Below are 52,714 nucleotides of genomic sequence, written 5' to 3' on the forward strand. Positions count from 1 at the left end.
CAAGTGATCCTCAGGTGGGATACAGCTTATCCTCATGCGGGGCACAAGTGATCCTCAGGTGGGATACAGCTTATCCTCATGCGGGGCACAAGTGATCCTCAGGTGGGATACAGCTTATCCTCATGCGTGGCACAAGTGATCCTCAGGTGGGATACAGCTTATCCTCATGCGGGGCACAAGTGATCCTCAGGTGGGGTACAGCTTATCCTCATGCGGGGCACAACTGCGTCAGGGGTAAATCACTATCTTAGGATAAGGGCGGTCCAAAATACAGCCTGGGGGAAAAAAATCAGCATTTTGATATTCAGTATCTGTATCAATAGTGTAAAATTGCCCGCATAATTCAGTGACTTACAGCTGAATGCTGGTACAGGCTGCCTCGTGCAGCATCTTGGGTGGCAGACAAGAGTACTGGCCTCAGCCCCGGACTTTATCCCCCGACGCCTGCGGGCAGGGAGAAGGAGTGTTACGTCCCTCAGTCTGTCAAAAGACTGCAGGATACCCGGAGCAGGAGGCAGGCTTTCAATACAGTCATGAGGTTTTACAGGTCCGTCCTGCAAAGGTAGCGGTTGCTGTCCCCACAGGGTGACAGAACCAGTACTGTGCAGAGCTCTTACCCTGTCTCAAAAGTGGACAGATCGCATCCTGAAGCGAAGGGGTGTGATGGTAAAACCCTGTGATCTGAAAGCAGGTGCTTTGGTTTACGCCCTTAAGACCTCACACACGTCTTGATATGGCCTGAAGTGGTTGCATGGCAGCAATGCCCGGGCGCAGCCTCTGATGACATCACCTTATCCTGTCCTTACTGCACAGCATCATCACTTCATGATGACTTCCTTCCCGGGATTTATCCCTGTTTCTTTCTGATTTCCTGGACTGCTCTGACCGGCAGGTACTGCCATCTGTCAGAGAGTATGTAATGTCAGTGTCTATGCAGCCGACTGCGGCCTTTGCCGCAACACAGCGGCCGGTTTTCTCAAATCATTGTGACGAGCTTAGCCATGCAGCATAACTTTCCTTTACGCCCTCTTTTCTTTCTTCACATTTTTATTATCGTGCTCAGTAACTACGCTGTGCAGATACCAATTACCGTACTGGGTATTGAGACTACAGTAGGTACTTTCACCTTTCCTTTTGTTTTCGTTACCACTGATCTGACCGTACGTCTGTACGGTGCACAAAAGGCCCGTCAGGTAATTTTCTATGCAATGATTCCGGCTCTGATTGCCTCCTACATCGTAGGAACCATCTTTGCCCATGGTGATTACCAGGGTTTTGGTGCCCTTACCACATTCTCTATCTTTGTTTTCCGTATCGCAGCTGCATCCTTTGGTGCCTACCTGTTAGGTCAGCTCATGGACATCCTGGTCTTCCAGCGCCTGCGTGCCATGAAAGCCTGGTGGCCAGCTCCTGCAGCCTCATCTTTCTTTGGCAATCTGCTCGACACCTTTGCCTTCTTCTCCATCGCTTTCTACCAGTGTGTGGACCCTTACATGGCAGAGAACTGGGTAAGCCTTGCCTGGGTAGACTATGCTGTTAAGCTGCTGGTATGCCTGGCTATCTTCGTCCCAATTTACGGCATGTTCCTGGCATTCCTGTCCAAGTATGTTTTCCGCCGTCCACTCAACGAAACCGGCATCCTCAACTGATAACACCGGCCTGAATGCCTGGCATTCCGTCAGGTCATTAATGGCCTGATGCCAGCAAAAAAAAATCCCCGCAGGATCTCAGTCTTGCGGGGATTTTTTGTTTCTGACGCATGCCCGCAGCAGGACGGCGAGGGCGCAGCTGTCCAGGCTGAAGCGCGTTCGCGGCTGGCCCGGTGCAGTCGAGGGATAAGCTGTCCGGGTGGAGGGGCGTTCGCGGCTGGCCTGGGGCAGTCGAGGGAGCCGCTGTCCAGGTGGAGGAGCGGGGGCTGCTGTCCGGGTGCAGGCTGGCTGTCAGTTAAGACCAAATTCGTCCTGAGCCATGCGCTTAATGCGGCGGAACATGGTGCGGAACATCAGAGGTACGCTGTCAGCGCCACGCTGCTGCATTGCCTCACCTGCCAGAATAGCAAGTCCCGGCTTGCCTGTCTTGTGAATTGCCTGAGAAATAACCTTGTCAGAGTTCATGTTGAGGCGGGACAGTTCCTGGTCATCAAGGGCGCCGTACATGGCATTGGCTGCACGGCCGCATTCTCTTTCAAAGGTGTGCTCGCGGTCTTTGTCACCAAGGTGCATCAGAGACTTCTCTGCAAGAGCCTTGATATTTCTCAGAGCCTGAAGCTGCTCTTCAAGAGTAAGGCTGCGGGTTACAGTACGGCCCCTCCTGCTGTGCTTTAACTCAGGAATTTCAGTTGCCGGCAGATGGCTCTGAGCCCTGGCTGCGGCTGAAGCTGTATGCATCTTCTCAGGGCTGCGACGGTTATGAACAGCCATGTTGTTACTGCGCTGCTTTTTGCTTTTTTTCTGGGCCTTTTTGCAGTCTGCATACCATTTTTGCTGGATCATGTTCTCGTTCTTGCGTGCCTGCTTCATAAGACGGGCACACAGGTTAAGGGAGCGGTTGAGCATGCGGGTCTGACGGGCAGTCATGCGATCGCCGTTATGAGGCATCTTGTTGATCTGGCGGGTCAGATAGTTTTCCAGATTAGATACGTCCATGACACTGATTTCAGTGATATCAATAACCTCAGTACCTGAGCTGCGGCCTCTGTGCTTGCCTTTTTTGACAATGGTCCTGAGTATTTCAGAGGTATCGTTGATGTTCAGGTCAATCAGGGTCTTGATAATGGTGTTAAGTGAGTGATGCTTGAGCGTGTAGTCACTGCGTTTGAGCTCAGGCTGCTCCATACCATTCTGAGCCTCAGTGCTTTCCCTGGCAGCAGCACTGTCATGCTCCACCTCATGCTCCTGGCCCTCAGGGGCAGGTGCGTCAGCACCTGCTTTGGCGCTGGCGCCTGAGCTGGCGCCAGCGTCTGTCTCAGCTGAGGCAGGTGCAGCTGCAGCAGCATCCAGCGCTGGTTCTGCTTTGGCTTCGGCAGCTGATGTCCGGGCCTGAGCCTGGAGTGAGGCAGAAGCCGGGGGTATGTCTGAGTCTGATGGCGATGACAGGTCTGGGGCTGAGTCCTGGCTGTCGCTTTCATTTTTGGTTATGGAAAGCGTCCTGTGCAGGTTGTCAGGGCTCAGGTCTTCCTTGAGACTCTGCGGGTCAATCAGGTCTGAAACATTGATGTCCGAGATAAAGTCCGGGGCTCTGGTGTTTAATATCTGTCGCAGGGTAACACCGGCAGCCTTCTGGTAAACATCAGCAAAGCCTGAGGTGTACATATAGTGCTCAATATCCACATGAGGCATGACACTGAGGCGATCAGACAAGTTGCGCGAGCCTACAAATTTTCTGACCTTGGCTGCGTAGTTCTTGCCGGCATCGTCACCATCAGTCAGTACGTGGAAGCTGATGCCCAGCTGTCGAGCCAGAAGCATCAGAGGATCCAGGCCACACTGGGCAAACTCGATAAGTCTGATACCATTACATGCCAGGTTGATGCCCAGCACTGAGGCCATTTCATTGAGCAGCCATATCTCGGTCTCACCCTCTACCAGAATCCAGCAGCGGGCAAACAAGGCGTCCGGACGGCTCATGCGAATGTGAAAAGCAATCTTGCGCTCATCATCATCAACGCTGAAGGCTTTTTCATGAATACGGTAGCAGCGTACGTCATAGAACTGCTTGCACAGGCGGCGCAGGCTGTTGAGTGAAATGGCTGACAGAAGCTGGGATGAGTTGGTGGTAACCACTTTCTGTACTGGCAGTAACTGAAGAATGGACCACAGGTTAAGCAGCAGGGTTGGGTGGAAACGGCTCTCGATATCCTCAAGAATCAGTATCGGGCGGGAGTACTCGTCAATTTCGCGCTGTCCCTTGGACATGAGCAGAGCTCCAGCCAGCAGCGACAGCAACAGCTTGGGGCGTGATGGCTTTTCATCAGCAACAGCTGCCTTAAGGGCACTCAGTGAGGCTATGGAAACGGGGCTGCTGATAATTTCGCGGGCAGTACGTGGGCGGGCGCTGACAGGGTTAAGTTCCTGATTGCCAAGGCTGGTCTGGTAGCTGGTCAGGTACTTGGAGGCAATGGTGTTGAGTACCTCAACAGCATCGTTCATTCGGGCCGAGTTGAGGTCTTCATCTGTGGCGATGCTGGCAAAGAAGTGGGATATGGCCTGACAGGTCTCATTGTCAAAGTCCTGATTGATAATTGAGGTGCCTGAGGCCATGCTGAAGCTGTCGTCCTGGTCCTGAGCGTGCTTGCTCGAAGACTCAAGAGGCTTATACATACGACGGTCACGCAGACGCAGCAGAGGGTTGAGTAAAATCAGTTGTCTTACCTGCTCCTGGCAGTCAGGGTAGGGACGGCCGTTTTCATTGAGCAGCTCATGAACGGTTACAAACTCAGGCTGCTCAGCGCTTTCGTCAGTCTGTGCGTCGGTGACAAACGAGGCAGAGACTCTGTAGTGAATGCGCCAGCGGCCATCCTCGCCTGGCCAGCTGACATTTTTAAGACACTCAAAGCGCTCAATAGAGTTGAGCTGACCGTATTTGCTTTCGCAGAAAAACAGGTCAATGACAATGCTATCGGCTTTGTCCTTGTAGACATCGCTGCTGAAAAAGTTCAGGTCTTCCTGCACACACTGCAGTCCCTCACGATTGAGTTCACTGCATTGAGCAAGGGTGCTCTGGGCTCTGGCAATACGTTCGCGGCTTGAGCTTCTTGAAGGGGCTTCATCATTGCAGGGGCCATGATCAGCATGACCGTGATGACGGGACCTGCTTTCATGGGCATGTTTTTTACGCTTGCTGTTATCCCTCTTCATCTTTTTGCAGCGGGCCGTCCAGGTTTGCGGTTCCTCACATGGGAAGTCCACAATATGCAGTATGCGGCCGTGACCTGACGGGGCCGGAACACTGTAGTAGCGGCGCTGATATTCAGGGGTGTTGATCACCTTGATCGGTGTTACGCCCTCAAGCCCAAGCTCGGCAAGCTTGTCAGCTCCATGTACATTGTGCCGTGACTCAGGCGCTTCAGGAGGCAGCCTGTCACGCCCGTGCTGAGCATGGCTGTGAGCATGGGCATGGGCAGTGTCCTGGCCATCGTCATGGCAACTGCCATCGTTCTGGCCGCCGCCATCGCTGCTGCCATGGGCAGCGTTGCTGCTCTGGTCGATTCTGTTTTCAGGGGAGTATGGCTGGTCGGCAGCTCCGGCTGAGCCTGATGCTGTCGGATCAGGCAGGGTATCGGAGTCCTCGTAATCTGAACTCAGTCTGATTGGGATGTACAGGTCATCCGGACTGAAGCGGCACAGCTTTGTATGACCCTTACCCAGGACCATATAAAGCGCGCTTAACAGTGAAGATTTACCCCATGCGTTTTCACCAATCAGTACAGTGGTGTCCTTTTCAAGGTCCACTGTCAGATGTCTGATACCGTGGAAGTTCTGAACTTCAGCTCGCTGCAGATACATAATCCACCCCCTAAATATTCATCAATGACTTTACAGTATCACGAATAAAGACGGGGCGCCGGGCTTATTGTCCATAAGCATGATGATGATCAAAGACTGAATTGTCCAAACATGCATGACATCTTTTGATGCAAGTTTGCAGGCTGCCCGCAGACCAGTTGTAACCTGATTGTAACGGACTGTCAAAGGCCGGAAAACACATAGCCCGGCATAGTGCCGGGCTATGGTCTGCAAGGTCCTGCCTGCAAGCCGTGAAGGCAAGGAGGCAGTGCAGCATTGATTATGCTGACCTGCCAGCCGGGGCGGCAGGCATGCACTGAGGCACAAGCCTATTTTTGCTGTGCCTTTTTCATGTTATCGATTGCCTGCTGGCAGTGGTCCTGAAATTTCTTCAGCCATCCGGCCTCATCATCTTTCCAGCCCTCAGGCAGCTCAAGGTGAGTGTAAGCAGATGGCTTAAGTGATGGCTTTGCCTGTTTCATGCTCAGCTGGTGCAGGCCGTTGGCGCGCCAGCGTAAGGAGTCAAAGTAAGGGCAGAGGCCGCAGACATCACGGCACATGTTTTCAGCCATGTGGGCAGATCCGGTCAGAGAGGATATGACCAGATTGCTCAGAGAGATGAGGGCAATCAGCCCTTTGATATCACCCTGGCTGGCAAGGTTAATGATATTGCTTTGAGTCAGCAGGGAGCTGTCTATTTCGTTTTCAAAAGCGCTGCTGGCAACGAAGAAAACATCAGGGTTACGGGCAGCAAGCTCATTGCTCATGCTCAGCCACTGCTCAGGGGTAAAGTTAAAGCCCAGCTTGGTAATGGTGACTGCAAGAGGGTTAATCATGACCAGGTGCGGCTGCTTTTGCTCATCCCAGCCACGGCTCTTAAGCTCAGATACAATTTTCTCCCTGACAGCTTCATCAGCTTTCAGGCAGATGTCATTGAAGTCAGCCTTTTCAAAGGCCTCATCATAAAGGGGCGGATTGAGCTGACGGATCAGCTTCTGGTAGCAGAAGATTTCCTGCTGCTTCTTGCGGCTGAAATGAGGAGTGAAATGCAGGCGTGGGGTATAAAGAGCCGGCAGATAGCTGAAAGTCAGCACCATAGGGCTTTTTGACTTGAGGGCGGCTTTAATAACACTCTTCTGGCGGTGGGTAAGCACAATGACATCAGCAACAGGATGCACGCCATGCTCATCTTCATAGCCATTGGCTTCCTTAATCAGAAGCTCCTCGACCTCATGTTCAGGACGGTCAAATACGTGTACTGTTTTGTCAATGAAATCAATGCATTCAAACAGGTCACGGGCAATACCATTGACCAGGCAGACCAGCTCGGCATCAGGATACATTTGCCTGATGATTTTCAGAGCTGGAATATAGAGCAGGGTGTCTCCAAGGCCAGAGTGGGCGGTGAAGAGAATTCTTTTAGCTTTGATTTTCATCTTAAAACCTGCACCTGACCTGCCGCCTCATAGTATGAAACGCAAGCCGGGGCGTCCTGAAAAAAGTTAATGAATGCCTTGAATCTGCCACATGACATTAAGCGACAGGTACTGCAGCGTTCTGCTGATATGCTTTATAAAGCAAACAGTGACGTGTTTTATGGGGTGCCAGGCAGTGGCCGACTATGAGCGGCGCTGCGTGTCATGGCTCAGCCAGCGCAGCTCGGCCTGAGCAGCATGATCAAGAATGGCCCTGTGGTCATGGCGCTGGCCGGGCGTACTGCTGCGCTGTCAGCACCGGGAACCATGTAAGTATATAACAGCTGGTAATCATGCTGGCTGATGCTGCAGCTGCAGCTGCGGCTGCGTCTGCCTTGCCTTTGCCGGGCAGAGCGTGCCTGTACATCTGACAGACAGGCAGCACAGCATGTATGACAAATGCCTTGTGTGTGCCGGAGATTGCGACCTCAGGTTACTTACTCGATGTTCTGGACCTGCTCGCGCATCTGGTCGACCAGAACCTTGAGCTCAACGGCTATATTAACCAGATTTACTGTTGCGGCCTTGGAGCCCAGAGTATTGGACTCTCTAATCAGCTCCTGCATAAGAAAATCGAGCTTCTTACCGGCCGGGGCATAACTGCCAGCTGAGGTATTGAGAATGTCGGTTACAGTCTTGAGGTGACAGTTGAGGCGGTCATACTCCTCGGCAATGTCATACTTCTGGGCCAGCATGGCAATTTCCGAGTGGATACGCTCAGCCGGGATGTCTATTTTCATGGCCTCAATCTTTTCGAGCATGCGGCAGCGCTCGCGATCAACAAGCTCATGGCGCTGACTGTCGACCATGTGCAGCAGTTCGTGAATGGCGTTTATCTTCTCAGTCATAACCTCTCTGAGTACCTGACCTTCACGAATACGCTGCTCATCGAACTTTGCTATGGCCTCATCCATGGTTTCCATGAAAAGAGCCTGCAGCTGCTCATCAAGTACTACTGCCTCACAGTCAGAGCTGCCCTCATCACTCTTTATGAGACCCTGAATCATGCCTGGCATGCTGAGCAGTGCAACAGGATCGATGCTGTAAAGACCGCTTTTTACCATGGCACTTGAGCTCATCGCTTCATGCACCTCGTCAAGACGGGAGATCATTGACTTGAGCATCTGTCTGTTGAGGGTAAGCTCTGATGCACCGGCAGGAGTCCAGTTCACTGAGATATTGAGCTTGCCTCTTTTGATGTTTGAAGAGAGGCGACGTCCCATTTCAAGCTCCAGTGCTCCCAGATCGCAGTTGCTTGAGAATACAGTTTCCAGATAGCGGCTGTTTACAGCTTTGATGCTGATGATAAGTGAGCCCCTGGCATCAGCTCTGTGGACAGAGGAAAAGCCGGTCATGCTTTTCACTATGCCGCACTCATCAGAGCAGCTGTTAACTGCAGAATTAAGATCATTGGAAGACACGGACAGGGTACTCCTAACATTTAGAGACGACAGGCTTATGCGCGGGCTCTTTCCGGCCGGGCAGCACTGTGAATATGCAGCCTGGCAACGGCAGAAAACAGGCTACATGATAATTCCACTGGACCAAATCTAACAAGTATCGACTGGCTGTTTGATCCCGTCAGCAAGCCGGATTTACGCCGCTGTCACGGATGCTGGAAATATCGTGCCCCAATGGGACATACACAGTCTGCATGGCAGGGCCAGTTTTTATGACAAAAATGCGATTTTAGCTTTAAATGCGGGGCCAAGATCGTTAAGATCCTGTTTGTAATTTTGATGCATGTCATTACCGCACTCTCTGCATCCTGATCAGGCCGGCGAGCCTTGCCTGCAGAGCGTCGTATTCATGTTGTTTTGATGACGTTGGTAGACCATGGCTAAGAATATTCTGTTAATTTCAGGCGGCGACAGCTCTGAACACGATATCTCCATTATTTCCTCAAAGTATGTTGAAGAGCAGCTGAGCAAGAACAGTGAGTTCAAGGTTATCAGCTGTGTGCTGCATAATCATCAGTTTAATCTTGCTGATGGCGCCGTGGGCTACTTTACGACAGGTAACAGCTTTGTCATCACTGCAGCTGATGGCAGTACCTCTACTGTAAGTATCGACTGTGCCGTTCCATGCCTGCACGGCTTCCCAGGAGAGACCGGTGACATTCAGTCCCTGCTTGAGCTGCACTGCGTTCCATACATCGGATGCCGTGGTGAGGCCAGCATCAACTGTTTTAATAAGGTAACCACCAAGTTTTACCTTGATGCTCTTAAGATCGATAACACTCCTTCCATGTTTATTGGCGATCTCAGCGAGAGCAGCCTGCGCAAAGCCCATGAGGCTTTCAAGGACTTTGGCGGCGATATTTATGTCAAGGCAGCAAACCAGGGGTCCTCAATTGGCTGCTACCACGTAACCAGTGAGGACGATCTCGACAGAGCTCTCAAGGATGCCATTGCCCTGAGTGAACTGGTGCTGATTGAAAAGACTGTGGAGCACCGTGAGCTCGAGGTTGCAGCCTTTGAGTATCAGGGCAGGCTGCATCTGACCAGCCCAGGTGAAATCTTCATTCCAGAAGACCGCTTCTATACTTTCGATGAAAAGTACAGCTCAACCAGCAGCTCCACTACTACAGTAGTGGCTGAAGGTCTCAACGAGCTGCAGCTGAGCATTATCCACAGCATGGCTGAGCGCGCCTTCCGTGGTCTGCACCTGCGTCACCTTTCCCGCATTGATTTCTTCCTGGCAAAGGACGGCCAGATTTACATTAATGAAATCAACACCTTCCCGGGCATGACACCAATCTCCATGTTCCCTAAGCTGGTTGAGCACAGCGGCATTAAGATGTCTGATTTCCTGACCGACTGCGTCAACGAGGCTATCAAAGAGGGCGTATAAACGTCCCCTGATGCAGGGCCAGGACATCCTGGTGCTGCTCCGGCACATGGCGCTGCTCCGGCATCTGGTACCTGCATATCCACCTGCAACATCAGCCACAAAGGGCTCTGCAGGCAGGACAAATTTTCAGTCACTGTATCCTGACATCAGCGATAACGGCCCTCCGGCTGTCAGATGGTCAGGACAGTGATTTTATTTTTCCCGGAGCAGCGCAGCTGCACAGTCTGACATTTCATTTTTAGACAGGGGTTCCTTGCTGCATGACCGATCATGAGAAGCACAATTCTGATAATGCCAAAACCATGGACAAACCATCTGCACTTTCAGGCAATGCCTTGAACGCTCAGGACAGCACCTGCCCTGAAAAGCCGCTGAATACAGCAAAGGAGCACACTGCAAAGGACCAGGAGGGGGCACAGCCAGCCCAGCCCGACGCTGCAGCGCCAGATGCCGCACAGGCAGCATCTGTCGCTGAGTCCGCCACGGCTGATGCCGCTGCATCAGCAGCTGGTTCTGCCACTGGATCCGCAGCTGGCTCTGCAGCTGAAAGTGCTGAGGATCTGGAGCATGAAAGAAAGCTTGCTCAGGAGGCCATGAAAAGTCAGTATCACCCAATAGTGCTCAGTGACCTGTCGACTCAGGAATCGACCTCATTTATCCGTGGTTACAAGCTGTTCTGGCCGTTTTTAAAGCCATATATCTGGATGGCTGTGCTGGGCATTGCTCTGACCATTCCTGTAGGCGCACTCGATGCTGTTATTGCGCTTTTCCTCAAGCCTTTTACCGACAATGTCATGGTCGCTCAGAATGTTGAGGCTGCCTACTATGTACCCCTGGTAATCATCGGCTTTACCCTGATACAGGGCCTGTTCATATACCTGTCGTCCATTGTGAACAGCTACGTGGGCGGTGCCATCAATCTGCTCATCAGATCAAAACTCTACAGCAAGCTTCTGTCCTTTGATACGCGCTTTTATGATGCCAACAACTCTGGCTCAGTAATCATGCGCTTCTTTAACGATGCCGAAACCGCATCATCAGGCCTGATTTCCAACTTCAAACTCTTCCTGACCAAGCTCTTTTCTTCGCTCTCGCTCATTGGCGTGCTGCTGTATAACTCCTGGGAGCTGACCATTATTGCCATAGGCGTGGTGCTCTTCCTCATCCTGCCTATGCGTATCGTGCGCCGCAAGATCAAGAAAATCGTTAACAAGTCAGTATCAGCATCTACAGGCCTTATCACTTTCTATAACGAGACCACCTCAGGCTCACGTGTTATCAAATGCTTCAATCTCAAAGACTATATGTATGAGACCTTCAGGGGGCAGGCTGTCTTTCTGTTCAAGATGAGCATGAAGATGGTGCGTGACACCAACTGGCTCTCACCTGTAATGCACCTTGTCAGCTCACTTGGTGTAGGTGCCGTGCTGTACTTTGGCGTGGACATGATTATCAGAGGCGAGATTACCTCAGGTGAGTTCGTCTCCTTCCTTGCAGCGCTCATTATGCTCTACACCCCTTTAAAGAGCATTGGCAACAACTACATCCAGGTGCAGACCGCCCTGCTGGCTCTTGACCGTATCAATCAGCTGCTTGAGTATGAGTCCTTTGAAAGCGGCAAGAACGAGGGCAATATCCGTCTTGAGGGTATCAGAGACAGCATTGAGTACTCCCATGTCGCATTCTCCTATACAGGAGAGACCGATGTGCTCAAGGACATCAGCTTCAAGGTAAGAAAGGGCCAGAAAGTGGCCCTGGTGGGCAACTCAGGTGGCGGCAAGAGTACCGTATGCTCCCTGATTACCCGTCTTTATGAAGTGCGCTCAGGTACCATCAAAATCGATGGTATCGATATTCGTGAGTACACTCTGGAGTCTCTGCGCAGCCAGGTCTCCTACGTGTTCCAGGATAACTTCCTTTTTGCTGGAACCATCAGACAGAACATTATGTTCGGCAAGCCTGATGCTACCGAAGAGGAGCTGGAAAATGCCGTCAGAAGTGCTTTTCTCGATGAGTTTATCAGCACACTGCCAGACGGCCTTGACACCACTATAGGTGAGCGCGGCGTAAGTCTGTCCGGCGGCCAGAAGCAGCGTGTAGCTATTGCCCGAGCCATTATCAGAAATGCTCCTCTGGTAATTCTGGATGAGGCTACCTCAGCTCTTGATAACCGCTCGGAAAAGGTAGTGCAAAAAGCTCTGGACAGCCTGATGAAGGGCCGTACCACTCTGGTTATTGCCCACCGTCTCTCTACCGTACGTGATGCTGACATCATTATGGTGGTCAACGACGGCTACATAGTTGAGCAGGGCAACCACGAGCAGCTGCTTGCTGCCAACGGAGCATATGCAAATCTGTATAACTCCCAGTTCAAGACAGCCGCTGTAGCCGCAACCAGCGCCAGCGACAATGGTGCAGCCAGCGCCGAAGCTGACGGCGCAGCAGCCGAGGCTGCTGCCGGAGCAGCCGCGACTGCGGCAGCAGAGCCGGCCATGGCAGGCACAGGGTCTGTAAGGTAGCCGGAGGCTGGCTCCGGCTGACCGGCCGGGGCTTTGCAGCCAGCCAGACAGCAATGACATTCCCATAGACCTGTTCAGGGCGTGGAAATGGCGATAAAAAAGGTCAGGATGAAGTCCTGACCTTGTTTTTTGGTGTCTATCTGATAGGGTGTAACATTCGACAATAACATGTGGATTCTGGACATATGCCTTTAACCCTGCCTGATGATTTTGGTAATACCCCTAAGCGTGAGCTCAAGATTCCTGAGGGTATGAACAGTCTGCTTATGCAGGTCTGCTGTGCCCCTTGCTGCGGTGCAGTTCTTGAGTGCTTCAAGCATCACAACATCAGTCCTACTCTGTTTTTCTACAATCCTAATATTCACCCACGTGCCGAATACGAAAAGCGCCGCGATGAGCTCATTGAGCTGGCAAAGCTGCTTGAGTTTGACTACATCATCCCTGAGTATGATCCCAAGCCATGGTTTGCCAAGGTTAAAGGCCTGGAGCATGAGCCGGAGCGTGGTGCCCGCTGCTCTGTATGTTTTGGCGACCGTCTGCTGGCAACTGCCATGTATGCCAAAGAGCACGGCTTTTCCCATTTCACCACTACCCTTGCAACCTCACGCTGGAAGAACAAGAAGCAGGTAGATACTGCCGGTTTTGCAGCTCAGGAGGCCAGCGGCGTTCCTTACTGGAGCGAGGACTGGCGCAAGGAAGGTCTGGTAACCCGCCGTTATCAGCTGGTAAAGGAGTTCAACTTCTACAATCAGCTGTACTGCGGCTGCATCTACTCAAGGGATAACGACGCCTGGCAGAAGGACGCTCCTGAGACCATCAGAGGCATTAATGCCCCTGTAGGTGCTGACAGCGACGCCGTAGCCGGCTCTGGTGCCGTTGCCGGTGTATCATGCTCCACAGCAGCAGGCCGCGAGGCTCAGGCTGCCGCCATGGTCAGTGCAGCAGCTGCAGTTGATGCTGCAACTGGCATGATTGACGAAGCTGCCAAAGACCTGCCATTTGATCTTAAGCAGGACATGAACTGCATGTGCTAATCAGCAGTAAGCTCAATTCTGGTTACAAAAAGGGACAGCCCCTATTCAGGGGCTGTCCCTTTTTTACAGCCTCAGGCCAGATCAGGCCTGGACGGATCCGGTCGGGGCAGGCCATTGCAGTACGGCAACGGTCTGGCCATGTCCTGTCCAGCCAGGCCTGACCATGCCCTGTCCAGCCAGGCCTTATTATGCCAGGGGATGTCAGGCATGCAGGCAATGGCCTTGCAGGCAAGCGGGGCGGGCTTATCAGGCTCCGTACTGCTCTCTGTAGGCAATCATGTCATCAAGGTGGGCGCTCAGCTGGGCATCGTCCTTGATGTAGGTAACCAGATCATCAAAGGATACGATGGAGACAATTTCTATGCCCAGAGTACGGCGGGCCTCATCGATGGCGCTCTCGTCGGTCTGGCCTTTTTCCTTGCGGTTAAGGGCGATCAGGGCAGCCTTGAAGTGGGCTCCATTGGCCTTGATGATGGCGTCGGACTCACGAATGGCAGTGCCGGCGGTGATAACGTCATCAATAAGCATGATGTCGCCCTTGAGAGGAGCACCTACCAGGTTGCCGCCCTCACCATGGTCCTTGGCTTCCTTACGGTTAAAGCACCATGGCACATTTACCTTGTGCTCGGAGCTCAGAGCCATGGCTGTGGCGCAGGCAAGAGGGATACCCTTGTAGGCAGGTCCAAAAAGCACATCAAATGAGATTTTGCTGTCCACCAGGGCATGGGCGTAACAGGAGCCCAGGGTGTAAAGATCCTCACCTGTGCAGAAGCCTCCGGCATTGAAGAAGTATGGGCTCTGTCGGCCTGACTTGAGGGTAAAGCTGCCAAACTTTAAAACACCACGCTTCAGAGCAAGTTCAATAAATCTGCGCTGGTAATCCTGCATTGCTGCTCTCCATAAAAATACAGCCCGGATATCCAGGCTGTTTGATTGAAAAAATTCTGCTGGTCTTGTCACTCAGCAAGCCGGGCAGTCCGCCAGGCTTCGCCAGCCGCCATGCTGCCAGCCGCCATGCTGCCTGCCGGCCACCTGGGTGGTAGCTGAATGACGGACGGACGGGCAAATGGCGCGGTGCCTGCACTGAGGCAGGCTTTGCGCCTGCTGTGGCCGACTGTGGTTATCAGGCGCGGCGCCAGGTGGTTCCTGAAGGGCCGTCTTCAAGCACAATGCCCATCTCGGTCAGCTTGTTGCGGGCCTCGTCAGCTGCAGCAAAGTCCTTGCGGGCGCGGGCCTCACGGCGCTGCTCAATCAGCGACTCAATCAGAGCTGTCTCATCATCACTGGCACCATCTGACTGACCCTGGAGGTATTTGACCGGATCCTGATACAGAAGTCCGAGGATGCCGCCCAGCTCGACTAGTCGGCCAGCAAGGCCCTCAGCCTCGGCGCCTGAGGAAGTGTTTACAGCTTTGGCCAGCTCGAACAGCACAGAAATGGCTCCAGGAGTGTTGAAGTCATCGTCCATGAAGGTGTTGAAGCGCTCAACGAACTCCTCACCACCGGCAGCAGGGCCGACCTTGACGTCGCGCAGTGCTGTATACAGACGGGACAGAGAAGCGCGGGCGTTATTGAGGTTATCCTGAGAGTAGTTCAGGGCGCTGCGGTACTGGGCAGAAAGCAGGAAGTATCTGACTGTTTCGGCATCATACTGCTCAAGGACATCACGGATGGTGAAGAAGTTGCCCAGGGACTTGGACATCTTTTCATCATCAATCATCACCATGCCGGAGTGCATCCAGTAGTTGACGTAGCTGGTATCGTGAGCACAGCAGCTCTGGGCAATTTCGTTTTCGTGGTGCGGGAAGATAAGGTCTGAGCCGCCGCCATGAATATCAAATTTGTTACCCAGCAGTCTGGAGTTCATGGCAGAGCACTCAATGTGCCAGCCTGGACGGCCCTTGCCCCATGGGGAGTCCCACTCAGGCTCACCTGGCTTGGCCATCTTCCAGAGCACAAAGTCAAAAGGATTGCGCTTGGACTTCTGTACTTCAACACGGGCACCGGCCTCAAGCTCTTCGAGCTTCTGACCTGACAGTCGGCCGTAGTTCTTAAACCTGTCGATGGCGAACATGACGTCGCCATTGTCAGCAACATAGGCAAAGCCCTTGCTGATGAGCTTTTCTACCAGGGAAATGATCTCAGGGATGTTTTCCGTTGCTCGTGGCTCAAAGTCTGGACGGGCGATATTGAGGCGGTCAAAATCGCTGTACATCTCTTTGATAAAGTTCTCAGACAGCTCACGTGGGTCGATACCTTTCTCATTGGCGCGGCGGATGATTTTGTCATCGATGTCGGTGATGTTACGGACATACTTGACCTTGTAACCGCGATGGCGCAGGTAGCGGACAATCATGTCAAAACATACGAAGGTACGGGCATGACCAATGTGGCACAGGTCGTATACGGTTACGCCGCATACATACATGCCTATCTCACCTGGGACAAGAGGGACGAAGTCCTCTTTCTGTCGGGTGAGGGTATTGTGAATCTGTAGCATATTAATCTCACACAAACTGGCTGTCTGATGTGCTAAAGTTAGGTATTAGTAATTTGAGCACTAATTTTATCAAGCAAGGGTTAGAAATGGTAATCATTAAGACAAATCTTGGTGATATTGTTATCGAGTTAAACACCGAGAAGGCACCTGTTACCTGTGAGAACTTCTTAAACTATGTAAAGAAGGGCTTCTACAACGACACTATCTTCCATCGCGTCATTCCTGGCTTCATGATTCAGGGTGGCGGCATGACTGCTGATATGGAGCAGAAGGATACCGATGCCCCTATCAAGAACGAGGCTGACAATGGCCTTGCCAATGACAAGTTCACCATTGCCATGGCACGTACCAACGATCCTCACTCTGCAACCAGCCAGTTCTTCATCAACACCGTTGATAACGACTTCCTCAACTACAACATGAAGGAGCAGAACTGGGGCTATTGCGTATTTGGCAAGGTCGTAAAGGGCGAAGACGTTGTATTAAAGATCCAGTCTGTTAAGACTGACAACAACAAGTGGTTCCCACACCGCGATGTTCCAGTTGAGACAGTTATCATTCAGTCCGCTGAAGAAATCGACTCCATTCCTGAGTAACAGCTCACTTTGAGCAGTCATTGCCGCTCCGGCGCCCATGGCTGCCCGCAGCCAGGCTGGCCATGCACGGCAGCCATACCGGCCACACCCGGCAGCCATACCGGCTGTCCCAGGCCGCTGCCATGTCAGTGCCTGGCTGCCACCATGGCTGCACCGGCACACAAGAGGCATGTGCGGCACTGCAGGTCATGTCATCAGATATGACAGCTGTGCCAGACAGTCCTGAATCTGTCGATATGGCTAAGCCGGATACTGTATCATTTAGAATAAGAGGGTCTGAGGTCTGTATCTTATACGGGCATCAGGCCTTTTTTCATATGGACATAACAGTGTCCGAATGAGATGTCTGTATTTCCGGTTTACGAGGAAGGATGGATGGCCATATATATAACAGCTGACCTTCACCTTGCGGCGTCTAACAGCACACTGCTTGATGCATTTGAAACTTTCGTCGCAGCGCTCAATGTCGGCGATGAACTGTACATTCTTGGTGATCTGTTCAACTTCTTTGTAGGACTGGACAGTCATAATGAGGCACAGAACAGGGTTTCAAAAGTTCTCCATCAGGCAAAGGAGCGCTGCATTGCCTCATATTTTGTCAGGGGTAACAGAGACTTTCTCATGACCGGGCAGGAGGCTGATATCCTGGGCATGAGACTGCTTGATGAGCATACTGTTATCAGGCGTTTTGGACATGTGATGCTGCTTACCCATGGTGATCTGCTCTGTACCAATGACCGCTCCTATCTGCGCTATCACCGAACTGTAAACCAGCCATGGCTGCAGCTGCTCTTCCGCTCACTGCCTCTTTCGCTAAGGCGCGCCATTGCCTCCAGAATAAGGGAGCAAAGCCAGGAGGCCTACAGCTCAAGGCGTGACCCTGATATATATGGAGTGGTACCGGAGTCGGTATCGCAGATGTGCCGCGATCAGAGCAAGGACTACGTACCGGAAAGCCCTGGTGAGGAAAGCCTGCGCATTACAGACGTAGTTCACGGACACATTCATGAGTTCAGCAGCTTTGCCGGCGAGCATGAGGATTATGACCATCGATACGTTATGGGCTCATGGGGCCAGAACTACAGCTGCCTGTGCGTTGATGAACACGGCAACTGCGAGATGATTGAAAGACCGGTTCAGGAGCTCCTTGAGACCGGCAGGATTCACCACAGCCTCACGACCGCCCCGGCCGCCCAGACCGCTCCTGCCTTCCAGACCGCCCCGGCCAGCCAGATCAGTCCGGGCGCCCAGACCGCCCCTGCCGCCCCATTAGCCGCTGCGGCAGCGCAGCCTTCAGATTCTTCTGCAGAGGCAGAGACCTCAGGCACAACTTTATAGGGCCGGAGACAGTGGATGCAGGCCAGGTGTGCTGCGCACCATTGCCCAGTCTCAGTGCTCAGTCAGGCTGAGGCCGGTTGAGCTTGTAAGAGCAGGGGCAGAGGGTTGCGAGTGTATGTTAAAGGGGCTTTCCAGACAGCAGGCTGAAGAGGAAGTGCATGTGGCTGTGCACCGGGCTTTGTTCATGACCCTGTACCTGACTCTGCCCCGGGCTTTGTTCATGACCTTGTATCTGACTTTGCACAGGGCTTTATTTATGGTCTGGAGCCTGACCATGCGCCTGATTTTGCACTGTGATTTGCCGGGCTGTCTTGTGTGACGAGTTGCCGGAAATACAGGCTTTATTTGATGTACTGGGCATTAATTTGGTGCCTGGGTATGCAACTATAATTCAGTGTGTTAATTTAAGCACTTGCGGAATCTTGCACTGTGAAATATGCCTTTTTATTTGGGGTCAGCGGCCTGTAAAATCAGTATTGTTGGGAATTTGCCCCGCCTGTGACATGGACTGCCTGAGTAATTCCGGATTTATCTTGCATTAATTTGTCAACTTAATGCGCTTATCTCAATTGCTTTTGCCTGGTGTATGCTAAGATATCCACCAGCATAATTTCTTAGGAGTAGATTTATGAGCGACAAAATTGTACATCTGACAGATGATACTTTTGAGTCTGAGGTTGTAAAGTCCGACAAGCCTGTATTACTCGACTTCTGGGCTCCATGGTGCGGTCCTTGCCGTATGGTAGGCCCTATCCTTGATGAGCTTGCTGCTGAGCAGGACGATGTCAAGATCTGCAAGATCAACATCGACGAGCACCAGGTTGCAGCTACCAAGTGGCAGGTCATGAGCATCCCTACACTGTTAGTTTTCAACAACGGTGAGATGGTTGGTCAGCACATCGGTGCTATCTCCAAGGCTGATCTTAAGGACTTCATTGCTACTTCTTTACGCAAGTAATCAGTACAGTGATTTCTTATCGGGCCTGCAGCGGGCCCAAATAAAAAAGAGCGCACATGCGCTCTTTTTTATTGGTCGCAAATCAGGCGGCCAGGCTCTCTTGACGTGGCCTCTGCTCCGACCGCCGCTCCGGCCAGGGCCTCCGGGGCCACCTGTGCCGGATGGGGCATCATGGTAAGGGGGGCCAGGGCGGTGGCACCTGCACCAGGGCCTGCAGATGCAGCGTGCTGATTATTTGGCCGGCTCTATGGCCGGCTGCGCAGACTGATTCTGGCGCACTTGAAGCTTATGGTAGTACTTCCTGGCTATCTGGCATTTGAGGAAGAGTATGTGCCTTTCACGTATGGTTCGGCGGAAGTCTTTGCCGGTTGCGCGTTGAACGAGCTTGTAAAAAGGCTTCTTTTCCCAGAAGGTAAAACTGCTCATCAGCTCATTGAGGTTGGTCATGGCGTCAGGGGAACTGAAGAACTTCTCAGTAAGGTCGAGTTTTTCCTGTTCTCCCAGCCTCATAAGGCCATGGGTATAGCCTTTGAGCAGTTCTATGAATACCGACTGATGGAGCTTTTCGTAATAGCCGTACTTTCTTATCAGAGCACAGTTATAGTTGTAGACCTCAAAAATGTAACTCAGGCGGCGGCGCAGCGACAGTGAGTTCTCCGTGAAGATATGCCGGTACAGAACCTCATCAAGGAAGCTTACCCTCTCTGCGCACAGCAGCATATGCAGTGAGCAGCACATGCTGTGACCATTTCTGATATCAGGGAAAGTGATGTTATTAGCTGTCATCAGCTCTCTTCTTATCACACGGGTCCATGGATTGTGAGGCAGATGAGCTGCATGCATCCTGATTGATTCAATGCTGTGTATGTTGATGGCATGCAGGGGCAGATGGTGGGTAATAACCCTGTCTCCGGTCTCATGAGAGTGGGCAATGAAGAGCAGATCTGACTGTTCGGCCTCCATCTTCTCGACGGCTTCGCTAAGAAGCGTGGCAACCATCTGGTCGTCAGAATCAATAAAGTATACGTACTTGCCTGTGGCAACGCTCAGGCCAGCATTACGGGTTGGACCGGCTCCCAGGTTTTTCTCATTGCGCAGAACTTTGATATTTTTGTCTTTGAACCTCTCCTTATAACTGAGGAGGCGCTCGTAGGAACCGTCTTCAGAGAAGTCATCGACGAAGATAAACTCAATGTCCTCAAGAGTCTGATCAAAAACATGCATGCAGCGGTCGTCCATGACATCGGCGCTGTTATAAACGGGTATAACAACAGATACAAGTATGTTTGACATAGGGATTCATCCAGTTACCAGTAAACATGGATCCAAGTATGGAAGAAGTAACCATTTATGTCGTTGATCTGCAACTCATAAATGTCAAATATATCGAAAAATTTCATCTGTCTTTCTGTAACTGGGATCCAGATCAGATTATCGATAGGTCCTTTATATAAGCCGATAACGCTGTAGCCACTGTCAATTTGTCGAATAGTTCCACAAAACAGACTAAAAGTACCAGTATCTGCCCATCTGGAACTGCAGTATCCACATAATGTTTCCGCATGAGCCCTCACCATGGAGTCGCGATATGAGAGCACGGCACGGGTTTACCCATGGAGTGGCCATGTGAGAACACAGCACGGAGTCTCAAAATGGTGAGTATGTCCATGTGCTGCCTGCTGTCCATTTGGGTTTGAGGGCTGGTTATGCCGGCTTGCGTGGGCATAGGGGCAGACCGGTGGGAGGGCAGGGTTACAAATATGGTAAAAAGGCAAAAAAACTTCGAAACCGTATTGCAAACCGCATTTTTATCGGTATAATATGCCCCACAAAATCTGTGCGCCACGTCACAAGTGGTAATGAAATCCCATAAATTGCACAGTCCAGCCCTCCAGTATTAAGACTGTGGCTGAGTTACTCTCCCTGATTTTGGGAGACCTGTATGATAGACCGTCCTCTTGTTCTTATTCCATCAATGTGAATAGGGGCAGGAAGGCATGTGTCTACGTGTTCTTTCTATTTTCGGAGTCTGTAATGCAGAACCAAAGAATTCGGATCCGCCTCAAGGCCTACGACCACAGATTAATCGACCATTCGACTGCTGAAATCGTTGAAACTGCTAAGCGCACTGGCGCTCAGGTTCGCGGTCCGATCCCGCTCCCAACCCGCAAGGAGCGCTATACCATCCTCATCTCCCCACACGTCAACAAGGATGCCCGTGACCAGTACGAGATCCGTACCCACAAGCGTTTAGTAGACATCGTGGAGCCTACAGAGAAGACTGTTGATGCCTTAATGCGTCTTGATCTTGCTGCTGGCGTAGATGTTCAGATCAGCCTTCGCTAACGAGGGGGAAAATTACAATGTCAATCGGTTTAATTGGCCGCAAGCTTGGAATGACCCGCGTATTTAACGAGGACGGTAAGTCAGTTCCAGTAACTGTAATTCAGGTTGAGGCAAACCGCGTCACCCAGATCAAGAATCTGGAGAATGATGGTTACACTGCTATTCAGGTAACCACCGGTGAGCGCAAGGCTTCCCGCATGACCAAGGCTGAAATCGGTCACTTTGCCAAGACCGGTGTTACTGCTGGTCGCGGTTTATGGGAGTTCCGTTTAGAGCCTTCCGAGCTTGAGAAGTATCAAGTTGGCTCTGAGATCAAGGTAGACGCTTTAGAGGGTGTCAGCAAGGTAGATGTCACTGGCCAGTCAAAGGGTAAGGGCACTGCTGGTACTGTTAAGCGTTATAACTTCCGTACTCAGGACTTTACTCACGGTAACTCACGTTCCCACCGTGTTCCTGGCTCAACTGGTCAGAACCAGACTCCAGGTCGCGTGTTCAAGGGCAAGAAGATGGTTGGCCGCATGGGTGGCGAGAAGGTCACTGTTATGTGCTTAGACCTCGTTCGCATCGATGCTGAGCGTAACCTGCTCCTCGTAAAGGGCGCTGTTCCTGGTGCCAATAACGGGGATCTGATCGTAAGGCCAAGTGTTAAAGCTTAACCTGAGGTAAAGGAATCATGGAATTAAAGATGATTGGCGCCGGCAAGCCACTGGAGGTATCTGACACTGCCTTTGGTCGCGAGTTCAATGAGGCGCTGGTACATCAGGTAGTTGTTGCTTACCTAAGTACCGCTCGTGCTGGAACTAAAGCGCAAAAGACCCGTTCAGAGGTTTCAGGCGGCGGCAAGAAGCCTTTCCGCCAGAAGGGTACTGGTCGTGCCCGTGCCGGTTCTTCACGTTCTCCATTATGGCGTGCCGGTGGTACCATCTTCGCTGCCAAGCCACAAGACTGGTCCCAGAAGGTAAATCGCAAGATGTACCGCGCTGCCATGCAGAGCATTCTCTCCGAGCTGGTCCGTCAGGATCGTCTGGTTGTTATCGAGGATTTAAAGCTCGAGAACCACAAGACCAAGACTCTGGTCAGCAAGCTCAAGGATCTGGAATTAAAGCAGGTTCTCATCGTAACTGAAGAGTTCAACGAGAACTTATTCCTCGCTGCCCGTAACCTGTACAAGGTTGAGGTCTGCCAGCCAGGTACCGCTTCTTTCAATCCGGTAAATCTCGTCGGCTTCGACAAGGTATTAATTACCGCCGCTGCCCTCAAGAAGGTTGAGGAGGATATCACCAAATGATGAATGCTCGTTTAATGAACATCCTTCGCGCCCCTGTTTTCACTGAGAAGTCCCAGCGTTTAGAGCAGAAAAATACCGTGGTTTTCAAGGTATTAAAGGATGCCAGCAAGGACGAAATCAAGAAGGCTGTTGAGGGTATCTTCAATGTTCAGGTAGAGACTGTCCGTACCTTAAACGTACAGGGCAAGAAGCGTCGTTCTTCTCACGGTATCGGTTCCCGTTCCGACTGGAAGAAGGCCTACGTTACTCTCGCCGAGGGCTCTAGCATCAACAACCTCTTTGAGGCATCTGACAAGGAGAGCAAATAATGGCTATCATTAAGACTAAGCCTACCTCCGCAGGTCGTCGCCACGTTATTCAGATCAAGAATCCTGATCTGTGGAAGGGCGGTCCAGTTCCTTCACTGGTTGTTGAGAAGCGTAAGACCGGCGGCCGTGACAACTACGGTCACATCTCTACCCGTCACATCGGCGGTGGTCACAAGCAGCGCTACCGTTTAATCGATTTCAAGCGTCAGAAGGATGGTGTCGAGGGCCGCATTGAGCGTCTCGAGTACGATCCAAACCGTTCTGCTCACATTGCTCTGGTTCTGTACACCGACGGTGAGCGTCGCTACATCCTGGCTCCTAAGGGCCTGCAGGCTGGCGACAAGATCATGAGCGGTGATGGCGCTCCAATCAAGGTAGGTAACGCCCTGCCTATGCGCAACATCCCTGTTGGTACCTCAGTTCACGCTGTTGAGCTGGTTCCAGGCCAGGGTGCTCAGTTTGCACGTTCTGCCGGTTCTTTCTGCCAGATCCTCGCCCGTGAAGGTGACTATGTAACCTTACGTATGCGCTCTGGTGAAATGCGCCGCGTTCTCGCTAACGGCCGCGCTACTATCGGTGAAGTAGGTAACTCCGAGCACATGCTCCGTCAGTTAGGTAAGGCTGGTGCCAACCGCTGGCGTGGTGTTCGTCCTACTGTTCGCGGTATGTCCATGAACCCAATCGACCACCCACATGGTGGTGGTGAGGGCCGCAACAAGGGTATTCAGCCTCGTTCACCATGGGGTACCCCATGCAAGGGCTTCAAGACCCGCAAGAACAAGCGTACTGACAAGTACATTGTTCGTCACCGTTAATCGTTAGTGAGGAAATAACATGCCACGTTCTTTAAAGAAAGGCCCGTTCATTGACGCGCACTTATTGAAGAAGGTTGAACAGGCAGCTTCAGGCGCTGACAAGAAGCCAATCAAGACCTGGTCCCGCCGTTCAATGATTATTCCTGCCATGATCGGTATGACGATTGCTGTGCACAATGGCCGTCAGCACGTACCTGTATACGTATCCGATGAAATGGTAGGTCACAAGCTGGGCGAATTCGCCCCTACCCGTACTTACCGTGGCCACGCTGCTACGGACAAGAAGGGCAAGTAGGAGAGTAGACAATGACTGAAGTAAAGGCTGTACATCGTTTTGCTCGTACCTCTGCCCAGAAGGCCCGTTTAGTAGCTGATCAGGTTCGCGGTATGCCTGTTGACAAGGCTATTGACCTGTTAAAGTTCAGCCCACGCAAGGCTGCTGCTTTAATCTACAAGGTATTAAATTCAGCCGTCAGCAATGCTGAGAACAACGCCGGTTTAAACGCCGACAAGCTGGTTGTTTCCCGCATCATGATCGATGAGGGTCCATCTCTCAAGCGCATCATGCCACGTGCCAAGGGCCGTGCTGATCGTATTGTGAAGAGAACCTCTCACATTTCAATTTACGTTGCTGAGCGCTAACAGGAGCTTAAGATGGGTCAGAAGGTAAATCCGATTGGAATAAGACTTGGTATTACTAAGCCTTACTCATCGGTCTGGTATGCATCCACCAAGGATTTCCCAGCCAATATCAAGAGCGATTTCGAAGTTCGTAAGTACTTAACTCAGGAACTTAAGAACGCCTCTGTTTCTAAGATTGTCATCGACCGTCCAGCCAAGAGCATCCGTGTAACCATTCACACTGCTCGTCCTGGTATTGTCATTGGCAAGAAGGGCGAAGACGTTGAGAAGCTTCGCAAGAAGATTACCGATATTGCCGGTGTTCCTGCTCAGGTAAACATCAGCGAAGTACGTAAGCCTGATCTCGATGCCAAGTTAGTTGCCGATTCTATCGCCTCTCAGCTCGAGCGCCGCGTAATGTTCCGCCGTGCCATGAAGAAGGCCATCCAGAACGCAATGCGCGTTGGCGCCAAGGGTATCAAGGTTGAGGTTTCCGGCCGTCTGGGCGGTGCTGAAATTGCCCGTTCCGAGTGGTTACGTGAAGGCCGTGTACCATTACACACCTTACGTGCTGATATCGACTACGCATTATCCGAGGCTGTTACTACCTACGGTGTAATCGGTGTTAAGGTCTGGATCTTCAAGGGTGAAGTATTAGGTCAGTTACCTCTCAACCAGGAGGAAGCTGAGGATCGCAATGCTTCTCCAGCAGACCGCAAGGGTCGTCGCCGCAATGACAACGGTCCACGCAACAACCGCCGTGGTGGTCGCAACGACCGCGCTCAGGGCCAGAAGAAGCCTGCCCAGGCTGCTGAAGCCCCAGCTGCTGAGTAACGGAGGATAGATTTAAATGTTACAACCAAAGCGTACCAAGTATCGCAAGACCCAGAAGGGTCGTAACGAGGGCTTAGCCTACGCAGGAAACGAAGTATCCTTCGGCGATTACGGCTTAAAGGCCACCTCCCGTGGTCAGATTACTGCCCGTGAAATCGAAGCTGCCCGTCGTGCTTTCACCCGTGAGATGAAGCGTGTTGGTAAGGTCTGGATCCGCGTGTTCCCTGACAAGCCAATCACCCAGAAGGCTCTCGGTGTTCGTATGGGTAAGGGTAAGGGTACTGTTGAGTACTGGGTATGCCCAATCCAGCCTGGTAAAGTACTCTTTGAACTCAGTGGTATTCCTGAGGAAGTTGCACGTGAGGCTTTCCGTCTTGCTGCAGCCAAGTTATCTGTTACCACTACTTTCGTTCGCAAGGCGGTGATCTAATGAAGGCAAGCGAGTTACGTAATAAGTCCGTTGAAGAGCTTAAGACTGAACTTAATGGCCTTCAGCGTCAGCAGTTCAATCTCCGTTTTATGCACAAGACCAATCAGTTAGGCCAGACCGATAACATTCGCAAGGTCCGTCGTGACATTGCCCGTGTTAACACTGTTTTATCTGAGAAGCTTCGCGCTCAGAGCGCACAATAGAGGTAGTGCTAAATGTCTGATACTCAGAACACTAAGAAGTCTGCCCGCACCCTCCGTGGTCGCGTTGTCAGCGATAAGATGCAGAAGGCCTGCGTCGTAGCAGTAGAGCGTCGCGTTAAGCACCCTATCTACGGAAAGATCTTAAAGCGTACCACCAAGTTCCACGTTCAGGATGTTAACAACGATGCCCGCAAGGGTGATCTCGTTGAGATCCAGGAGTGCCGTCCAGTTGCCAAGACTATTGCCTGGACTCTGGTCTCCGTACTGGAAAAGGCTGAATAAGTCGCTTTATCCAGATTTAATTCTGGTTTAAAATAGAAAAGATCCTGGTGAGCAATCACCAGGGTCTTTTTTTATGGCCGCTGCTGCCTCCGGGCAGCAGCGGCCATCATATTGCTGATACCTGAGCCCTTTCTGAAAAGGCCGTGCCAGATATCTTTCAAAAATGAGATATACGGCACAAAAACTTGCAGATAACATATTTTCATGGTATCATTCAGCGCCCTCTAACACATTGAGAGGGGAACTGTCTTTTTTTCAACCTTGGAGCATTTTAAATGATCCAGATGCAAACCATGCTCGACGTTGCTGACAACTCGGGTGCTCGCAGAGTAATGTGCATTAAGGTCCTGGGTGGATCTCACCGCCGTTATGCTGCTATTGGCGACATCATCAAGGTGTCCGTCAAGGAAGCAATCCCACGCGGCAAAGTCAAGAAGGGCGATGTAGTTGACGCCGTAGTAGTGCGCACCAAGAAGGGTGTACGCCGTGCTGACGGTTCTGTCATTCGCTTTGATAGCAATGCTGCTGTTTTATTAAACAACCAGCATGAGCCAATTGGCACTCGTATTTTCGGACCTGTTACCCGCGAGCTTCGCAGCGAGCAGTTCATGAAGATTGTGTCCTTAGCTCCAGAAGTACTCTAATCTTAAGGGGTATCAAACATGGCAGCGAAAATCCGCCGCAATGATGAAGTTATCGTGATCTCCGGCAGCAGCAAGGGCAAGACCGGCAAGGTTCTGTCCGTTCTGACCAAGGAGAACAAGGTTTTAGTTGAGGGTTTAAACCTCAAGACCAAGCACGTTAAGCCAAACCCACAGCTTGGCATAGAAGGTGGCAAGCAGGCTAAGGAAGCCCCAATCCACGTTTCCAACGTTGCAATCTTAAACCCTACCACTAACAAGGCTGACAAGGTTGGTTTCCGTTTTGAAGACGGCAAGAAGGTCCGCTTCTTCAAGTCCAACAACGAAATCATCCCTAACAAGGCTTAATAGCAGTTTTTTTCAGGAGTAATAACGATGGCGAAACTGCATGATCAATACAAGCAGGAAGTAATCAAAGCTTTAACTGAGAAGTTTGGTTACAAAACAGTCATGCAAGTCCCTCGGATTGTGAAGATCACCCTCAACATGGGTGTTGGTGAGGCTGTTGCTGATAAGAAGGTTCTCGAGAACGCAGCACGCGACATGGCCGCTATCTCTGGCCAGAAGCCATTAATCACCAAGGTTCGCAAGTCTGTAGCGGGCTTCCATATCCGTGAAGGTTACCCAATCGGTTGCAAGGTAACTTTACGTGGTGAGCGCATGTGGGAATTCCTGGAGCGTTTAATCGTAATCTCCATCCCACGTATCCGCGATTTCCGTGGTTTATCTTCAAAGTCTTTTGATGGTCGTGGCAACTACTCTATGGGTGTCCGCGAGCAGATCATCTTCCCAGAGATCGACTATGACAAGGTTGACACCATCCGTGGCCTTGACATCACCATCACCACCACTGCCAAGACTGATGAAGAGGGACGTGCCTTATTAGAGGCTTTCAAGTTCCCATTCCGTGCTCAGACTAAGTAATTAGGACGAACCTAAATGGCTAAGACTTCCATGAAGAACCGTGAGCTCAAGCGTCAGCGCCTTGCTAACAAGTATTTTGCAAAGCGCCAGGAGCTCAAGCAAAAGATTTCCAGTGTATCTCTTTCTGATGAAGAGCGTTTTGCAGCTGTTCAGGCTCTGGCTGCATTACCACGCGATTCAAGCCCATGCCGTCAGCGCAACCGTTGCGCCGAGACCGGCCGTCCACATGGTTACCTGCGCAAGTTCGGCTTATGCCGTATTAAGCTCCGTGAGCACATGATGCGCGGTGAGATTCCTGGCCTTCACAAGGCCAGCTGGTAAGAGGAGAGACACACATGAGCATGCAGGATCCAATTGCGGATTTGCTGACCCGCATTCGCAACGGCCAGGCTTCTGGCAAGGTTATGGTGTCCATGCCTTCCTCCAAGCAGAAGCTTGCTATCGCCAATCTGCTGTTAAAAGAGGGCTACATCGCCTCTGTTAACGTTTCCGGCGACACCAAGAAGGTACTCGAGATCGGCCTTAAGTACTACGAAGGCAAACCAGTAGTAGAGATGATCCAGCGCGTATCCCGCCCTGGTCTGCGCATCTACAAGAAGTGCCGTGATCTTCCACGTATTATGAATGGCTTAGGCATTGCGGTAATTTCTACCTCCAAGGGCCTAATGACCGACCGTGCCGCCCGTAAGGACGGTTTAGGCGGCGAAGTTATCTGCTACGTCGCATAAGGAGGGGACATGTCACGTATTGCTAAGGAACCGGTTTTAGTTCCTCAAGGCGTCGAGGTCTCCATCGACGGCCAGTTAATCACTATCAAGTCAAAGAAAGGCCAGCTGCAGTTAAACCTTCACGAGAAGGTAAAGGTTACTTTCGCTGACAACGCTCTGAAGGTAGACGTTGCTGACGAAACTGCTGAGGCCAACATGCAGTCCGGTACTGCCCGTGCCCTGCTGCAGAACATGGTTGTAGGTCTGGATAAGGGCTACGAGAAGAAGTTAAATCTGGTTGGTGTGGGCTTCCGTGCTCAGGCCAAGGGCAATGTGCTGAACCTGGCTTTAGGTTTCTCACACCCTGTTAACCACGAACTTCCAGAGGGTATCACCTGTGAGACCCCATCCCAGACTGAAATCGTCCTGAAGGGCTTTGATAAGGCTCTCTTAGGTCAGGTTGCTGCCGATATCCGCGCTTACCGCGCTCCAGAGCCTTACAAGGGCAAGGGTATCCGCTACTCTGACGAAGTAGTCCGTATCAAGGAAGCCAAGAAGAAGTAAGGATTGAGGTAAAAACCATGTTTGATAAGAAACAGTCTCGCATCCGTCGTGCTACCAAGTCACGCGCCAAGATGCACGAGTTGGGTGTTACTCGCCTCGTCGTTACCCGCACTCCTCGTCATATCTACGCTCAGATCATTGACAAGGACAGCCGCGTATTAGCTGCTGCCAGCACCCTCGAGAAGGAGCTGGTCAAGGAGCTCAAGTATACCGGCAATGTTGAAGCAGCAAAGGTTATCGGCAAGGCTGTTGCCGAGCGCGCCCTGGCTGCCAAGGTTGAGAGCGTAGCTTTTGACCGTTCCGGTTATAAGTATCACGGCCGTGTTGCAGCCCTGGCTGATGCCGCCCGTGAAGCTGGCCTCAAGTTCTAGGAGTGTAGTTCATGCAGCACAAAGAAGAAACCCAAGCTGGCGAGCTTCAGGAGAAGCTGGTCGCTGTTAATCGCGTAGCCAAGGTAGTAAAGGGTGGCCGTATTTTCTCCTTCACCGCCTTAACTGTAGTTGGTGATGGCAATGGCCGTGTAGGCTTCGGTTATGGCAAGGCCTCCGAAGTTCCTGCTGCCATTCAGAAGGCTATTGAGCAGGCCCGTCGTAACATCAACAAGAACATTTCTTTAAACGACGGTACCCTTTTCCATGCTGTTAAGGGTGAGCACTCCGGCTCCATGGTTTACATGCAGCCAGCCTCTGAAGGTTCCGGTATTATTGCCGGTGGTGCCATGCGTGCCGTGCTCGAAGTAGCCGGCGTACGTAATGTTCTGGCTAAGACCTATGGTTCTACCAACCCAATCAACGTAGTTCGCGCTACTGTTGCCGCCTTAGCCTCTCAGCGTACTCCTGAGCAGATCGCCGCCAAGCGTGGCCTGTCTGTCAAGGAAATCCTGGAGTAAAAAATGGCCGAGAAGAAAACCATCAAAGTTACCCAAGTACGTAGCATCATCGGCCGCAAGCCAGATCACGTTGCTACCATCCGTGGCCTTGGTTTACGCCGCATCCGTCACACCGTTGAGCTGGAGGATACTCCTTCCATTCGCGGTATGATTAACAAGGTCAGCTACATGATTAAGGTTGAGGAGTAATACAAAAATGCGTCTTAATACTCTTAAGCCAGCAGAAGGCTCCCACCGTCGTCACGTACGCGTAGGCCGTGGTATCGGTTCCGGCCTCGGCAAGACCTGTGGTCGTGGTATCAAGGGTTCTGGTGCCCGTAAGAGCCCTAACGTACGCCCAGGCTTCGAAGGCGGTCAGATGCCTTTAAAGATCCGTCTGCCTAAGTTTGGCTTCTACTCACCAAAGTCTGACCTCACCGCTGAGGTTCTGCTCAATGACTTAAACCGCATTGAGGGTGACGTAGTTGATATGGCCAGCCTGTTAAAGGCACGTCTGATCAACAAGAAGATCAAGTACGTCAAGATCGTTCTTTCCCGTGTTCCTAACTTCACCCGCAAGGTAGAGGTTAAGGGTCTTGGTGTTACCCGTGGTGCCAAGGCTGCCATCGAGGCTGCCGGCGGTACTGTTGAGATCGCATCATACACCCTGGCTGCTGCTGCCCGTCGTGAAAAGTCTGCTCTTCGTCGTGCTAACAAGAACAAGATGCTTCAGGACAAGTTAGCTGCTACTGGCATCGTAAAGCCAGCCAAGAAGGACAAGGCTGAAAAGGCTGCTGCCAAGAACAAGTAATCGCGGAGCGCACTGAGTGCGCTCTCTGGAGATTTGCATGGCTAGAAAATCGCTCCTTGAAAAGGGTCGTGAAGCACAGGCACAGGCAGCAAAGGGTGGCAACTCAGAGTTAACCTCCCGCCTGTTATTTGTATTAATCGGTCTGATTATGTTCAGACTCGGTTCCTACATTCCAGTACCAGGCGTTAATGCTGATGTCCTGCAGCGACTTTTTGATGATCAGAGCGGAACCATCATTGGCATGTTTAACATGTTCAGCGGAGGCGCACTTGAGCGTGCCTCTGTTCTGGCACTGGGTATCATGCCTTACATCTCTGCGTCGATTATCATCCAATTATTGGCAGTGATTAACCCTACCTTAGCTGAACTTCGTAAAGAAGGCGAGTCAGGTAGACGCAAGATCGCTCAGTACACTCGTGTCTCAACCTTATTCCTGGCAACAATCCAGGCGATTGGTATTGCCACAGGCATCCCTAACATGATGCCTGGTCTGGTTGATAATCCGGGCTTCGGTTTTTACTTCGTAACTACCGTATCCCTGGTTACCGGCACCATGTTCCTGATGTGGCTTGGTGAGCAGATTACTGAGCGCGGTATTGGCAACGGTATCTCTCTGATTATCTTTGCCGGTATTGTTGCAGGACTCCCGTCAGCCCTCGCTTCTACCATGGAGCAGGCCCGACAGGGTGATCTGTCCACCATTGCACTGCTGATCATCGGCGTGGTAGTGGTCGTAGTTACCTTCTTCGTTGTGTTCGTCGAGCGTGGACAGCGTCGTATTTCCATCGACTATGCCAAGCGCCAGATGGGCAACCGTATCATTTCACAGCCACGTAGCAACTTGCCTTTAAAGATCAACATGGCAGGTGTGATTCCAGCAATTTTTGCTTCCTCAATCATCCTGTTCCCAGGTACTATCGTTTCCTGGTTTGGTCAAGGCGAGAACGCTGTTGCCAACGTGCTTCAGGAAGTCTCACTCTTCCTGCAGCCTGGTCAGCCTCTGTATGAGCTCCTGTACGCAGCAGCAATTGTCTTCTTCACATTCTTCTACACAGCTTTAGTGTTTAACCCACGTGAAGTTGCAGAGAATCTCAAGAAGAGTGGTGCATTTATTCCTGGTATCCGTCCGGGTGAGCAGACTGCCCGCTTCATCGACAAGGTGATGACCCGTCTGACCCTCTCCGGATCCATCTACATGGTACTGGTATGTCTGGTACCTCAGCTGCTGATGAACTGGTTCAACGTACAGTTCTACTTCGGTGGTACTTCTCTGCTGATTATCGTTGTGGTAATCATGGACTTCGTAGCCCAGCTGCAGAGCCACAGAATGAATCAGCAGTATGGTGACCTTATGCGTAAGGCCAACCTCAGGAATAACGGACGTTAAAACTAATGGCTGCCCGGCCCATGGCTGAAGCAGCTGTCCACAACACGGAGTAGAAATCATGAAAGTAGGTGCTTCTGTTAAGAAGATTTGCCGTAACTGCAAGGTGGTTCGTCGCCACGGTGTAGTTCGCATCATCTGCGAAAATCCAAAGCACAAGCAGCGTCAGGGCTAATCCTGCCTGCTGCGCAGGCAGCCGCCTGCGCACGTGCTGCAGACCCGGTGTCTGCCCTATAAAGAACACGACAGGGAAACCTGTCGTGTTTTTTTATATCTGCTGATCAGGGCCCGCAGCTGCGAGCCGCTATAATGACTGACATTTAAGCATTGAAGGCCATCATTAAACTTACCAGCAAGGCCGTTTTGCACTACCGACCAGGAGCCTGATTTGGAACATCAAAATTCTGAATTTCGTAAGGACATAGCAGGCTTACGTGCCATTGCTGTCGTAATGGTCATCGCCTTTCACCTTGGCAGTCTGGTCCCACTTTCTGAGCAGCTTCAGGCCAGTGCTCTGTTTGTCTGGCTTAATCAGTCGTTCACGGCTGGCTTTCTGGGCGTGGACGTCTTTTTTGTCATATCCGGTTACCTGATGACTTCTATTATCTTCCGCAGAGTAATAGAAGCTGACTGGCCTGTCTCAGCTGTGTGGTCATTCTGGAAGGCCAGAGCGCTCAGGATTGTTCCTGCTCTGCTCTTTGCCATCCTGTTCTTCTCTGTCATAGCAGTGCAGCTCTTCGATCCTCAAAGGTTCGCTTCTTTTGCCCGTGAGCTCAGATATGCCCTGCTCTTTACCAGTAATCTCAGGTATGCCAGTGAGGACGGATACTTTGAGGAAAGCTCTCTTGATAAGGTCCTGCTTCACACCTGGTCACTGTCTGTTGAGTGGCAGTTTTACCTTATTTATCCGGTGATCCTTGCTGCTGTTGGACGTATGTTCGGCCGTAAGGCAGCGGTACGCTCCACTTTACTGATGACAGCAGCTTTTACTCTGGCTGCTGCTGTGCTCCCGGCTGACAAGGGCTCATATTACATGTTTCATTTCAGAGCCTGGGAGCTGCTGTTCGGTGCCATCGTTTATCTTTATCCATGCTCTCTTACCTCCCCTGCTCTGCGTAAAGCTGTGCTTTACATCGGCCTGACAGCCATTATCGTCTCACCTTTTATCTGCGCACAGACAGCTGTATGGTCCATGCGTACACCGGTCATGGCTGTCGTCGGTGCTGCCATGGTCATATGGGTGAACAGTTCTTCATTACTGCTTGATAATCCTGTCAGCCAGTTCCTGGGCAAGATTTCCTATTCGCTGTATATTTATCACTGGCCGATCATGGTTATTATGGCCATGATGCTTATTCTCAACCCGTGGGCAGCCCTGGCCGCAACGCTCATTATGGCTGCACTTTCCTATTACTTTGTCGAAAGGAGACGCAATTTCGGCTGGAAGCTGGCTGTGCTTTTCGTATGTACATATTTCAGCGCTCAGCATGCATACAAAAGTGAAGGATGGATCTGGCGCGCTGATCCGGATAAGTTCAATGTGCTTTCCGGCACGCTTTACGTTCGCCAGTCCGGCTTTGGCGTCAATGACCCAATTACAGGCAACAGACTGGAGCCGCAAAATTATGATGAGCTTCTTCATCGCAAGGTGATACTGTTTGGAGACTCCCATGCTGATCACTTCACCCTCGAGTTCAGGAAACATTTTGGTGATCAGGCGGGTTTCGTAATTTCCCATGGGGGGCTGGTATTACACAGTCTTTGTATATCTGAGGCAATGGAGGATATTGATCCTGACATGGTAGAAAAACGCTTTAATCATTTAAAAGAATTTATAAAGCGTATTAGCGAGCTGCCAGCAGGAACTGTCGTTGTCATAAACAACAGATGGACTGATGCTGATCGTGTTTACAACGAAGTATCAGAAAACCGGCCCGACATGTGCCTGTTGGGTAACTTGCCATGTTTTCAGGCACGAAATTCTGTTACTTTTGAGCAGGCTCTTTATGAGTCTTTAAAAGCTGTCGTCAGCTCAAGACCCGATATACATTTCTTTGTTCCATTAAGCATGTACGTAGTACCACTGGTCAGAACGTGGCGCGACTTTGACTGCATCAGCTCTCCTCTGACCAGCCTGTATCAGCATTTTGCTAACACGGTATTGGCACCTGAATATCTTATAAAGCATGGATATGTAACTCCGGATTTAAGCCGCGCTCATGCCATAGACGACGTTTTCATAAGGCTCGAGCAGGAGCTGCCTAATTTCCACTCCGTGGATATCAGAGCCCCCCTGTGCCTCAATGATGATCGCTGCCGTGTAATGGACGACGATGGAACTCCTATGTTTTATGATGATGACCACCTGTCGGCTCACGGTGCCTCCATTGCCGCACGTCCTCTGCTTGAAGCGATAGACAGTGTCATGGCTGCCAGCAGCCAGACATCAGCCTCTGGATCCCAGAACCACAAGCCAGAATCGGCCTCAGCCCCACAGAACCACAATTCAGAAGCGGCATCAGGTTCCCAGAACCACAAGCCAGAATCGGCCTCAGGCCCCCAGAACCACAAGCCAGAATCGGCCTCAGGTTCCCAGAACCACAAGCCAGAATCGGCCTCAGGGCCCCAAAAGCAGTAGCCAGAGCTGGCATCTGCCTGCCAACAAACCGTAGCCCACATTCAGCCTCCCGCCACAGATGCTGTGGAGGTCTGTTTCACTCTGCCCGGGTATATCCTCAAGGAAGTCTCAGTAATGTCAGATTTCAATATTGTCTTTGCATCCGATATTAACTACCTGCCATATACTCTGGTAGCTGCACAGTCAGTTGTCGACTCTATAAGAGAAGCAAGCCCTGCTCAGTCAAGCTATAACTGCTCCGAAAAGGATCATCTGATCTTTCATATTCTGATTGATGACTCGGTTAACAAAGACGATTTTGCTCAAAAGACCAGTTGCTTTATAAAACGAAATGAAAAGGCACCAGCTGCAATCTCTTTTAATATTGTAGACATTGATAAGAGTCTTTTTGTCGGTTATCGCCCATGGGGACCGCACGCAACCTTTTCTACCTATTACCGGCTCTTAATCGACAAGCTGCTTCCTGAGTCTGTAAAGACTGTACTTTATCTTGATGTTGATATCCTGGTCAGAGATGATGTCAGGGAGCTGTTCGTTAACACTGACATTAGCAGTAAAACCCTTGCTGCAGTGAATGAAATCCCGTTTTATTTAAGAGGTACTGACTGGAGTCTGTCAGGCAGGTCCTCAGAGTACCCTGTCATCAAATTCAGACATCAGGATTATTTCAATGCCGGTGTGCTTTTAATGAACGTAGATGCTCTGCGTAACATGGGGCTTGCCGATAAGGTCAAAGGCTTTTTCGACAAATATGATGCTGAAGTGGTAGATCAGGATGCTCTTAATCATCTGATAGCTCGTGAAAGTATTGTTTACCTTGATCCATCATGGAATGTTCAGGCCGCTGTTTATGAGAAAATTGCTGGTGCAGCAAGATCTGCCTTTGATAATCGCAGCAGCGCATCTCTGTTTGACGCTTATGGCAGTATGGGCAGCTGGCGGGGCTCTGAGTACCTGTTGAAGCCTAAAATCATACACATGACTCAGATAAAGCCATGGCGCACCAGCACGGCTTTTTCAAAGTCAGGGGACCCACTGGTAATATCTCTTGACCACATCAATTATCTTGAAGAGTGGCGCCAGAAGTCACTGTCAGTTACTGAGTACAGTGAAGAATTATGCTCTATAAAACCTGCGTTTATCCTGAACTCTGCAAAATTAGGTAACCTCAAAATCCCATACAATAGGCAATCACGGATGTTTTAGTAGAGCCTACCACTTCATACCCAATAATCCCCGGCATTACATGTAGGCAAGCCCCCATACATGCAGCTCAGCAATCCCGGAAGGCCTACTTCCTGCGCACAGGTCGACCAAGAAAAGTCATCATTTGATCGTAGGTCTTGTTGCTGCGCTTAAACGCAGCATAGAGCTCCTTTACTTCACTCATCTCCTTATCAGCAATATGCCGCTTAAGCTCATCCTCCATTTTCTTTAGACGCAACCTTGTACGCTCAATCTTTGCTGACAGCTCCTTGATTTTCTTGTCAGCTGCCTCACGAGTTCTGTATCTTGGCATATCAGTCACACCTCATAGTCAATAGAGTCAAAGTCATCTAAATCCATCTCTTCAAGGAAGTTTGGCTCTACATCCTCATAGATTGGCTCCTCATCTAAACTGCGTCCGTCCCCAGCCTTTTTCTCTGAGTTAGCCAGAGTCTGACTGATTTCCCTGGCATAGCGCTGAATAGTCTCGTGGCTGATGCCAAATGGAGCGAGAATCAACTTCTGCTCTTTTGTAAGCTGATAGTGCAGCCTGTAGAGCTGACCTGGGCTCCGGGTGATTCTGATTTTGTTCAACTCCCTGAGAGCTGCAGGAACATTCAGGTACCGGCTACTCTTTCCCCTCTTGATAATCTCATCTTTCAAGAGGCTGTAGATTCTGTTGCGCAAAATCAGTGCTACAAACTCAATAAACATCTTTCCATAGAGCGCTTTACTTGAGTGAACCCTGAAGCAGTGGCTGCCAATAAAGGTCTTGCATGAGCAGAACAGCTTTTCAGACGAATCACGAGACTTGTAGAGGAAATATGCCTCAGCAGCTGTCATAGGCTCAGAGGTCACTATGCTGAAGTAACCTAACAGTGACAGTCTGCCCTCAATCGCCTTGTCGTTTGGCGAAAAGCTGATTAATAGCCCGTCTTCACTGAATGACATGTTGAAGAACTGCTTTTGAAGTTCAGATGGGGAATACCTCCTTCCAATGTTCTTCTCCAGTGCTGTCTTATTAAATTCCAAAGAGTTAAGAAATTGACTTGACTGTACTCCGCAGCTGGAAAGACTGTGGAATACATGGAAGTATCTTATGCGGCCACAGAACTCATGCTCTATAGTCATACCAAACAGATCGCCAATGATCTGGTTCGAAATCTTCTTCTCGAAGGAGCCAATATGCTCACTTACCAGAGGGGCGACCAGGGTGTTATACCCCTTTACCATCATGACGAAATGGTATCCATTGGCATCAATGAACTCGACGTTTTCCCTTGAAAAATAGCCCCTGTCGATAATAAATCTGATGAACTTGTAGCCAAACTCAGCAGCAAGAGTAACTGCAAAAGAAAGCTGACTGACATCTGGAATGGCACCAGGGTACAGCTCGTAAAACAAAGGTATCTGATTGGTTACATCATAGGCTACTGCTACATTGATAATTCCAGTTCCAACATCAACTTTAGGCTTACCAAAGCCTACAAACTCAACATCCCCCGCCTGACTATTCTTGTTTGAAGAATCGTAGGAAAGATTAATAAAGTCATCCTTGGTGGCACTGCTGTTCCATTTGGTTAAAAACTCCCTCACATCACTTTGAGTAATGCTGCTCTGGTGCCTTGAAATCGTGCTGTCACTGTAAATATGCATGTCCTTAGTGAACAGTGCGTGTTCCCATGCATACGCTGGGTAGTGTTGCGCCTGATTACCCTCAGTAACAATCAGATAAGAAGCCAGATCCATAGTAAGGGCAGCGGACTTTTCACCAAAGGTGTCCACAAGGCAGTGCATCAGATTATTGTCATTGCATACAGTGTCAAGCACAACGTATGGACCGATGCAGACAGAGTCTGACCTGTAAGGGGCAGGGACAAGTGAATCATCATGTGATGCTTTGTAACCAGCACAATCGCCCTCATCGCCAGCCTCCTGTTCAACATTCAACTCCACTTCTGGGTAGAACTCTTTGAACTTCTTATTAGGAAACATCTTTGATGGATCGTCAGGACAGACCTTGCCAATAGTCACCCTTTTGGGATTTGACTGCTTGGTCTTAGGGTTGTACTCACGTGAGACTGTGTAAAGAACATATGTACACAGGCACTTCTTCTGAAGAACGATTCTGCCTGGGTCAGTGGGTATGTCTACAACGTATTCTGTCTGCATGAGAACTCCTGATAAAGGTTACCGGTAACCTCTATTATAACATCAAATTCAGATGCAAATCTAGGCATTTTTTTTAAAAAAATTGAGAAAATTAATGAAAAGCTAGGGATTGATATGAAAGGGATTAGCGGTTACTGATCAATGAAGAGTTCAGGTTTATGGAGATTGTCAGCGCTAACTTTGATAACCTTACAGACAGGTTTAACAAAGAGCAGCTTAAGAGAAGGAAGTCCAGAAAAGCCCTGATTGCAATAACATCTGTCGCATTCACAATATCTGTACTTTTATCTCTGCTCTCAATCATGCTCCAGCTGTAACCGCCTGCATACCCCACTGGTCAGCAAGCAGACCATCCCTGACTGTCATCCAAAGCAGCCGACAGCACAGCACAGTACTGACTGTCCCTGCAATTCGGCCGACAGCACAGTACTGACTGTCCCTGCAATTCGGCCGACAGCACAGTACTGACTGTCCCTGCAATTCGGCCGGCAGCACAGTACAGACTGCCCATGCAATGCGGCCTGCATCATCGGGCTTGATTGCCCTGCAGAGCAGACTGGCTGTCGCATAACTGACTGCTGACCTCTGGCCTGTGAAATGACAGGTCAGGGGCTTTACAAAACAATTGTAAGAGCAAAATTCAAGCTGCACTCGTCAGTGAGGAGTTGTGCCGGGGCAAGATTGTATAATGAACTTTTCAGGTTGTTTTTATTGCGTCTGATTACCGATTATTGGTCCTGAATGTGCATTGTCAGGACAGATTTTCCTGCACTTTTCTGCCTGGTGAAGCTCTGTAATTTGTTTTATAAAGAGGGTATATGTCTGAGTTTAATATTGTTTTTGCCGCTGACAGCAACTATCTTCCATATACCTTTGTTGCCGTTCAGTCGATTATTGACCATGCTGACATTGCCCATAATTCTTCTGACAGCAAAGATGTTTTCGTCTTCAATATTCTTGTCGATGACAGCGTTAATATCAAAGATCTTGAGTCCAGATGCGATGCTTTTTCGTCCCGTAATCACGCAGCGGCAGTAGACTCTCAATTTAAGATTCTGCACGTGGACAAAGAGCTCTTTAAAGACTTTCCACAATTTAACAGCAGTGGTTCTTACTCAACATATTACCGTATGGTGATAGATGAGATTTTCGATGAGACCGTCAAGAAGGTTCTTTACCTTGATGTTGACATGCTGATTCTTGCAGACGTAAGAGAGCTCTTTAACTCCGTAGACCTTACAAATCACATCTACGCAGCAGCTCTGGACAGTTATCTCTTCTCGTCCAGTGACAAATACCATCTCATCAAAAAGTCAGGATCAGGTGGTAAGGATAAGAAACTTGCCTTGAGTTCATACGTCAACGCCGGCATGCTGCTTATCAGTCTTGATAACTGGCGTGCTGCCAATATCAGGCAGAAGTGCATAGAGTGCATGCACACTATCAAGGTCAAGTACCACGATCAGGATGTGCTCAACTATCTGGTCGAAGACCCAGTATTTGTCAGCACTGCATGGAACATGCAGACCTCTTATCTGGGCTGCATTACCGTCAGCAATGGCCGCATCATCAACATGCACACAAAGAAAACTGTTGATGAGAGCCTGTATCATGATTCTTTGCCGGTGCCGCTTGCTCAGTGTATTGAGAACCCCAGGATTGTGCACTTTGTAAGTCATAAGCCGTGGGTTAAGCCTTATCAGATAAATTATGGTGACACTCCGCCGGTTTTTACTCATGAGCACTTTAAGTGGGTCAACCAGTGGTTTGACACTGCTGAGCGGGTACCAGAGTTTGCCGAGGTACTCAGCGGCTTGAGATTTGACCATCTGATTTGTGCAAACACCAATATTCAGAGCCTTAATCAAAGACTGATCATTGAGTCCAATAAGCGCCGCTCCTTGAGAAATCAGATGATTGCACTCAATCTCAGCACCTTCTTCATTATGCTTGTATTGCTGATCCTGTTCGCTGACTAGCCCAGACAGTGGCCTGGGCAGTGGACCAGCCAGTGATCCCGGTGGGCCAGTACAGAAAAATAAAGGCCGGACATTCAGTCCGGCCTTTATTTTTCAGGGAATCTGATTTGTATCTGCAACGTGGTGTGACATTGCCTTACTGGTGCTCAGATCGGTTGTATGCATCTGTGTGACAGAGGGTCATGCCTGACGCTTTATAAAACGATACTGACAATGATTGTACCCAGAGTCAAAACAACAAGTCCTGAGGTAATCAGGGTAAAGAGTCTTACACTCTTGCGTAGTTTTCTCTTATAGATGAGCAGTTCATGCTGTATTTGCGCAATTACATAGGCGTTGTCACATGAGCTGTCAGCAATAGCCGGCATCAGCTCCATGCTGTACTCACTTACCCTGGCAGCGGTATTGCGCCACAGGCTCATGTAATAGTACTGATGTGGGCTTAGTATGTCTGATGTATCAGTGGATTTGTTATCAGATGGCAACCTGTGAGTCCAGGGCTTGATGTGAGTAAAGTGAATGATGTCAGGATGTGACATGAAGACCTCAGGGTCCCACTGATCGAAAGGCCCCATACTGCTGAACATTGTAGAAAGATCTTTCCATTTTCTGTTCTTAACAGTCCTGTTCATGGATTCGTAATAAAGGCCAGTCTGCATGTTCCATGAAGGGTCCATGAGAGTTACCTTGTCCTTGAAGATAACGTTCAATATGTCCTGATCATGAAAAGGGAAGCTGTAAGTCCTGGCAAGCTCAACTGCCCTGTCACTGATATGATTTTCACGCCATTGCTTCAGGTTAATGAGCAAAATACCGGCATTGAAGTAATTCTTACTGTGCATGGTCAGAGCAGGCAGGGAGCTGTCTGTCGATTTGACGCTGTACTGCTCATCACGCACGCACTGTGGATAGTTAACAACTGCACCAAGGACTGTCTGTGACCAGTCAGTGCTGTTAAACAGCTTTCTGATATCCTCAAGAACCAGGATATCCACATCCATGTACAGGCCGCTGTCTACAGTCGATGGAAGTACCTTGTCGAGCAGCAGCCGGTAGTAGGTTGAGTAGTTGCCGTCTTCGCGGAAAGGAACGCAGCCTTCAAACAGTTTTCTGTCTACAGACAGTACATTGAACTTAAAGTATACGCCCGGAAGCTGATTGCGCCTGGCAAAATTCTGGCACTTTATGCTCAAATCGCCGGTATCGACAGATTCATCGACGATAATATTGAAAACAATAAGATCATCATTCTTATCAGGCTGAGCTGAAGAACGCTCCAGACTGTCAACAATGGACTGAGCTGCAACCAGCGTATAGCGCAGGTAGTTGCTGTCTGATGAGAACAGGATGTTGTATTCAGACACGTTGTTTATCTTCCAGTTGCTTAAATGACTGCTGCCAGGACGTGCCCGCGCACTGTTTGATGGGGGGCTGCGACAGGGGCTGTGATGATGGGTAAGGCTGTATGCCGGGGACATTGCGGCAGCTGCCGGCTCAGCGGGCGACGCAGGGCGGCTACCAGATGAAATATAAGGCCCGGACATTAAGTCCGGGCTTTATTTTTCAGGGAGCCTGCTTTGTCACGGCCTCTGGCCATTACGAAAGAACCAGCTGCAAAGCATGCACATGTGCCGTTACCATTGAACCAGCTGCAAACCATGCACAGGAGCTGTTACCAGGGAACCAGCTGCAAAGCATGCACATGTGCCGTTACCATTGAACCAGCTGCAAACCATGCACAGGAGCTGTTACCAGGGAACCAGCTGCAAAGCATGCACATGTGCCGTTACCATTGAACCTGCTGCAAAGCATGCACATGTGCCGTTACCATTGAACCAGCTGCAAACCATGCACAGGGGCTGTTAAGTTACATTGCTTTCCTGATGTACCAGTCGATGGTTTGCTCCAGGGCATCCTCAAATGAGGTCTCAGGTACCCATCCAAGCTCGTTCTTGATTTTGGTCGAGTCTATGGCGTAGCGGAAGTCGTGGCCTGCGCGGTCCTGAACATAGGAAATAAGCTCCATGTAGGAACGGCCGTCAGCGCGTGGCAGCTTTCTGTCCATGATGGTACAGATCATCTTTACCAGGCTCAGGTTAGTCTGCTCATTGGAGGCACCTACATTGTAGGTCTCACCAGCCTTGCCGCTGTGGAAGATAAGATCAATGGCCTTGCAGTGGTCTTTGACATAGATCCAGTCGCGGATATTGCTGCCATTGCCGTATACAGGAATATGCTTGAGGGCAATGCAGTTGAGAATGGTCTTGGGAATGAGTTTTTCAGCGTGCTGCTTGGGACCGTAGTTGTTTGAGCAGTTAGAGATGGTTACATTCAGACCATAGGTCTTGAAGAAGGCGTGAGCAATGTGGTCAGAGCTGGCCTTGGATGCAGAATACGGTGAGTTGGGAGCATAGGCTGTCTTTTCTGTAAACAGGCCTTCAGCTCCAAGAGAGCCGTATACCTCGTCAGTGGAGATATGGTGAAAACGGCAGGATTCATAGCTCTTTCTTACCTGACCAGGGGCAGTCATCCAGTAGCTGTAGGCAGCCTGCAGGAGGTTGAAGGTACCGGTAATATTGGTGTCAATAAAGGCTCTTGGTCCGTTGATTGAGTTGTCTACATGGCTTTCAGCGGCAAAGTGGATGACGCCACGAATATCAAGGGAGGTAAAGATCTCTTCCATGGCATTCATGTCGCAGATATCAGCCTGAATGAAGCTGTAATTGCTCTTGCCGTGGCACTCGTACAGATTGCTCATGTCGCCGGCGTAGGTCAGCTTGTCCAGCACAATGACATTGTAGTCAGGGTGCCGGGCACAGAACTCAGGAACAAAATTTGAGCCGATAAAACCGGCTCCACCAGTAATTAAAATTGATTGCTTCATAAATAATTTTAGGAAGTGTCAGTATCTGCAAGAAATCAGTAAGAAACGCCACTGAGGTGCAGTTGGAAAAACATTATTCTCAGGTTCTGTTAAGTGTCTGCATTAAACTTCCATGCATGTCTCCATACCCCATGGCATCTCACAGGACATGTTCATGGACGGCTCCATATGTGTCAGATGACCATGCCAGGCATGTCTGAGGTGTGTCAGTGGCCATGCCCGGCATGCCTGAGGTGTGTCAGCAGGCCATGCCCGGCACATGCCTGAGGTGTGTCAGCAGGCCATGCCCGGCATGCCTGAGGTGTGTCAGCAGGCCATGCCCGGCACATGCCTGAGGTGCATCAGTGGGCCATGCCCGGCGCCTGCCTGAGGTGTGTCAGTGGGCCATGCCCGGCGCCTGACTGAGGTGCATCAGTGGGCCATGCCCAGCACCTGCTTGAGATCCTGGAGACTGTGGGCGTTCATATCCTTGTCTGAAAGGATGACATCAGTGGATGGCAGCTGCCAGTCAATGTTGATGTCCGGGTCATCAAAGCGAACTGAGTACTCCGACTCGCGGCAGTAGAGATTATCACACTTGTACGCAAAGGTAACAGATGGGCTAAGTACGGCAAAGCCATGCAGGAAATGACGTGGAATAAAGAGCTGCAGCTTGTTCTGTGCGCTCAGTTCTACGGCTACATGCTTTCCAAAAGTAGGAGAATCGGGTCTTATATCTACGGCTACATCAAGGACTCTGCCCTCAAGCACTCTGACGAGCTTGGCCTGAGAGTGTTCGCCCAGCTGGCAGTGCAGGCCGCGCAGTACTCCATAAACAGAGCTGGACTGGTTATCCTGGACAAATTCAGCGTTTATACCTGCCTCGTGAAAGTCTCTGATATTGTAGGATTCAAAGAACTCGCCGCGTCCGTCCCTGAAGACAGAAGGACTGACTATAACAACACCGTCGATAGCGGTTTTAGTACAGGTTATGCTCATCAGAAAGAACCTTATTCAGATAATCCTTGTAATTGGAGTTTTTCAGACCTGACGCTGTAGCTGCCAGCTGCTGAGCCGTAATAAAGCCTTTTTTATAGGCAATCTCTTCCAGACAGGCTATTTTCAGCCCCTGTCTTTTCTCAATAATCTGAACAAAGGTACCGGCATCGAGCAGGCTGTCGGGTGTACCGGCATCAAGCCAGGCATTGCCGCGCTTTAAAGGCAGGACATTAAGCCTGTCTTCCTTGAGATACAGATTGTTCAGATCGGTAATTTCCAGCTCGCCGCGCTCAGAAGGTCGCAATGATCCAGCTTTGTCAGACACGTCACCAGGGAAGAAGTACAGACCTACAGAGACAAAGTTTGACCTGGGCTCAGCCGGCTTTTCTTCAATGGATTTGACCTTGAATGAGCTGTCGAACTCTATGACGCCAAAGCGTGACGGGTTGGTCACATGGTAGGCAAGGATAGTTGCCTGTCCTGATGCTGTGCTTTGGGAGGCCTTCTTAATGTTCTCCAGCTGCTCATTGATGTAAAAGATATTGTCTCCCAGAATCAGGCATACAGGATCTTCACCAGTAAAGTCACGGCCAATCAAAAATGCCTGGGCAATACCTTCGGGCTTTTCCTGCACAGCATATTGCAGATTGAGGCCCAGAGAGCTGCCATCGCCAAAAAGCTGCCTGATATTAGGCAGATCTCTTGGGGTCGAGATAATCAGAATATCCCTGATGTCAAAGAGCATCAGTGTTGACAGGGGATAGTAGATCATGGGCTTGTCATAAACAGGCAGCAGCTGTTTTGAGGTTGTCCGGGTAAGGGGATACAGGCGTGAACCGCTGCCTCCGGCAAGTAGAATACCTTTCATCAATGCCACCTAAAAGTTGTTGTACTGAGAGCAGGAAAATGGTTGTGATGCCCGACGGTCTGCAAATGATTTACAGTCATACGGTCTGCAAATGATTTACTGTCATACGGCCTGCAAATGGTTTACAGCCAGTCTTGCCAGTACTGTTTGTTGTAAAAGGTCTTGTAGCGCCACAGAGGAATTACGAAAAACAGATAGACCCAGGTATAGTTTGATTTTCTTTTAAAGTACAGGAAAGGTATGAAATTAAAGAGCTTTATGTAGGTCCTGACACGGGTCTGTCTGTAGTAATCAATTTTGGCTGATATAACTGCGAACTCAACAGGATAAAGCTGACGATTAAGAGCTTTTACAGCGGCGTCGGCTGCAATCATCCTGTTCATCTGTCTGCTGGTGGTGGAGTTTTCATGCTCACGGTAGTGGTACAGGGTTTCAGGCAGATTATGCATTTTTGTAACGCCCAGCATGCGTGACCATAAGGCGTAGTCCTCGGCAGGGGAAAAGACGGCCTCGTACCTGATGCTGTTTTCAACAAGTACGCTTTTTCTTACCATGGCCGCTGTATGAGGAATGGCGCAAATCTCCATCAGAGCGTATTTGATCTGCTCGTGTTCTACAGGAAATGGCAAGGGCTCATTTCTGGGAATGGCAAGGCCCTGACAGCCCACCACGCCATAGTCAGGATGGGCATCAAGGAACTCAACCTGACGCTCCAGTCTTTGCGGCTGGGAGATATCGTCGTGATCGAATATGGCCAGGTACTCTCCTTTTGCCAGCTCGACAAGCCTGTTGCGGGACGGAGAAATGCCCATGTTTTTCTCATTTACCACATAGACAATGCGCGGGTCTTTGTAGGACTCGATAATGGCCCGTCTCGGGTCATCAGGGCAGTCGTCAAGCAAAATGAATTCGAAATCCTCAAAGCTCTGACTGAGAATGCTTTCAATGGCTGTTCTTAGGTGAGCTTCGTCAGTGCGATAAACTGGAGTAAGTACCGATACTTTTGGCATGTGAGCACCTTCGTAGGACATCATAATTATGGAACACCATATCACATTACCGGCAGGAAATTGGCACTTAAGGCTGATTTGCAGGTTAAGTGCACAAAAAAAGGCGTCGCAGGACGCCTTTTAAGCCTGAGCTCCGGGCTCAGAATAATGTGCAGTTAAAGACAGTCAAGGTCAGTCTTTGACGCACTCGCGAGACAGAATGGTTGGGCCGCTGTGCTCGAGCTGATCAGGGTAATCAAGGGAGTAGTGCAGACCGCGTGACTCCTTTCGCTCCAGGGCGGAGAGCACTATGATTTCAGCCACCTGCAGCAGGTTGCGCAGTTCCAGCAGGTTTTTGGAAACCTTGAAGTTTGAGTAGTACTCACTGACCTCGCGCTTGAGCAGGTTGATACGGTGCAGAGCACGCTGCAGACGCTTGTTGGTGCGCACAATGCCCACGTAGTCCCACATCATAAGGCGCAGCTCATGCCAGTTATGGGTGATAACCACCTCTTCATCAGAGTCGGTAACGCGGCTTTCATCCCAGTCGGGAATATTGAGACTGACGATATAGTCGCTGTCATCAATGTCAAGGTGCCTGAGCATGTTGGCAGCAGCTGCATGGCCATAGACCACACATTCGAGCAGTGAGTTGGAGGCCAGACGGTTGGCGCCATGCAGGCCGGTATAGGCCACTTCACCTACAGCATAAAGTCCGAGAATATCTGTTCGGCCCTTGCTGTCTACCATTACGCCACCGCAGTTGAAGTGAGCTGCTGGAACAATTGGGATAGGCTGCTTTGTAATGTCCACACCTACCTTGAGGCAGCGCTCATAGATGGTAGGAAAGTGCTTTTTAACGAACTCAGACGGCTTGTGACTGATATTGAGGTACATGCAGTCAGCACCGGTCTTTTTCATCTCGTGGTCGATGGCTCGGGCCACAATATCACGTGGAGCCAGTTCACCTCTTTCATCATACTCAGGCATGAAACGGCTGCCGTCAGCACGCTCAAGGGTGGCACCTTCGCCGCGCAGAGCTTCGGTCAGCAGGAAGTTGCGGTCATCGGCATTAAACAGGGTGGTAGGATGGAACTGGTTGAATTCCATATTGGCTACACGGCAGCCGGCACGCCATGCCATGGCAATACCGTCACCGGAGCTGACTTCAGGATTGCAGGTGTACTGATAGACCTTGGAGGCGCCGCCGCTGCACAGGGCTACATAGCGTGCCTTGATGGTCTCGACATGGTCGGTCTCTTCATTGAGTACATAAGCACCGAGGACACGGTTGCCTGGCAGGTTGAGTTTCTTGGTGGTGATGAGATCGATGGCGTAGCGGTTTTCCAGAATGGTTATGTTCGGATTTTCGCGGGCGCGGGCTACGAGGGTTTCCTGAATGGAGCGGCCAGTGTGGTCTTCGGCATGGAAGATACGTCTGTTTGAATGGCCGCCTTCGCGGTGGAGGTGATATGGGGACTGCTCTTCTCCGGCAGGTTCTTCCTTCATGTCAAAAGGAACGCCGGCATCAATGAGCCACTGGATTGAGTCGTGGGCATGTTCGGCAACGTAGCGGACTACGTTTTCATCACAGAGGAATGAGCCTGCAACACAGGTGTCCTTGACATGATTTTCAATCGAGTCCTCATCATCCTTGATGTTGTAGACTCCGGCAATGCCGCCCTGAGCATAGTTGGTCGATCCTGCGCAAACATCTGCTTTTGAAAGAACGATAACCTTTGCCTTTTTAGCAATACCCAAGGCCAGGGTAAGTCCTGCGGCACCACTTCCAATGATGAGGCAGTCTGTTGAAAATTCCATAGGTCCGACCCCCTATTGTTTCAGATTGTTCAGCTCAGGTGACACTTTCGTCTTCAGGCTGAGCCTGTGCAGCGATATTACTGCTGATGTGATTGTAGATCCCTGGTGGATCTGTGGGCAAAATTAATACAGATTTGCACCAGATTGAACCTGATTATAAAACCGGCCGTTTATAAACATCAGTGCCGGACAGGTGTTTTGTATGCCTTATGCGGTGATTTTTGCTGTTTTACAGTAAAAGGGCAAGTCTACGGGGCTGCAGGGGTACATTTCTTACAGATAATGCATTTGTTTTATAATGGCTGTCCCGGTGCATCTGGTTAACACTTGCCAGACCGGCTCTGCCCTGATTTGATGCACGTGCATGGGCACGCTAGCATGCCGACAAAGGCCCATCCAGTAAGGCTTTGTTCACGGCATAATCATTTTGGGAACTTTTGGGGAACTTAACTGCAACCCTCATGTCTAAACACTTGAATCACAATGTTGGAAGGCCATTATGACGATAAACAAAGATCTGGAAGATCCTGCAGCCGCCAGTGATCATGCTATCGTCGAAATGGTGCAGCAAGGCAATAAAGAGGCCTACAACATACTTGTGCTCAGGTATCAGCATAAGGTGTGCGAAGTTGCTTTCCGTTACGTGCACAATCATGTTGATGCCAACGATGTGGCACAGGAAGCTTTTATCAGGGCTTACAGAGCTCTGGGAAACTTCAGGGGCGAGAGCTCCTTTTATACCTGGCTTTACCGTATTGTCTGCAATACGGCCAAGTCCTATCTGGAGCAGAATCAGAAGCATCGTATGACACTTGATGTCGACGATCCTGATTTTGACAACCAGCAGGTTTCCCGGGGGCTTCTGACCAATGCAGAGAGTCCTGACAGTCTTATTGAATCAGATGAGCTGCACGATCTGATTATTCAGGCAATGAACGAACTGCCTGAGGAATTAAAACGAGCCATTCTGCTGAGAGAAGTAGAGGAGCTGTCGTATGAGGAAATTGCCTCATTGATGGACACTCCAAAAGGTACTGTAAGATCGCGTATTTTCCGCGCCCGTCAGTACATAGAAGAAAAGATGGCTCAGTTTTCACAAGGAAATTAGCTGGAGCATTTTATGCAAAACCTTTCATCAAAAACTAACGAGCATCTTCAGAACGCCTCGGATCTTTTTGATGGACGTTGCCATCAGCAGTCATCCGGGATGACTGAACTGCTCTCCTCAGATGAGGTCAAGTCTCATCTCAAAAACTGGGCATTAATCAGAAGCTCCTTACGTAATGAGCTGCCTGAAAAGATCGACCTTAACTTTTCTGACAAGGTCATGGCCGCCATTGCAAAGGAAGACATGGAAAAGGCCTGGGTTCCTCCATACGACGACACAGCCGATCTGCCTTCCTCACTCAGGGTTTCCTTTAACAGCGCTGCTGACATATCAGGCGCTCAGGACAGTGCTGAGGGTGCTGCAGCCGCATCAACCCGTCCTTTACTGCGCATGCTCAATCTCAAGAAGGCCGGTGTTTTCGCCTCTCAGATTGCCATTGCTGCAACCGTTGCTTCCGTAGCCGTCATCGGACTGCAGACCTACAATGCCTCATCCCCTGTCATGGAGAGCGTTGCCTCTACTGCCGCCACCAATGTCGGTCCTGTTGTTGGTCTGAGCCTTGCCAGCTATCAGAACAGCGACAATGAGATGATGATCAATCTCGACGCTGTCCAGGAAAATGGCGAAATGATCGCCCCTGGCTATCAGGCTGATCTCAAGCAGAAGCAGAAAGAAGAGCTTGATAAGATCAATGTCTATGTAAGAGGTTATGTTCTGGACACAGCCTCCAACAAGTAAGCTTCAAACAGTTACTTGCTGAACAAAAAAGCCTGCTTTCCTGACGGAATGCAGGTTTTTTTATGCCCTTTTCAAACCGGCTGCGTCCCGCGCCCCGATCTGAACCTGCCAGGACGCAGCGCGCTGCCTGGCCGCCATGGCCGGCCTTGCCAGCCCGATGCCGGCCAGGCATGCCCTGGCGGCCTGCTTGCTGACTTTGCGCAGCTGCTGTGCTCATTCATGACAAGGCAGTCAGACAATGTCTGTTTCATAAGATAGAATAAGATGGTGCTGCATTCATGCAGTTGCGCGATCCGGATACTGGAGTGCAGCTGTGTCCTGCAGCTGGACTGCCACACAATGGTAATAACAGTGCTGCAGAGCAGCCGCAAAATGGTGATCTTATGAAGCTCAAATCTGTTTTGGTACTTTCTGCGCTCTCAGGCATGCTGATGTCCTCAGCTGCCATGGCAGAAACGAGATCGGCCGGCCTGAATCTGCTGCAGGGGCCTGCCTGGGGCAGTGCGCCGGTCAGGGCACTGGAAGACAGTGGCGATGCCACTTTGCAGTGTATGGATTCTTTCAATGAGAGCAGAGACAAGGTTCAGTCAGCAACCACCCAGTCAGTAATCATTTTTTCAGGCTCCAACAATGTCATTGCGCCTTATATCACTCTGCAGAGCAATGGCCTCAACGGCAAGCACTATGTGCTCTGGCAAAGCCTCAACGGTGAAGTGCGCGGCTATGCCCTGCGTGATGGCAAAGGCTTTGATTATGCCAACAGTGCCGGCAGCTCTCATCCTCTTACCTGGCATCCTACCCTGATCTGGGACAATCTTTTTGGCAGCCGCAAGGAGCTTAAGAACTATTCCTGTGTGCTGACCGGCCGTACCCGTGTTATGGGCAGAGGTGTAAGTCTTATCCGTCTTATTCCTCAGGAGGGTCTGAGATATTCATTTATCCTGGCCAAGGAAGATGAATCTGACTTTCCTATTGAGCTGACCATTGTAGACAGCAAGGGAACGGTTTCAGGAAGACTTACCACCATGGACAGCCGCATTATTGGCGGCATTGATTTTCCAATTGCCGATGCCGTTTTTGACAAGGCCGAAAAGGGAGAGGCTGATTTTGAGGCGCGCCGATCATCCGTAAGGCATGATAAAAACGACAGCAGGGACGAAAATGACAGCTCCATAACAGCCCGGCAGTCAGGCCAGACTGCCAGCATGCTGGCAGACAGCGTCCAGCTCAGCACCCCGCCCTGTGCCGATGGCGATGACAAGTGTAAGCAGACAACCGGAGCGGAAAGCGCTCTTGCCGGTGGCGCTCTGAGTACAGATACCACAAGTCAGGCCGGCGCCTCACTTAATGCCTCAGGCAGAGATGGCCGTCTTGCTGCCTCAGCTGACAAGAAGCAGACTGATATTCCGCACAACCGCAAAAAAATCTGGCAAGAGCTTAGTATCCCTGATGTCTATACTCTGGCCTCAACAGGTGACTATCCCGAGGGCGGCCCGGAGTGCATTTATCAGGAGTTCTCCGATGGTCTGACTTCATTTCGAGTTTATCGCAACAAGCGAAGCTCTATTTTCTACCCTGTCTTAAGCAATGGCACCCTGACCATTGTCAGAAAGAACAGCTCCTCGCATGAGTATTCTGTTGTGGGCGAAGTTCCTGTAAGTCTTGCCGAATACGTCCTCAAGCGCATTCATGACTGAAAGACGGACATATAGCGCCCCTGAGCCAGCCCCGTAAGGCGGGCATGACTGAGCCAGCACGGTAAGGCGGGCATGACACAATGCGGCCATGCTGCTGTGCCGCCCGCCCGGCCGGCTTGCCTTACTGGGCGTGCATGATTTCGGGGAATGCAAGGGTTAATTTCAAAAGGTATGTTCAGTGAGCACCAAGTACTTTGTAATCAGTCTTAAGAAGTCAGTTGAAAGACGAGCAAGCATCTCTTCAATTCTGTCCAGTCAGGGCGTGGATTTTGAAATCTTTGACGCCACTTATGGCAAGGAGATGACTCCTGAGGAGCAGGCTCTGTTTCACAGCGGATCCGATCCTGTCCTGAACATGAAGGCAGGCCGCAGTGTGTCCATTGGCGGCTCTCTTTCGCCAGCTGAAAAGGGCTGCGCTCTGTCGCACCTGAGACTGTATCAGCACATCCTTGATCAGGGCCTTGAGCATGCCGTCATTATGGAAGATGATGTCCAGCCTCATCCTGATGCCTTTGAGGCTGTAGCCAGAGTGGACTGCATCAAAGAGTCATGGGATGTCATCAACTTCTCCTCAGATTACGGCATTCGCAGTCTGCCAGGAGCCCGCAAATACTTCTTCAGGGAGGATAAGAACTTCTACTTCCAGCGTCTGGGCATGCGCAACGATGTACTTGATGCCATCTTCAATACCAGGCGTATTGTACTGTTCAACATGATGTACATAGTTACTGCATCAGCATGTCGCAAACTGCTGGAAATTGGCTATCCTGTGCGCTTGCCAGCGGATTATCTTAATGGCATTATTGCCTGGAATAATTTAAAAACCTTTGCGGTTTTTCCGCATAATCACTTCTATGCTGAGCCGGTTTTCGAATCAACCATTGGTGATCGCGCTGACCATAAAATTACCCGTCTTTAGTCCTGAAAAGATCTTCAGCTCCGGTAATCATCAAGCCTGTGCCACGCCAGTCATAGGGAGCAATTAACAGTTTAAGGAGATTTCGGTGAGTGCCAGGTACTTTGTAATCAGTCTTAAGAAGTCTGCAGACAGGCGTGAAAACATCTCGTCTGTGCTCAGAGCACATGGTGTGAACTTTGAAATCTTTGATGCCTCATACGGGGTTGAGCTTACAGACCAGGAGCGGGCTCTGTTTTCCAATGAGGATCATTGCGACCTCCACCTGATCAACGGCACCACAGTCAGGGTGGCCGATCAGCTGACTCCATCTGAAATGGGCTGCGCCCTGTCGCATCTGAGACTGTATCAGCACATTATTGACCAGGGGCTTGAGTATGCTGTCGTCATGGAGGACGATGCCCAGCCGCATCCAGATGTCTTTGAGGCCATTGAACATCTTGACTGCATCACAGAGCCATGGGACATAGTCAACTTCAGCGAAGATCACAACGGTATCAAATCTCTGCCTCTTGCCCGCAGGTATTATTTCCGCGACGACAAAAGCTTCTATTTCCGCCGTCTGGGAATGCGCAATGATTATCTTGATGCCCGCGTCAATGCCCGTCATCTGGTGGCCGTCACTGCCCTGTATGTGATAACTGCCAAAGCCTGCCGCAGGCTTATTGAGCTTGGCTATCCTGTAAGACTGCCGTCTGACTATCTGTCAGGCATGATTGGCTTTAAGGAACTGTAAGCAATTAAATTGATCTTTTAAAACCATTGATTCGATAGTTCCAGAGAGGAAATGGCCCAATGGGTTCCATGTCTATCGATTTCATCTGGGCATCACTGATTTTGATGCCTGTTTCATAGCTGTTGAAATCTGGTACGCACTTTACTGTGAGACCAGTTGTTGTTTTGGTAGAACCAATAAG

At 50.4% G+C, this 52,714-nt stretch carries 51 protein-coding genes and 1 pseudogene; 38 read left to right on the forward strand and 14 right to left on the reverse strand.

All coding sequences use genetic code 11. The features are described 5' to 3' along the window. Window positions 1–1,001: 1,001 nt before the first annotated feature. Window positions 1,002–1,649, forward strand: coding sequence for a 7-cyano-7-deazaguanine/7-aminomethyl-7-deazaguanine transporter (locus MXE41_RS09430; RefSeq protein ID WP_247100312.1), 648 nt, complete (start codon window positions 1,002–1,004; stop codon window positions 1,647–1,649). 291 nt (window positions 1,650–1,940) lie between these two features. Here MXE41_RS09430 and MXE41_RS09435 read toward each other — a convergent pair whose 3' ends face one another. From MXE41_RS09435 to MXE41_RS09445, 3 genes are all read right to left on the reverse strand, one after another. After that, complete coding sequence (locus MXE41_RS09435) at window positions 1,941–5,504, reverse strand: DUF2813 domain-containing protein (protein WP_247100313.1); 3,564 nt, start codon at window positions 5,502–5,504, stop codon at window positions 1,941–1,943. 329 nt (window positions 5,505–5,833) lie between these two features. Continuing rightward, window positions 5,834–6,940 (reverse strand): glycosyltransferase family 9 protein, encoded by a 1,107-nt coding sequence (locus MXE41_RS09440; protein WP_247100314.1) that lies wholly within the window; start codon window positions 6,938–6,940, stop codon window positions 5,834–5,836. 476 nt (window positions 6,941–7,416) lie between these two features. After that, complete coding sequence (locus MXE41_RS09445) at window positions 7,417–8,400, reverse strand: YicC/YloC family endoribonuclease (protein WP_247100315.1); 984 nt, start codon at window positions 8,398–8,400, stop codon at window positions 7,417–7,419. 415 nt (window positions 8,401–8,815) lie between these two features. Here MXE41_RS09445 and MXE41_RS09450 point away from each other — a divergent pair, with 415 nt between their 5' ends. From MXE41_RS09450 to MXE41_RS09460, 3 genes are all read left to right on the forward strand, one after another. Beyond that, window positions 8,816–9,832, forward strand: coding sequence for a D-alanine--D-alanine ligase (locus MXE41_RS09450; RefSeq protein ID WP_247100316.1), 1,017 nt, complete (start codon window positions 8,816–8,818; stop codon window positions 9,830–9,832). Between the two features lie 260 nt (window positions 9,833–10,092). Further along, complete coding sequence (locus MXE41_RS09455; RefSeq protein WP_247100317.1) at window positions 10,093–12,351, forward strand: ABC transporter transmembrane domain-containing protein; 2,259 nt, start codon at window positions 10,093–10,095, stop codon at window positions 12,349–12,351. 185 nt (window positions 12,352–12,536) lie between these two features. Further along, window positions 12,537–13,385, forward strand: a complete 849-nt coding sequence (locus MXE41_RS09460) for an epoxyqueuosine reductase QueH (protein WP_247100318.1) — start codon at window positions 12,537–12,539, stop codon at window positions 13,383–13,385. A gap of 246 nt (window positions 13,386–13,631) precedes the next feature. Here MXE41_RS09460 and pyrE read toward each other — a convergent pair whose 3' ends face one another. Together pyrE and cysS are read right to left on the reverse strand one after the other, a co-directional pair. Further along, window positions 13,632–14,273 (reverse strand): orotate phosphoribosyltransferase, encoded by a 642-nt coding sequence (pyrE, locus tag MXE41_RS09465; protein WP_246975886.1) that lies wholly within the window; start codon window positions 14,271–14,273, stop codon window positions 13,632–13,634. A gap of 235 nt (window positions 14,274–14,508) precedes the next feature. After that, window positions 14,509–15,885 (reverse strand): cysteine--tRNA ligase, encoded by a 1,377-nt coding sequence (gene cysS / locus MXE41_RS09470; protein ID WP_247100319.1) that lies wholly within the window; start codon window positions 15,883–15,885, stop codon window positions 14,509–14,511. Between the two features lie 86 nt (window positions 15,886–15,971). On the opposite strand from cysS, the gene MXE41_RS09475 reads away from it, so the two are divergent. The 3 genes from MXE41_RS09475 to trxA all read left to right on the forward strand — a co-directional run bounded on the left by MXE41_RS09475 (window position 15,972) and on the right by trxA (window position 18,777). Further along, window positions 15,972–16,481, forward strand: coding sequence for a peptidylprolyl isomerase (locus MXE41_RS09475; protein ID WP_246975880.1), 510 nt, complete (start codon window positions 15,972–15,974; stop codon window positions 16,479–16,481). Window positions 16,482–16,856: 375 nt separating this feature from the next. Continuing rightward, entirely contained in the window at window positions 16,857–17,819 is a 963-nt protein-coding gene (locus MXE41_RS09480; protein WP_247100320.1) for a UDP-2,3-diacylglucosamine diphosphatase, read from the forward strand. 628 nt (window positions 17,820–18,447) lie between these two features. Further along, the gene (trxA, locus tag MXE41_RS09485) at window positions 18,448–18,777 is read left to right on the forward strand and encodes a thioredoxin (RefSeq protein WP_246975874.1); all 330 of its coding nucleotides are present in this window, start codon (window positions 18,448–18,450) and stop codon (window positions 18,775–18,777) included. Between the two features lie 231 nt (window positions 18,778–19,008). Here the strand turns inward: trxA and MXE41_RS09490 are convergent, their stop codons facing one another. Beyond that, entirely contained in the window at window positions 19,009–20,070 is a 1,062-nt protein-coding gene (locus tag MXE41_RS09490) for a glycosyltransferase family 2 protein (RefSeq protein WP_247100321.1), read from the reverse strand. A gap of 741 nt (window positions 20,071–20,811) precedes the next feature. Here MXE41_RS09490 and rpsJ point away from each other — a divergent pair. From rpsJ to MXE41_RS09615, 25 genes and pseudogenes are all read left to right on the forward strand, one after another. Then, window positions 20,812–21,123: a 30S ribosomal protein S10 gene (gene rpsJ / locus MXE41_RS09495; RefSeq protein ID WP_021890106.1), complete on the forward strand. Its 312-nt coding sequence runs from the start codon at window positions 20,812–20,814 to the stop codon at window positions 21,121–21,123. Between the two features lie 17 nt (window positions 21,124–21,140). Continuing rightward, window positions 21,141–21,779, forward strand: a complete 639-nt coding sequence (gene rplC, locus MXE41_RS09500) for a 50S ribosomal protein L3 (RefSeq protein WP_246975867.1) — start codon at window positions 21,141–21,143, stop codon at window positions 21,777–21,779. Window positions 21,780–21,796: 17 nt separating this feature from the next. After that, on the forward strand, window positions 21,797–22,411 hold the full coding sequence (gene rplD / locus MXE41_RS09505) for a 50S ribosomal protein L4 (RefSeq protein WP_246975863.1): 615 nt from the start codon (window positions 21,797–21,799) through the stop codon (window positions 22,409–22,411). Beyond that, a complete protein-coding gene (rplW, locus tag MXE41_RS09510) occupies window positions 22,408–22,719 on the forward strand; it encodes a 50S ribosomal protein L23 (protein ID WP_246975860.1) in 312 nt (103 codons plus the stop codon). The genes rplD and rplW overlap by 4 nt, the downstream gene beginning before the upstream one ends. After that, window positions 22,719–23,534: a 50S ribosomal protein L2 gene (gene rplB / locus MXE41_RS09515; RefSeq protein WP_246975858.1), complete on the forward strand. Its 816-nt coding sequence runs from the start codon at window positions 22,719–22,721 to the stop codon at window positions 23,532–23,534. Before rplW ends, rplB begins: the two co-directional genes overlap by 1 nt. 19 nt (window positions 23,535–23,553) lie before the next feature. Beyond that, window positions 23,554–23,829, forward strand: coding sequence for a 30S ribosomal protein S19 (rpsS, locus tag MXE41_RS09520; protein ID WP_246975855.1), 276 nt, complete (start codon window positions 23,554–23,556; stop codon window positions 23,827–23,829). An 11-nt stretch (window positions 23,830–23,840) separates the two neighbouring features. Next, entirely contained in the window at window positions 23,841–24,176 is a 336-nt protein-coding gene (rplV, locus tag MXE41_RS09525) for a 50S ribosomal protein L22 (protein ID WP_246975852.1), read from the forward strand. 12 nt (window positions 24,177–24,188) lie between these two features. Further along, a complete protein-coding gene (gene rpsC / locus MXE41_RS09530) occupies window positions 24,189–24,989 on the forward strand; it encodes a 30S ribosomal protein S3 (protein ID WP_246975849.1) in 801 nt (266 codons plus the stop codon). A gap of 16 nt (window positions 24,990–25,005) precedes the next feature. Beyond that, window positions 25,006–25,419, forward strand: coding sequence for a 50S ribosomal protein L16 (gene rplP, locus MXE41_RS09535; protein ID WP_246975846.1), 414 nt, complete (start codon window positions 25,006–25,008; stop codon window positions 25,417–25,419). Continuing rightward, on the forward strand, window positions 25,419–25,622 hold the full coding sequence (rpmC, locus tag MXE41_RS09540; protein ID WP_246975843.1) for a 50S ribosomal protein L29: 204 nt from the start codon (window positions 25,419–25,421) through the stop codon (window positions 25,620–25,622). Before rplP ends, rpmC begins: the two co-directional genes overlap by 1 nt. Window positions 25,623–25,634: 12 nt before the next feature. Next, window positions 25,635–25,904: a 30S ribosomal protein S17 gene (gene rpsQ, locus MXE41_RS09545; RefSeq protein ID WP_247100322.1), complete on the forward strand. Its 270-nt coding sequence runs from the start codon at window positions 25,635–25,637 to the stop codon at window positions 25,902–25,904. Window positions 25,905–26,179: 275 nt separating this feature from the next. Then, window positions 26,180–26,548 carry a 50S ribosomal protein L14 gene (gene rplN, locus MXE41_RS09550; protein WP_246975836.1) on the forward strand — a complete coding sequence of 123 codons (369 nt, stop codon included), beginning with the start codon at window positions 26,180–26,182 and terminating at the stop codon, window positions 26,546–26,548. A gap of 18 nt (window positions 26,549–26,566) precedes the next feature. Next, complete coding sequence (gene rplX / locus MXE41_RS09555; protein ID WP_246975833.1) at window positions 26,567–26,893, forward strand: 50S ribosomal protein L24; 327 nt, start codon at window positions 26,567–26,569, stop codon at window positions 26,891–26,893. 27 nt (window positions 26,894–26,920) lie between these two features. Next, on the forward strand, window positions 26,921–27,469 hold the full coding sequence (gene rplE / locus MXE41_RS09560; RefSeq protein WP_246975830.1) for a 50S ribosomal protein L5: 549 nt from the start codon (window positions 26,921–26,923) through the stop codon (window positions 27,467–27,469). A 15-nt stretch (window positions 27,470–27,484) separates the two neighbouring features. After that, window positions 27,485–27,790 carry a 30S ribosomal protein S14 gene (gene rpsN / locus MXE41_RS09565; protein WP_246975827.1) on the forward strand — a complete coding sequence of 102 codons (306 nt, stop codon included), beginning with the start codon at window positions 27,485–27,487 and terminating at the stop codon, window positions 27,788–27,790. Between the two features lie 14 nt (window positions 27,791–27,804). Next, complete coding sequence (gene rpsH, locus MXE41_RS09570; RefSeq protein ID WP_246975825.1) at window positions 27,805–28,197, forward strand: 30S ribosomal protein S8; 393 nt, start codon at window positions 27,805–27,807, stop codon at window positions 28,195–28,197. A gap of 9 nt (window positions 28,198–28,206) precedes the next feature. Beyond that, entirely contained in the window at window positions 28,207–28,740 is a 534-nt protein-coding gene (gene rplF, locus MXE41_RS09575; protein ID WP_246975822.1) for a 50S ribosomal protein L6, read from the forward strand. Window positions 28,741–28,757: 17 nt separating this feature from the next. Beyond that, the gene (rplR, locus tag MXE41_RS09580) at window positions 28,758–29,111 is read left to right on the forward strand and encodes a 50S ribosomal protein L18 (RefSeq protein WP_246975819.1); all 354 of its coding nucleotides are present in this window, start codon (window positions 28,758–28,760) and stop codon (window positions 29,109–29,111) included. 11 nt (window positions 29,112–29,122) lie between these two features. Then, window positions 29,123–29,629, forward strand: a complete 507-nt coding sequence (rpsE, locus tag MXE41_RS09585) for a 30S ribosomal protein S5 (RefSeq protein ID WP_246975816.1) — start codon at window positions 29,123–29,125, stop codon at window positions 29,627–29,629. Window positions 29,630–29,632: 3 nt separating this feature from the next. Next, window positions 29,633–29,818 (forward strand): 50S ribosomal protein L30, encoded by a 186-nt coding sequence (gene rpmD / locus MXE41_RS09590; protein ID WP_246975811.1) that lies wholly within the window; start codon window positions 29,633–29,635, stop codon window positions 29,816–29,818. Between the two features lie 7 nt (window positions 29,819–29,825). Further along, window positions 29,826–30,260 (forward strand): annotated as a pseudogene (rplO, locus tag MXE41_RS09595) (50S ribosomal protein L15); the annotation flags it as partial. A 196-nt stretch (window positions 30,261–30,456) separates the two neighbouring features. Next, window positions 30,457–31,806, forward strand: a complete 1,350-nt coding sequence (gene secY / locus MXE41_RS09600; RefSeq protein WP_246975806.1) for a preprotein translocase subunit SecY — start codon at window positions 30,457–30,459, stop codon at window positions 31,804–31,806. 58 nt (window positions 31,807–31,864) lie between these two features. Continuing rightward, window positions 31,865–31,978, forward strand: a complete 114-nt coding sequence (gene rpmJ, locus MXE41_RS09605; RefSeq protein WP_246975803.1) for a 50S ribosomal protein L36 — start codon at window positions 31,865–31,867, stop codon at window positions 31,976–31,978. A 213-nt stretch (window positions 31,979–32,191) separates the two neighbouring features. Beyond that, window positions 32,192–34,441, forward strand: a complete 2,250-nt coding sequence (locus MXE41_RS09610; RefSeq protein WP_247100323.1) for an acyltransferase family protein — start codon at window positions 32,192–32,194, stop codon at window positions 34,439–34,441. Window positions 34,442–34,555: 114 nt separating this feature from the next. Beyond that, a complete protein-coding gene (locus tag MXE41_RS09615) occupies window positions 34,556–35,647 on the forward strand; it encodes a glycosyltransferase (RefSeq protein ID WP_247100324.1) in 1,092 nt (363 codons plus the stop codon). An 85-nt stretch (window positions 35,648–35,732) separates the two neighbouring features. On the opposite strand, the gene MXE41_RS09620 is transcribed toward MXE41_RS09615, so the two are convergent. Both MXE41_RS09620 and MXE41_RS09625 read right to left on the reverse strand, forming a co-directional pair. After that, on the reverse strand, window positions 35,733–35,960 hold the full coding sequence (locus MXE41_RS09620) for a hypothetical protein (protein ID WP_247100325.1): 228 nt from the start codon (window positions 35,958–35,960) through the stop codon (window positions 35,733–35,735). Between the two features lie 5 nt (window positions 35,961–35,965). Next, window positions 35,966–37,819: a transposase gene (locus MXE41_RS09625; RefSeq protein ID WP_247100326.1), complete on the reverse strand. Its 1,854-nt coding sequence runs from the start codon at window positions 37,817–37,819 to the stop codon at window positions 35,966–35,968. A gap of 818 nt (window positions 37,820–38,637) precedes the next feature. On the opposite strand from MXE41_RS09625, the gene MXE41_RS09630 reads away from it, so the two are divergent. Continuing rightward, window positions 38,638–39,798: a glycosyltransferase family 8 protein gene (locus tag MXE41_RS09630; RefSeq protein ID WP_247100327.1), complete on the forward strand. Its 1,161-nt coding sequence runs from the start codon at window positions 38,638–38,640 to the stop codon at window positions 39,796–39,798. A gap of 194 nt (window positions 39,799–39,992) precedes the next feature. Here MXE41_RS09630 and MXE41_RS09635 read toward each other — a convergent pair whose 3' ends face one another. From MXE41_RS09635 to nadB, 6 genes are all read right to left on the reverse strand, one after another. Continuing rightward, entirely contained in the window at window positions 39,993–41,162 is a 1,170-nt protein-coding gene (locus MXE41_RS09635) for a glycosyltransferase family 8 protein (RefSeq protein ID WP_247100328.1), read from the reverse strand. Between the two features lie 503 nt (window positions 41,163–41,665). After that, window positions 41,666–42,682, reverse strand: a complete 1,017-nt coding sequence (gene rfbB, locus MXE41_RS09640; RefSeq protein WP_247100329.1) for a dTDP-glucose 4,6-dehydratase — start codon at window positions 42,680–42,682, stop codon at window positions 41,666–41,668. 411 nt (window positions 42,683–43,093) lie between these two features. Further along, a complete protein-coding gene (gene rfbC, locus MXE41_RS09645) occupies window positions 43,094–43,654 on the reverse strand; it encodes a dTDP-4-dehydrorhamnose 3,5-epimerase (RefSeq protein WP_246976304.1) in 561 nt (186 codons plus the stop codon). After that, a complete protein-coding gene (rfbA, locus tag MXE41_RS09650) occupies window positions 43,641–44,537 on the reverse strand; it encodes a glucose-1-phosphate thymidylyltransferase RfbA (RefSeq protein WP_247100330.1) in 897 nt (298 codons plus the stop codon). The genes rfbC and rfbA overlap by 14 nt, the downstream gene beginning before the upstream one ends. Before the next feature lie 113 nt (window positions 44,538–44,650). After that, window positions 44,651–45,562 carry a glycosyltransferase family A protein gene (locus MXE41_RS09655; RefSeq protein WP_247100331.1) on the reverse strand — a complete coding sequence of 304 codons (912 nt, stop codon included), beginning with the start codon at window positions 45,560–45,562 and terminating at the stop codon, window positions 44,651–44,653. Window positions 45,563–45,709: 147 nt separating this feature from the next. Then, window positions 45,710–47,338 carry an L-aspartate oxidase gene (nadB, locus tag MXE41_RS09660; RefSeq protein WP_247100332.1) on the reverse strand — a complete coding sequence of 543 codons (1,629 nt, stop codon included), beginning with the start codon at window positions 47,336–47,338 and terminating at the stop codon, window positions 45,710–45,712. Between the two features lie 499 nt (window positions 47,339–47,837). On the opposite strand from nadB, the gene MXE41_RS09665 reads away from it, so the two are divergent. The 5 genes from MXE41_RS09665 (at window position 47,838) to MXE41_RS09685 (ending at window position 52,533) form a co-directional block, all read left to right on the forward strand. Beyond that, complete coding sequence (locus MXE41_RS09665) at window positions 47,838–48,446, forward strand: sigma-70 family RNA polymerase sigma factor (RefSeq protein WP_246975782.1); 609 nt, start codon at window positions 47,838–47,840, stop codon at window positions 48,444–48,446. A gap of 12 nt (window positions 48,447–48,458) precedes the next feature. Beyond that, window positions 48,459–49,184 (forward strand): RseA family anti-sigma factor, encoded by a 726-nt coding sequence (locus MXE41_RS09670; protein WP_247100333.1) that lies wholly within the window; start codon window positions 48,459–48,461, stop codon window positions 49,182–49,184. Between the two features lie 551 nt (window positions 49,185–49,735). Further along, a complete protein-coding gene (locus MXE41_RS09675; RefSeq protein WP_247100334.1) occupies window positions 49,736–50,881 on the forward strand; it encodes a MucB/RseB C-terminal domain-containing protein in 1,146 nt (381 codons plus the stop codon). 178 nt (window positions 50,882–51,059) lie between these two features. Beyond that, the gene (locus MXE41_RS09680; protein WP_246975775.1) at window positions 51,060–51,800 is read left to right on the forward strand and encodes a glycosyltransferase family 25 protein; all 741 of its coding nucleotides are present in this window, start codon (window positions 51,060–51,062) and stop codon (window positions 51,798–51,800) included. An 85-nt stretch (window positions 51,801–51,885) separates the two neighbouring features. Continuing rightward, window positions 51,886–52,533, forward strand: coding sequence for a glycosyltransferase family 25 protein (locus tag MXE41_RS09685; protein ID WP_247100335.1), 648 nt, complete (start codon window positions 51,886–51,888; stop codon window positions 52,531–52,533). Window positions 52,534–52,714: the final 181 nt, after the last annotated feature.

Source organism: Anaerobiospirillum sp. NML120449, from assembly GCF_023051105.1.
In the GTDB taxonomy this organism is placed as follows: domain Bacteria; phylum Pseudomonadota; class Gammaproteobacteria; order Enterobacterales; family Succinivibrionaceae; genus Anaerobiospirillum.

Excerpts from the sequence above, each read along its gene's own strand:
- MXE41_RS09480 (WP_247100320.1), top strand. The coding sequence starts at position 16,857 with ATGGCCATATATATAACAGCTGACCTTCACCTTGCGGCGTCTAACAGC.
- MXE41_RS09435 (WP_247100313.1), bottom strand. The coding sequence starts at position 5,504 with ATGTATCTGCAGCGAGCTGAAGTTCAGAACTTCCACGGTATCAGACAT.
- MXE41_RS09620 (WP_247100325.1), bottom strand. The coding sequence starts at position 35,960 with ATGCCAAGATACAGAACTCGTGAGGCAGCTGACAAGAAAATCAAGGAG.
- rpsS (WP_246975855.1), top strand. The coding sequence starts at position 23,554 with ATGCCACGTTCTTTAAAGAAAGGCCCGTTCATTGACGCGCACTTATTG.
- trxA (WP_246975874.1), top strand. The coding sequence starts at position 18,448 with ATGAGCGACAAAATTGTACATCTGACAGATGATACTTTTGAGTCTGAG.
- MXE41_RS09630 (WP_247100327.1), top strand. The coding sequence starts at position 38,638 with ATGTCTGAGTTTAATATTGTTTTTGCCGCTGACAGCAACTATCTTCCA.
- rplF (WP_246975822.1), top strand. The coding sequence starts at position 28,207 with ATGTCACGTATTGCTAAGGAACCGGTTTTAGTTCCTCAAGGCGTCGAG.
- secY (WP_246975806.1), top strand. The coding sequence starts at position 30,457 with ATGGCTAGAAAATCGCTCCTTGAAAAGGGTCGTGAAGCACAGGCACAG.
- rplN (WP_246975836.1), top strand. The coding sequence starts at position 26,180 with ATGATCCAGATGCAAACCATGCTCGACGTTGCTGACAACTCGGGTGCT.
- rplB (WP_246975858.1), top strand. The coding sequence starts at position 22,719 with ATGGCTATCATTAAGACTAAGCCTACCTCCGCAGGTCGTCGCCACGTT.
- MXE41_RS09655 (WP_247100331.1), bottom strand. The coding sequence starts at position 45,562 with ATGATGTCCTACGAAGGTGCTCACATGCCAAAAGTATCGGTACTTACT.
- rpsH (WP_246975825.1), top strand. The coding sequence starts at position 27,805 with ATGAGCATGCAGGATCCAATTGCGGATTTGCTGACCCGCATTCGCAAC.
- MXE41_RS09475 (WP_246975880.1), top strand. The coding sequence starts at position 15,972 with ATGGTAATCATTAAGACAAATCTTGGTGATATTGTTATCGAGTTAAAC.
- rpmD (WP_246975811.1), top strand. The coding sequence starts at position 29,633 with ATGGCCGAGAAGAAAACCATCAAAGTTACCCAAGTACGTAGCATCATC.
- MXE41_RS09460 (WP_247100318.1), top strand. The coding sequence starts at position 12,537 with ATGCCTTTAACCCTGCCTGATGATTTTGGTAATACCCCTAAGCGTGAG.
- MXE41_RS09625 (WP_247100326.1), bottom strand. The coding sequence starts at position 37,819 with ATGCAGACAGAATACGTTGTAGACATACCCACTGACCCAGGCAGAATC.
- cysS (WP_247100319.1), bottom strand. The coding sequence starts at position 15,885 with ATGCTACAGATTCACAATACCCTCACCCGACAGAAAGAGGACTTCGTC.
- rplD (WP_246975863.1), top strand. The coding sequence starts at position 21,797 with ATGGAATTAAAGATGATTGGCGCCGGCAAGCCACTGGAGGTATCTGAC.
- MXE41_RS09440 (WP_247100314.1), bottom strand. The coding sequence starts at position 6,940 with ATGAAAATCAAAGCTAAAAGAATTCTCTTCACCGCCCACTCTGGCCTT.
- MXE41_RS09490 (WP_247100321.1), bottom strand. The coding sequence starts at position 20,070 with ATGTCAAACATACTTGTATCTGTTGTTATACCCGTTTATAACAGCGCC.
- rpsN (WP_246975827.1), top strand. The coding sequence starts at position 27,485 with ATGGCTAAGACTTCCATGAAGAACCGTGAGCTCAAGCGTCAGCGCCTT.
- rpsJ (WP_021890106.1), top strand. The coding sequence starts at position 20,812 with ATGCAGAACCAAAGAATTCGGATCCGCCTCAAGGCCTACGACCACAGA.
- MXE41_RS09450 (WP_247100316.1), top strand. The coding sequence starts at position 8,816 with ATGGCTAAGAATATTCTGTTAATTTCAGGCGGCGACAGCTCTGAACAC.
- rplE (WP_246975830.1), top strand. The coding sequence starts at position 26,921 with ATGGCGAAACTGCATGATCAATACAAGCAGGAAGTAATCAAAGCTTTA.
- rpmJ (WP_246975803.1), top strand. The coding sequence starts at position 31,865 with ATGAAAGTAGGTGCTTCTGTTAAGAAGATTTGCCGTAACTGCAAGGTG.
- rpmC (WP_246975843.1), top strand. The coding sequence starts at position 25,419 with ATGAAGGCAAGCGAGTTACGTAATAAGTCCGTTGAAGAGCTTAAGACT.
- rplP (WP_246975846.1), top strand. The coding sequence starts at position 25,006 with ATGTTACAACCAAAGCGTACCAAGTATCGCAAGACCCAGAAGGGTCGT.
- rpsE (WP_246975816.1), top strand. The coding sequence starts at position 29,123 with ATGCAGCACAAAGAAGAAACCCAAGCTGGCGAGCTTCAGGAGAAGCTG.
- rplC (WP_246975867.1), top strand. The coding sequence starts at position 21,141 with ATGTCAATCGGTTTAATTGGCCGCAAGCTTGGAATGACCCGCGTATTT.
- pyrE (WP_246975886.1), bottom strand. The coding sequence starts at position 14,273 with ATGCAGGATTACCAGCGCAGATTTATTGAACTTGCTCTGAAGCGTGGT.
- MXE41_RS09615 (WP_247100324.1), top strand. The coding sequence starts at position 34,556 with ATGTCAGATTTCAATATTGTCTTTGCATCCGATATTAACTACCTGCCA.
- rplV (WP_246975852.1), top strand. The coding sequence starts at position 23,841 with ATGACTGAAGTAAAGGCTGTACATCGTTTTGCTCGTACCTCTGCCCAG.
- MXE41_RS09430 (WP_247100312.1), top strand. The coding sequence starts at position 1,002 with ATGCAGCATAACTTTCCTTTACGCCCTCTTTTCTTTCTTCACATTTTT.
- rplX (WP_246975833.1), top strand. The coding sequence starts at position 26,567 with ATGGCAGCGAAAATCCGCCGCAATGATGAAGTTATCGTGATCTCCGGC.
- rfbB (WP_247100329.1), bottom strand. The coding sequence starts at position 42,682 with ATGAAGCAATCAATTTTAATTACTGGTGGAGCCGGTTTTATCGGCTCA.
- MXE41_RS09675 (WP_247100334.1), top strand. The coding sequence starts at position 49,736 with ATGGATTCTTTCAATGAGAGCAGAGACAAGGTTCAGTCAGCAACCACC.
- rpsC (WP_246975849.1), top strand. The coding sequence starts at position 24,189 with ATGGGTCAGAAGGTAAATCCGATTGGAATAAGACTTGGTATTACTAAG.
- MXE41_RS09665 (WP_246975782.1), top strand. The coding sequence starts at position 47,838 with ATGACGATAAACAAAGATCTGGAAGATCCTGCAGCCGCCAGTGATCAT.
- rplW (WP_246975860.1), top strand. The coding sequence starts at position 22,408 with ATGATGAATGCTCGTTTAATGAACATCCTTCGCGCCCCTGTTTTCACT.
- nadB (WP_247100332.1), bottom strand. The coding sequence starts at position 47,338 with ATGGAATTTTCAACAGACTGCCTCATCATTGGAAGTGGTGCCGCAGGA.
- rplR (WP_246975819.1), top strand. The coding sequence starts at position 28,758 with ATGTTTGATAAGAAACAGTCTCGCATCCGTCGTGCTACCAAGTCACGC.
- MXE41_RS09455 (WP_247100317.1), top strand. The coding sequence starts at position 10,093 with ATGACCGATCATGAGAAGCACAATTCTGATAATGCCAAAACCATGGAC.
- MXE41_RS09670 (WP_247100333.1), top strand. The coding sequence starts at position 48,459 with ATGCAAAACCTTTCATCAAAAACTAACGAGCATCTTCAGAACGCCTCG.
- rpsQ (WP_247100322.1), top strand. The coding sequence starts at position 25,635 with ATGTCTGATACTCAGAACACTAAGAAGTCTGCCCGCACCCTCCGTGGT.